Raw genomic sequence first — 56,379 nt, forward strand, 5'->3', positions numbered from 1 at the left:
GCGGCGGTGGGCCGGGTTGGCGATATGCGGCTCAGCGCGTGGATGCAGCCGGTTCTGCCTTATGCTGCGGCCCTGACCGATATTTGGGAAACCGCGTTTTCCACCTCGCCGCAAGGCATCGCGGCGCAACTGTTTTCCCCCTATGCCTTGGGCGATGCTTGGCAAAACCCCTTGGCCCCGGTGGTCGCGGATTTTGATTTCTCTACCGTCTGCGCCCATGCCGGGCCGCGCCTGTTCATCAATGCCACCAATGTGCGCAGCGGCAAGATCGGCGTGTTTGAAGGGCAAAAGATCACGCCCGAGGCGATCTTGGCCTCGGGTTGTTTGCCCAACGCGTTTCAAGCGGTCGAGGTGCCAGACCCGGTGACCGGCAAGATGGAGGCGTGGTGGGATGGCGGCTATTCCGGCAACCCCGCGCTGTTTCCTTTGTATGACAAGGGCTTGCCGGACGATCTTATCATCGTCGCGATCAACCCGATTTACCGCGACAGCGTGCCCAAAACCCCGCTGGAGATTCAGAACCGCATCAATGAAATCAGCTTCAACGCACCATTGTTGCGCGATTTGCGGGCGATTGCCTTTGTCCAACGCCTGTTGGCGCAGGGCCGGCTAGAGCCGGGCAGCATGAAGGATATCTCGCTGCATCTGATCGCCGATGATCCGCTGATGAATGACCTGTCGGCCAGCAGCAAGCTGTTGCCAACCCCGGCGCTTCTGGCGCGGTTGAAAGCGGCAGGGCGCGCGGCGGCGGATGGGTTTTTGGCGCAGCATGGCGGCACGCTGGGCAAGCGCGGCACCGTGGACCCGATGGCGCTACTTGACTGATGCGGGGGGCTGGGTGACGGGCACGCCGTCTTTGTCCTTGCCATTGGGATAGACCAACCCGGCCGAGATGATCAGCTTGGCAGCATCCTCGATCTTCATGTCCAGCATCCGCACATCGGTAGAGGGCACAAACAGCAAAAAGCCCGAGGTGGGGTTGGGCGTGGTGGGCAGAAACACCGACAGCATTTCGTCATGTTCGGGGAATGTCGCCGCAATTTCACCCTTGGCGGTGGTCGAGATGAAGCCGATGGCCCAGATCCCCTCTTTCGGGTATTCCACCAGACAGGCTTTTTCAAAATTCTGGTCGGTCTGCGCGAAAACGGTTTCGGCGATTTGCTTGATGCCGCTGTAGATGGTGCGCACAACCGGGGTGCGATCCACCAGCCGTTCGGCCCAATGCAGGAACGACCGCCCGATCAGCCCGCGCGCGATCCAGCCCATGAAAATGGTAAAGACGAGGAAGATGATAACCCCGGTCCCGCGCAGGTTGATGCCGTTTTCCTTGCAAAAGAACGGCGGCTTTGCCGGGTCCGAAGTCCAGAAGCGCGACAACCCGGTCGGCGTCTCGGTCAATGAGGGGCAGAACCAATAGCCGAACCATTCTGACGGCTGGTATTTTTCGGGGATGAAGGGCAGCACAAAGCCATCAATCCAGCCCGTCACCGTCCAGATCAGATACAACGTCAGGCCAATCGGCAGCACCACCACCAGCCCGGTCAGGAAACTGGTGCGCAAGCCCGCGATCAAGCCACGCTTTTTCGGATTGGGTGATTGCTGTTCGGTCATTCCAAGCCTTCTGGCCAAACCCACGGGACGCAGCGCAATTTAAGCGGCGCCGGGGGCGACTACAATGGGCCAAGGGCGGCTTTTGCCGCCAATCACCGCGCTTTGGCGATTTCTTTTGCGATTTCAGCGCCCAACCGGGCATTGGCGCGCACAAGGGCAATATTCGCGGTAAGTGAGCGGCCCTCGGTCAAGGCAAAGATCCGGTCCAGCAGGAAAGGCGTCACCGATTTCGCGGCGATGCCTTGGGCCTCTGCTTCCGTCAGCGCCTGTTCGATCATCGGCAGGATCTGCGGCAGCGGGATTTCATCGGCCAGCGGGATCGGGTTGGCGACCAGCTGACCACCGCTCAACCCCAACCGCGCGCGCATCACGTGGGCGGCGGCAATCTCGGCCGCGCTGTCAAAGCGAAGAGGCGCCATCAGGCCCGATGAGCGGGCCCAGAAGGCTGGCATTTCCGATTGGCCAAACGCGATCACGGGAACGCCAAGGGTTTCCAGCACTTCCAGCGTCTTGGGAATGTCCAGAATGGCCTTGGCCCCGGCTGCCACCACGGTCACAGCGGTTTGCGCAAGTTCTTGCAAATCGGCGGAAATGTCGAAACTGGTTTCGGCACCGCGATGCACGCCGCCAATACCACCGGTGGCAAACACGTCAATTCCGGCCAGTCTCGCGCCGATCATGGTTGCGGCCACCGTTGTGGCCCCGGTATCGCCCGAGATCAGGCACGCGGCCATATCGGCGCGCGACAGTTTGCGCGCATCTGGTGTTTTGGCAAGTTTATCAAGCTGTTCCGGCGACAAACCAATGTGGATTTGCCCCCCCATCACGGCAATGGTGGCCGGAATGGCACCTGCGTCGCGGATGTCTTGTTCCACGGTCAGGGCCATGTCGCGGTTTTGCGGGAAGGGCATGCCATGGGTGATGATGGTGCTTTCCAAGGCCACGACGGGGCGTCCCTCGGACAGGGCCAAGGCAACTTCGGGCAGCAGGCAAAGGGGCGCTTGGGTCATGTTCCGATATCTCCTGAAACGTAGTCGGCGGCGGCGGCGATGGCACGGTGCAGCGCCTCTTGCCGCGGGGCGTTGTTGCGGGTGGCCACGATATGCGCGGCCATGAATGTATCGCCCGCGCCGGTCACACGGGCCACCATGACCTGCGGCGGGGTGGCGCTGATGACACCCGCGCCGCGCGTGCCTTCGGCGCAGGCCTCGCCGCCATGGGTCACCAGCACCCGCGCAGCCCCCCGCGCCAGCAAGGCTTCGGCAGCCTCGGGGGCCGAGGCAAAGGCGGCTTTTGCCAAAAGCCCCGCTTCTTCAAGGTTGACATAAAGCGTCGCGCTGGGATGGGTCAGCAGCGGCAGCAAGCGTTCGGCCTTGCCGGGGCTCGCCGGGGCCACGCGCAAATCGGCGCGGGCAAACAGCGGCGAGGTGGCGATCTGCGCCAAAAGCGCCTCTGTCAGGTTGCCATCCAGCGCGATCATGCCGCGATAAGGGGCCTCGGCGCTGCCCAGACGGCCATCGGCCAAGGGGCGCAAAATTTTGTCGCCCGCCGCTTCCAGCGAATGTGCATCGGCAATCGCCGCAATCAACCCATTCGCCCCTTCCACCGCCATATACACATCGGTGGGCAAATCTTCGGACCGGTAGAGCGTTTCTGTGATCAGCCCCATATCGGCACAGCGCGCGGCCAGGTCCAGCCCTTCGGCATCCTGCCCGACAGCCGACAGCAGCGCCGGCGTCAGCCCGAAGCGCCGCAGCGTCATCGCGATGTTCAGCGCCACGCCCCCCGGCAACCGTGTGATGCGCCCCGGCACGTCAGACCCCAGCCGCATCGCGGCGGGCGAGCGGCCGATCACATCCCACAGGACGGACCCAATGCAAAGAATATCGGCGGTTTTCATGGCATGGCTTTTCGCCCAATCCCCGCGCTTGCGCAAGTGGGATGCTGGGCGCCGGCTAAGCGGCCTTTTCGCCGCGCCGTGTCACAGGTATTTAAGGCCAAGATGAAACGGACCGGGCTTCATCTTGGCCCAAATACCTAAAAAACGGCAGGGCTGGGCCAAAACGCAGGGCAGGGGGCTTGTCATCGGCCAAAAGGCGCGGTAAGGGCAGCGCACTTCACAGGTGGGGCTTGGGCCGTTTCGGGGAGAAATCCCGAAAGGTCCGCCGGTTGGAACGCAAGTTCTGAAGACGGCCCTGCCGAGGATCAAACCGGAAAAGGATAAGGCATGGCTCTTCCTGAGTTCACCATGCGTCAGCTGTTGGAAGCTGGCGTTCACTACGGTCACCAGACCGCACGTTGGAACCCGAAGATGGGTGAATACATCTACGGCGACCGCAACGGCATTCACATTCTTGACCTGACGCAGACCGTCCCGATGCTGGACCAGGCGCTCAAGGTTGTGCGCGACACGGTTGCCAAGGGTGGCCGCATTCTGTTCGTCGGCACCAAGCGTCAGGCCCAGAAAGCTGTGGCCGAAGCTGCCGAGAAATCCGCGCAGTTCTACATGAACCACCGCTGGCTTGGCGGCACGCTGACCAACTGGAAAACCGTTTCCCAGTCGATCCAGCGTCTGAAGCAATTTGACGAGCTGCTGGCCAATGGCGCCGAAGGCTTGACCAAGAAAGAGCGTCTGAACATGGAACGCGAGCAGGCGAAGCTTCAGGCTTCCTTGGGCGGCATCCGTGAAATGGGCGGCACCCCGGACCTGATCTTCATCATCGACGTTGGCAAGGAAGACCTTGCGATCCTCGAAGCCAAAAAGCTGGGCATCCCGGTTGTGGCCGTGGTGGATACCAACTGCTCGCCCAAAGGCGTTGACTATGTGATCCCGGGCAACGATGACGCCGCCCGCGCGATTGCACTGTATTGCGATCTGGTATCGCGCGCAGCGCTTGACGGTATGTCGGCCCAGATGGGCGCTGCCGGGATCGACCTTGGCGCTTTGGAAGAAGCACCTGAGGAAGAAGCCGTCGCCGACGCCTGAGGCCTGTCGTCTTATTGTTACCCGGTGGGGGTAAGCCCCGCCGGGACATCCGCATGATATGAGGAGAAACACCATGGCGATTACCGCACAGATGGTGAAAGAACTGCGTGAAATGTCCGGCGCGGGCATGATGGACGCGAAAAAAGCCCTGACCGAAGTCAACGGCGACATGGAAGCCGCCATCGACTGGCTGCGCACCAAGGGCCTTGCTAAGGCTGCCAAGAAAGCTGACCGCATCGCCGCCGAAGGTTTGGTGGGTGTGGCTGTTTCCGGTGGCAAGGGTGTTGCTGTCGAAATCAACTCTGAAACCGATTTTGTCGCCAAGAACGCCGATTTCCAGAAGCTGGTCGCAAGCGTGACCGAAGCGGCTGTGGGCGTGACCTCGGTCGAAGAACTGGCGGCTGCAAAGGTTGCTGGCAAATCGGTCGAAGACACCATCACCTCGGCTGTGGCTGTGATCGGCGAGAAAATCTCGCTGCGTCGTATGGCAATGGTCGAAGGCGACAGCGTTGCCGCCTATGTGCACAACGCCGCTGCCGATGGCATGGGCAAAATCGGCGTGCTGGTGGCTGTGAAAGGCGCTGACAACGGGATTGCAAAGCAGATTGCCATGCATATCGCCGCAACTGCACCGCTGGCCCTGTCCGAAGCCGATCTGGACCCGGCTGTGGTAGAGCGTGAGCGCACCGTGCAGACCCAGAAAGCCCTGGAAGAAAACGCATCTTCGGCCAAGCCGAAGCCGGATTCGGTGATTGAGAACAACATCATTCCGGGCCGGATGAAGAAGTTTCTGGAAGAAAACACCCTGTTGGGCCAGAAGTTCGTCATGAACCCCGATATCACCGTGGCCCAAGCGGCCAAGGATGCGGGCGTTGAAGTGACCTCTTTCGTGCGCGTTGCCGTTGGTGAAGGCATCGAGAAGAAAGAAGAAGACTTCGCCGCAGAAGTGGCAAAAACGCTGGCGGGCTAAGCCACCGCGTGAACAGCGATCAGCGGCCCGGTGCACACCGGGCCGCTTTTTCATGCGCGGGTATTGCATAAAAAGGGGTGCAGGTGGTCCAACCGAAATTGCGATCAAAACCCACCTGCGCGTTCCATCTAGGCCAAAGCCACCACTCTTGGAACGCCCTAAAGCTGCAATATTTCCGCGCGTTAGCACAGTCAGGAATACCATACCTGACTTTTTGGACAGGTTTTGACCTTTTGGTCAGTCAAGCCCGCCGCGCGTGAAGATCACATTCAGCAAGGTCGCCTTGGCCACCGCCTGCGTGGTGGTTTCCACATCCAAGGCTTCGCGGGCAAGGCGCAGGTGTTTTTCCACCATCGCCGCCGAAACCCCCATCAGAATCGCTGTGTCTTGCATGGTTTTGCCATCAGCGACCCATTCCAGCGCCTCGCGCTGACGGTTGGTCAGCGCCCGCTTGGGCGAACGCATCGGCAAGCTGGCGATTTTCAGATGCATCATATGCGCCACCGCCGAGATTGCGTCGCCCTGATCGGCCCAGATCGCATCGACATCATCATGGCCCAAGCCTTTGTCGGCAATCATGCCGATCGCGCCTTTGATGCGGTTGCTGGTTTCGGGAAAGCTGATGGCAATCCCGGCCTTCACCCCCAGCCGGTCATTCACCTCCAGCGCCTCCAGCTCAGCGGGCGACAGGGTGCCAGCGGCGCGCGCCTCTTCGATCCAGCGCCAATTGCAGGTGCCGGTATGGGTCATCACCCAGCGAAACACCGGCGTGCGGGCAAAATGGCCCTTGGTAAAGAATTCCGTCATGTATTCGGTGCTTTGCGTGGACAGGTAAAGCGCATCCTCGGGATCACCGATGGAGTTTTCAAACCGAAACCGCGTCAGCCCGTAATTCAGCCGCGAAAACCCCAGCGGCGCCATATAGGCACCGACCATGGCCCAGATCTCTTCGGTCTTGTTTGACAGGGCGATGGCGTTCAGCAGCTTCAAGGGCGCGGGTGTTTTCACAGAACCTCGATGAAAGATATACCGGAAATATGTGTATACTTTTCACCATGGCGTCTTGCCGCCCTTGGTCAAGCCCATTGGCCTGAACAGGGCGGCAGCAGGATCACAAACCCGTGATGTCAGCACCCATAACGGGAAATTCGCGATGCCATTACAGTCAGGGGGAGAGCACCGCGCCTAGCCCGCCACCGCCCGCTGTGTGTCGCGTCGGCAGGCGGCAAGGGTTTTGGCCGTCAATTGCGGGGCCAGTTTCGCCATCGCGTCATATTGCGTCAGAAACACCTCGCCCGTCAGGTCGTGCATGAAATGGCTGCGGCGCAGGCGGTCCATCACCGGGCCTTTCACTTCGGACAGATGCAGCGTCACGCCCGAGGCTTTCAGCATGGAATTGATCGCCTCCAGACTTTCCAGCGCGGAACTGTCCACCTCATTCACCGCGGGGAACATCAGCACCAGATGGCGGATGGCCTTGTTCGCGGCGATCTTGTCTTGCACAAAATCTTCCAGAAAGCGGGCATTGGGGAAATACAGGCTTTCATCCACCCGCACGGTCAGCACATCCGGCGCGGTGATGACGGCATGGCGGTCGACGTTGCGGAAATGCTCGGTCCCCGGCACTTGGCCGACAATGGCCACATGCGGGCGCGAGGTGCGATACAGATGCAGGAACAGCGACAGCGCCACCCCGGCAAGAATACCCGATTCCACGCCAAAGCCCAGCGTCACCAGAATCGTCGCAATCATCGCCGCGCCATCGGTGCGGCTATAGTCCCACGTCCGGCGGATCGCGCCCAGATCGACCAGCGTCAGCACCGCCAGAATGATGGTGGCCGCCAAGGTTGCCTTGGGCAGAAAGAACAGCAGCGGGGTCAGAAATACTGTGGCCAGCGCCATGCCGATGGCGGTAAAGGCCCCGGCCGCGGGCGTTTGCGCGCCTGCATCAAAATTCACCACCGATCGTGAAAACCCGCCCGTTACCGGAAACCCGCCCGAAATGGCCGAGCCGACATTGCAGGCGCCCAAGGCCACCAGTTCCTGGTTCGGGTCAATGCGTTGGCGGCGCTTGGCGGCAAGGGTTTGCGCCACGGAAATGGTTTCGACATATCCGACAATGGCGATCAGCATCGCCGGCACCGCAATCTGCGACCACAGCGCCAGATCGAACGGGGGCAGGGTAGGGGTGGGCAGGCCTTGCGGCACGGTGCCCACAATCGCCACGCCATAGCCGTCCAGCCCAAAAGCAAATGTCACCAAGGTTGTGACCGCCACGGCAGCCACGGGGGCCGCGCGCGTCAGCACCGTGGCAAGCCCGGCACGGGTGCCCCGCGCCAGAAGCCAGTCCTTCAAATGCTTGCGCGACCAGAACAGAAAGCCCACGGCGCCAAGGCCCAGAACCATCGTGAAGATGTTGATATTCAACAGATTTACAAAGATGCCATGCAGCAGTTCCAGCAAGGTTTCACCACTGGCCTTGATGCCCAGCAGATGCGGCACTTGCCCCGCCGCGATGATCAACCCCGAGGCGGTAATGAAGCCGGAAATCACCGGATGGCTCAGGAAATTCGCCACGAAACCCAACCGCAGCAGGCCCATGCCCATCAGCATCAGCCCCGACAGAAAGGCCAGCGCAATCGCGGCCCCGTAATATTCCGGCGTGCCCATGGCCGCCAATTGGCCGACCGCCGCCGCTGTCATCAACGACGCCACCGCCACAGGCCCAACCGCAAGCGTGCGCGAGGTGCCAAACACTGCATAGATCACCAGCGGCAGGATAGAGGCATAGAGCCCGACCTGCGCGGGCAAGCCTGCCAGCAGCGCATAGGCCAGCGATTGCGGAATCAACATGATCGTCACAATCACAGCCGCGACCAGATCGCTGGTCAGCGTGTCTTTGGAGTAGGTCTTGCTCCAGTCAAGGATCGGGAAATAGCGGCGCAAGGGACAGACTCCGATATGGGATTGGCTTGCGGGCTATCTAGGCGCTTTGATTTCACATTGCAAGATTTGAATGTGATAGAGTCAGCATTTCAGGGCAGGGTGGCTGTGCGCGTCACAGCTTGATGTCATAAGTCACCCAAGCGGTCTTGGTGGCGAGCCGGTCATAGACCGCGCGCGCGGGCTGGTTGTCTTCGGCGGTGATCCAGCGCAGCACTGACCAGCCTTGTGCTGCGGCCTCGCTGCGCACAGCCTCGATCAATGCCGCAGCAATGTTCTGGCCGCGCGCCTCGGGGTCGACAAACAGATCATCCAGAAAGCCGCCAGTGCTGGCCGAGAGTGGCCGCGCAAAGCTTCGGAAATGCGCAAGGCCCAGCAAGCGCCCGCTGTCATCCACCGCAACGCGACCATGGATGCGCGGGCTGTCAGCCATCAGCCAAGACCAAACCGTGTCGCGCATCGCTGCGGTTTGTGTGACCTTGTAGAAAGCGGCATAGCCTTGATACAGCCGTTCCCAGTCTTGGCGATCGGTTGGCTGTGGGGCGCGGATGGTGATGGGCATCTGGGAACCTTGTGCGTGTTGGCTTTGCAAGGGAAACACCTGCGGGGGCGGTTTTACAAGCGGTTTGGTATGTGCATATATTACATAATATTGATTATCGGGTAAATGGATACACCGACCATAGGCCCCCACATGGATCAAACAGCTTGCCCTGCGGCCCAGCCGGATGACCATGCCCATTGAAAATTATACCCGCCAAGCCAACCGGTTACATCAACAACCTCACCTATGAAGTAAAGCCCCGGCACGGATTTCGCCTCCATGGTGCGCGCGTCCAATTCATCGGTATCAACGCCGCCCAAGGTAACTTCGGCGGTGCGATACCCTTCGGAGCCTACGGGCCGCATCTGCCAGTCATGCACCAGCCCCGCCACATGATCGAGCCGCGCATTGCTTTGGTCCGCCAGATTGCCGGTGATGCCGCTGATCTCCTCGATATGCCGGGCCAGCTTTTCCGGCAGAATTTGCGCCAAAGCGGTGCGCAGCGCGATCCGGCCCGCCTGCCCGCGCTGGTCGCGCAGAAAGGCCGCCGCATCCATGCCACCCGCCAGATTGACGGAAATCATCTGCCCCTCGCGCCAATAGCTGGAGATTTGCAGCACCGCGGGCCCCGACAGCCCGCGATGGGTGAACAGCAGCGCCTCGTCAAAGCGGGTTTTGCCACAGGCCACCGATCCGGTCACAGCAATGCCCGCAAGCGGTTTCAGCGGTGCAAGCTCTTGCTCTGCAAAGGTCAGCGGCACAAGGCCGGGCCGGGTTTCCACGACCCCAAGGCCGAATTGCTCGGCGATCTTATAGCCAAGGCCGGTCGCGCCCATCTTCGGGATCGACTTGCCACCACAGGCCACCACCAGCTTTTGCGCTGTCACCATGCCTTTGGAGGTGGCGATGCGAAAGCCCGCAGGGCTGCGCGCAATGTCGCTAATTTCCGTTTTAAGCCAGAGTGTTACACCAGTATCTTCAAGATCTTTGACAAGCATGGCAATGATCTGCTTGGCAGACCCGTCGCAAAACAACTGGCCCAGCGTTTTCTCATGCCAGGCAATCCCTGCCGCATCGACCCGCGCGATAAAATCCCATTGCGTGAAGCGTTTCAGCGCCGAAAGCGCAAAGCGCGGGTTTTGCGACAGATAGCGATCCGCCGCGATTCCCAGATTGGTGAAATTGCACCGCCCCCCGCCCGAGATGCGAATCTTTTCGCCCGGTGCCGCGCCGCCTTCGATCAAAAGCACACGTTTGCCGCGCCGCGCTGCCTCTGCCGCGCAAAACATGCCCGCAGCCCCTGCCCCTATGATTGCCACATCCACCTGCATGGCGCTTGTGTTAAGCCCAGATCACGGCTGCTGCAACCAAGCAAAACAAGGGTCGGAAAAGACGCGGGAAAAGAGTTGTCATTTTTTCATCAAAAGCCCCTTGCAGCCCACGACAGCCTTCGCTAAACACCGCCGCAGTTGGGGCGTGGCCAAGTGGTAAGGCGTCGGTTTTTGGTACCGTGTACCGTAGGTTCGAATCCTACCGCCCCAGCCAAATACTCTGCATCAGTGTTCAGATTTCCCTTCAGGTCAAGCGACGGAAGCGTTCTGCTGTGGCGTTAGACGCCTGTGCTGGTTTTGCTCCCGGTTTTCGGGTCTTGGACGGCGCGAACCGCAGCCAGAGGATTTCCGATGCCCCAAACCCAGACCCGTTTCGCACGATTGGCGTGGTTTGTGCCCGCCGCCCTATCGCTCAGCGCGCCTGCCGCCTTTGCCCATCAGGATATAACCGATGCCTTGCTGACAGAGCGTTCCGCCAATTGCGCCGATTACGCCGAGACTTATTCGGCGCAGGTGCGGGATGTGCAGGCCGCCAAGCCCTTTGTGGCCTCGGTGGCGATTTCGGTTGTCGGGGAACACTGCGAAATCGCCTCCAACGCGGTGCCGAACCATGATTTCAACGCGACCGGTCGCTTTGTCACCCCGCTGACCGAACAGGATCAGACCTACCGCATTCCCGCCCGCCCAAGTGCGGCCCCCAGCCCCACAGCGCTGAGCTTGCGGTCTGACAATGCGGTGTTTCTGAACGGGGTAAAGCTTGATCTGATGGCGGCGGGTTGCTTCGGCGTCCGTGATGGCAAGATCGGGTGCAACGATATGTCTGCCCCCTATCGCTATGATCCGATGGCCCCCGGTGCGGGGTTCGGCGCGGATGAGCATAACGCCCATAACCAGCCCGATGGCACCTACCATTACCACGGCAACCCGATGGCACTGTTCGCGCAAGACAATCCCACAGCCCCCTCGCCCGTCATCGGATTTGCGGCGGATGGCTTTCCGATCTTTGGCAGTTATATCGCCGATGGTGGCAGGTTGCGCAAAGCCACCACGAGTTACCGCTTGAAATCAGGCACCCGGCCCGGTGGGCCCGGTGGCAGCTATGACGGCACCTTTGTCGACGATTGGGTCTATGTCGAAGGTCTGGGTGATCTGGATCGCTGTAATGGCATGGTGCAGGACGGCGTCTATGGCTATGTCGTTACCGAAGATTACCCGCATGTCATGGCTTGCTTTACCGGGACGCCAGACGCGTCTTTCCAGAAACGCCGCCCCTGAATCTGGCCGCCCTGCCCTGCTTTGCGCTGCGGCCAAGGGTCGGATGTATTCCTGTTGCGCCTGTGCTATGCTGCATCGCAGCGAAAAGGAATCACATGGCCCATATTCTGACGATTGCGCAGCAAAAAGGCGGGGCGGGCAAAACCACCCTTGCGGTGAATTTGGCCATCGCTTTCCTGAAACTTGGCAAAACCGTCGCTCTCTTGGATACCGATCCGCAGGGCTCCTTGGGGCGCTGGTTCATGACGCGGCGCGCCTTGCTGGGCGATGCGGGGGTGGATTTCGCCACCGCCTCGGCTTGGGGTGTTGGCTATGAATGCGAAAAACTGTCCAAAACCAATGACATCGTGATCATCGACACCCCGCCCAAGGTGGATAGTGACCTGAAACCTGCGCTGCGCGAGGCCGATCTGGTGCTGGTGCCAGTGGGGTCGTCGCTTGTGGATCTTTGGGCCACAGATGGCGTGCTTGATCTGGCCGAACGGGTGAACAAACGCTGCCTGATCGTGCTGAACCGGGTGAAATCCGGCACCCGTCTGGCCGAGGAAGTGGCCAGCGCCTCGGATGCGCTGGCTGCCGATGTCGCCTCCACACGGCTGGGGCAACGCGTTGTCTATGCCGAAACGCTGGGCCAAGGCCTTGGCGCGCCCGAGGCCGGGAAATCCGCAGCCACAGCCGAGGTAACGACGCTGGCTGCCGAGATTCTGGCTTTGCTGCCCGAAGGCAAGTAGCCGACCACCAAAGCGGCATCGCCCTGCGCCGCGCGCGCTTCAAGCTCCAGACCGATTTATTCGTTTGGGGCTTTGATGCCTGCATGTTTCAAGCTCCCGAATATGGGGGGCATGATGAGCAGTCATTACGGGCTAAACAAAGAGCAGATGGCGCGGCTCCGGCCGTTCTTTCCGAAGAGCCATGGCAGGCCATGCGTGGATGGCAGGCGCGTCCTAAGCGGAACTATTTTCATCAATAGCAATGGCTTGCGGTGGCGCGATGCACTCAGGGAGTATGGTCCTGCGAAGACCCTCTATAACCGCTGGAAGCGGAGGGGCGCTTGCCCAGATGATGCACGGTCTGGCGGCAGAAGCGGCGGTTCCAAAGACCGTGATGATCCCCTTTCGCGGTTTCAAGGCAAACCGCTGCCGGGCAACGGACGCGATTTACATCAAATCGCTGAAAAATAACGGAAATCTAGACAACGCAATGGCCTGCACCAAGATTTATCATGACAGGCATTTCCCCGAAATTTTGAATTTCGAACGAAATTGCGGCGTCTGATATTTACCGCCTCAGCCCCAAAACGCAAAATCGGCGCGGGGAAACCGCGCCGATTTGTTTGTTTTCAGGCTTTGGGACAGGCTTTGCTCGAACTTACAAAACCTCAATACCCATCAGCTACAGCCGCTGGTGCCGCCGCAGGTGTTGCACTTCATGCAGGTGCCGTTGCGCACCAGCGTGTAGTTGCCACATTCGCCGCAGGCCTCGCCTTCATAGCCTTGCATCTTGGCCTTGGTGCGGGCGTCCATGGATACCGCGCCGCTGGCAATCGCCGTGCTGGAGGCCGCGGCCGCATGTGCGGTTTGCGGCACCAGCGTGTTCAGCACAGACACCGGGTCCATGCCGCTGGCCAGCGCCGAAGCCCCGATCCCGCCTTGCAGCACCGTCAGCTCTTGCGGCAACCGCTTGCGCAGGTAGCCGGTCGAGGAGATCTGGCGCAGCACTTCCAGACCACGCGTCGCCGCCGCATCATTCACCGGGCTGATGTTGCGTTTGCCTTCGCCTTCGCCGCCGCCCAGATCGTCGAACGACGCGCCTTGCGGTTTCACATGGGCCAGATCGGTGCGATCCAGATAAGACACGGCCAATTCACGGAAGATGTAGTCCAGAATGGAGGTCGCATTCTTGATGCTGTCATTGCCCTGCACCATGCCCGCGGGTTCGAATTTGGTGAAGGTAAAGGCCTCCACGAATTCTTCCAACGGCACGCCATATTGCAGACCAACCGACACCGCGATGGCGAAGTTGTTCATCATGGCGCGGAAGCCCGCCCCTTCCTTGTGCATGTCGATGAAAATCTCGCCCAACTGGCCGTCTTTATACTCGCCCGTGCGCAGATAGACCTTGTGCCCACCGACAACCGCCTTCTGGGTATAGCCCTTGCGGCGCTCTGGCAGCTTTTCGCGATGCGAGCGGACGATCTCTTTGATGATGACCTTTTCCACGATCTTTTCGGCCAGCACGATGGCCTTTTCCTGATCGGAGCCGTTGGCCAACACCTCTTCGGCCTCGTCGTCATCTTCCACCAGCGCGGAGGCGAGGGGCTGCGACAGTTTGGACCCATCGCGATACAGCGCATTTGCCTTGATGCCCAAGGAATGCGACAGCTCATAGGCGGCCAGCGTTTCCCCGATCGAGGCCGAGTTCGGCATGTTGATCGTTTTGGAAATCGCGCCCGAGATGAAGGACTGCGCCGCCGCCATCATGTGGATATGGCTTTCAACGCTCAGATAACGCTTGCCTTTCTTGCCGCAGGCATTGGCGCAATCAAAGACCGAATAATGCTCGGGCTTCAGGAAGGGCGCACCTTCCAGCGTCATGGTGCCGCAAATATGCTCATTCGCCTGTTCCACTTGCGCACGGGTAAAGCCAAGGTGGCGCAGCAGATCGAAGGTCGGATCGGCCAGCTTTTCGGCGGGAATACCCAACGTGTTCTTGCAGAAATCCTCGCCCAGCGTCCATTGGTTGAACACAAAGCGGATATCGAAGGCCGAGGCCAGCGCGCCTTCGACCTTTTCAATCTCACGCGGGCCAAAGCCGTGACCGACCAGCGAGGAATGGTTGATGCCGGGGCAATTGCCAAGGCTGCCATGCCCAACCGCATAGGCCACGATCTCGGAAATCTGCGCCGAGCCATAGCCCAGCTTTTCCAGCGCCGCAGGCACCGACTGGTTGATGATCTTGAAATAGCCGCCGCCAGCCAGTTTCTTGAACTTCACCAGCGCGAAGTCAGGCTCAATCCCCGTGGTGTCGCAATCCATCACCAGACCGATGGTGCCGGTGGGGGCGATCACGGTGGTTTGGGCATTGCGATAGCCGTGCTTTTCACCCAGCGCCAGCGCTTCATCCCAAGCGCCTTTTGCAAGCGAAACAAGGGTTTCATCCGGGCAGTTCACCTGATCCAGCGCAACCGGATCGACGTTCACGCCTTCATAAACGCCGGTTGCATGGGCTGCCGCGCGGTGATTGCGGATCACGCGCAGCATATGCTTGCTGTTCTTGGCATAGCCGGGGAATGCGCCCAACTCACCCGCCATTTCGGCCGATGTCGCATAGGAAATGCCGGTCATCAGCGCGGTCAGCGCCCCGCACAGCGCGCGCCCCTCATCCGAATCGTAGCCATAGCCCATGTTCATCAGCAAACCGCCGATATTGGCATAGCCAAGGCCCAGCGTGCGGAAGTCATAGGACCGCTGCGCGATTTCCTGGCTTGGGAATTGCGCCATCATCACCGAGATTTCCAGCGTCACCGTCCACAGACGGGTGGCGTGGATATAGGCCTGCGCGTCAAACTTGCCGTCCGTGTAGAAGGTCAGCAGGTTCATCGAGGCAAGGTTGCAGGCCGTATCATCCAGGAACATATATTCCGAGCACGGGTTCGACCCGCGGATCGCCCCATCTTCGGGGCAGGTGTGCCAAGCGTTGACGCTGTCGTGGAACTGGATGCCCGGATCGGCACAGGCCCAAGCGGCATGGCCCACTTGCGCCCACAGATCGCGCGCCTTGATGGTCTTGGAAACGGTGCCATCCTTGCGGTTGATCAAGTCCCAGTTGCCATCTTCCTTCACCGCTTTCAGGAACGCATCGGTCACGCGGATGGAGTTGTTGGAGTTCTGGCCCGAAACGCTGCTGTAAGCCTCGGAATCCCAATCGGTATCATAGGTCGGGAATTCGATGCTGGTGTGGCCTTGCTTGGCATAATCCAGCACGCGCTTGATGTAAGTTTCGGGGATAGCGACCTTTTTCGCATCCTTGATCGCGGCTTTCAGGCCGGGGTTGGCGCTGGGGTCATAGGCATCGGCCTCGGCCCCGTCCCATGCTTTGATCGCGGCGAACAAGGCGTTCAGCTTTTGCTCATGCATCTTGGAGCCAGCGACGATAGAGGCAACCTTTTGCTCCTCGATCACCTTCCAATTGATGAAATCTTCGATATCGGGGTGGTCGGCATCGACGATCACCATCTTGGCCGCGCGGCGTGTGGTGCCGCCGGATTTGATCGCGCCAGCAGCCCGGTCACCAATTTTCAAAAAGCCCATCAGGCCCGAGGATTTGCCGCCGCCCGACAGTTTCTCCCCTGCCCCGCGCAAGCTGGAAAAGTTGGTGCCGGTGCCAGAGCCGTATTTGAACAGACGCGCCTCGCGCACCCACAGATCCATGATGCCGCCATCGCCAACCAGATCATCGGCCACCGACTGGATAAAGCAGGCATGCGGCTGCGGATGTTCATAGGCGCTGGTGGATTTCGTCAGCTTACCGGTCTGGTAATCGACATAATAGTGACCCTGCGACGGCCCGTCGATGCCATAAGCCCAATGCAAGCCGGTGTTGAACCACTGCGGGCTGTTCGGCGCGGCCATCTGGTTGGCAAGCATATAGCGCATTTCGTCATAATAGGTGCGCGCATCGGATTCGGCGGTGAAATACCCGCCCTTCCAGCCCCAATAGGTCCAAGCCCCGGCCAGACGGTCAAACACTTGTTTGGCTGAGGTTTCGCCAACAATTCGTTGATCTTGCGGCAGTTTTTCCAAAGCGGCCTCATCGGGGACCGAGCGCCAGAGGAATTCGGGCACGCCCTTTTCCTTGACCTTCTTCAGCCGCGCCGGAACGCCTGCCTTGCGGAAATATTTCTGCGCCAACACGTCCGAGGCGACCTGGCTCCAGCCTGCCGGCACTTCGACCGCGTCATTGCGGAACACAACCTTGCCGTCTGGGTTGCGAATTTCTGATACCGTGGTGGTAAAATCCATCGCGCCATAGGCGCCTGTGGCTTCCGCCGTGAATTTCCGCTCGATTTTCATACTGCCCCGTCTCCGACTTGTTGCGAATGCGTCCTGCATTCGATTGCTTCCCGACACACAAACGTCGCCACCACGCGGGCTTACGCTCGCGTGCCACCAGCCCCGTTGAAAGAGGTCTTGGGCAGCCCATGGTTCGATTGTTGCATTGCGCCACTAGATATAGTGGTGATCTGCGGCGCTCGGACAAACTGTCGTAATTCCGTCGCTGGATCAACGGATAATTTACGGTTCTCCACAGATTTTTCGTCCCCTGTGGGTCAAATTTGGCTTGCCCTGCGATTCTGCACCAAATGGTCAATTTTGCCCCTTGGGCCGGATCAGCACCGCCACCCTGCCCCGGCCTTCCCGCATTCCCTTTGTTTTTGGCCCCTTTACCACGGATAGCTGATAATCCGCATGAAAGGCGATATCTCTACTATATCTTGTGTAGGCGCAGAATCACCCAAGCCGCGCAAAAACCCGGTGTTGCAGCCGTGCCGCGCCGCAAGAAACTGTTTGTCCCAGCGGCAGGCCGGGCAGGCCCACAGACTCAGTCCGCGTGACGCAAAGCCCGAGTCTTTCCCCTTGTCTGGCCCTGCCCAAATCCCGACCCTGTTGTGCGAAGGTGCCGGGCCGTTTCGCCCGCCCCATATAGCAGGAGAACCCATGAGCCTTGTTTCAACCCTTGCCAAAGTTGCCATCGGCGTTGCCATTGCCAAAGGCGTCAGCCATGTGTCCAAGAACGGCCTTCCGGGGGGCGCGGCGGGCAGCGGTCGCAGCTATGCCCCGCAAACGCCGGGTGGTTTGGGCGATATGATGGGCAGTATCCTTGGCCCTAAATCCGGGACCAGCAGCGCCAATCAAGGCGGGCTTGGTGGATTGCTGGACCAGCTTGCGGGCCAATCCGGTGCCAAACGCCCGACCACCAGCCGCAAGGCCCCGCCATCGGGGCTGGAGGATTTGCTGGGCAGTCTGACGGGGGCGCAGCGCGGTGCTGCGGGTGGCAGCACGGGGGGCTTGGGCGATATGCTTGGCGGGCTGTTGGGCGGTGGGGCCGCCGCAGGGGGCTTGGGCGGTTTGGGCGGTATGCTCAATGATGTGATGAACGGCCAAACCCCCAAGGCTACCCCGAACGCCACACAAGAAGCCGCCGCAGGGCTGATGCTGAAAGCCATGGTGCAGGCCGCCAAATCCGACGGCAAACTGGATCAGGCCGAGAAGCAAAAGCTGATGCAAAGCCTTGGCGATGCCGACCCGAAAGAGCTGGATTTTGTGAACGCATTGCTGGCCCAGCCCGTCGATATCGCGGCCTTTGTCGATGAGGTGCCGCGCGGGATGGAAGAACAGGTCTATCTGATGTCGCTGATGGCCATCGACCTCGACAGCCAATCCGAGGCGCAATATCTGCACGATCTGGCCAGCGCCTTGGGCTTTGACAAAGCGCAGGTGAACCAGATCCACGATCAGGCCGGGGCACAGCGCCTTTACGCCTGACCGACGGCAAAGCCCGCCCGGCCCCTCTTGTATTTTCACACTGCGACAACACATTGAAGCATGAACACGTGGAATAACGGGAGGGGCCAGATGGGTCTTGTGTCTACTTTGTCAAAGGTTGCCTTGGGGATTGTCATCGCCAAAGGGGTCAGCCATGTGCAACGCAACGGGATGCCAAAACTCAGCGGCCCCGGCAGCCTGCTTGACAGCCTTGGGCAGAATTCCAAGGCCGACCACGCAGGCCGCGCGCCCCATAGCAACAGCCTTGGCGGCTTGCTGAGCAAAGTCGGCGGCGCGGGCTTGGGCGGCACCGCCCTTGGTGGCCTGTTGGGCGGCCCGCAATCGCCGCCAGCCCCCACTCCTCCCCCCGGCCCTGCCAGCAAAGGCCCGGTGTTCAATCAGGCCATCGTCGGCCATGTGCTGCCGGAACCGCAAAGCGAAACCCTCGCCGCGGCCCTTCTGCTCAAGGCCATGGTGCAGGCGGCCATGGCCGATGGTGTGCTGGATGACAAGGAACGCGACAAGCTGATGCAGCACATGGGCGATGCCACCGATGAAGAGATCGAATTCGTCAGCCGGCTGATGGATCAACCCGTCGACGTGGCCGGCCTTGCCGCCGATGTGCCCGACGGGATGGAAGAGCAGGTTTATCTTGTCTCTGCCCTCGCCATCGACCTCGACAGCCGGGCCGAGGCGCAATACCTGCATGATCTGGCTGCGGCCCTTGGGCTGAATGAATCCATGGTCAACGATATCCACCGTCAGGCCAATATCCCGCCGCTTTACGCCTGACCCATCTGCCGCGCGGCTCTGCGTTTTTCGCCCTGGTTTCGGGCAAAAAGGGTGGAGCCTGCGCCACAAACTGCGTAAATGGTCCTTGAACCAGCAAGACGACCAGAAGCGGTGGGGCGCAAAGCGGCATGGCCAAAGATATTATCGCCAGATGTGAGGCCAAAGGCCTGCGCATGACCGAGCAACGCCGCGTGATCGCCCGCGTCATCGGTGCCGCCGAAGATCACCCGGATGTGGAGGAGCTGTATAACCGCGCCTCTGCCATTGATCCGCGCATTTCCATCGCCACCGTCTATCGCAGCGTCAAACTGTTCGAGGAATCAGGCATTCTGGAACGGCTGGAATTCGGTGATGGCCGCGCCCGCTATGAAGATGCCGAACGCGACCACCACGACCATCTGATCGACATGCATTCCGGCGAGGTCATCGAATTCGTCGACCCCGAGATCGAGGCCTTGCAGGAACGCATCGCCGCCCGGCTTGGCTATCGGCTGAAGGGGCACCGGCTGGAACTTTACGGCGTCCCGGTCAAAGCCTCCTCGAAATGAGCAGCGCCGACAACACCCGCGCCAGCCTGTTGATGCTGGGGTCGATGGCGGCCTTCGCGCTGGAGGATGTGTTTCTCAAACGCGCCGCCACGGCCCTGCATCCGGGGCAAGTCATCGCGATGCTTGGCTTTGCGGGGGCGCTGTGTTTCTGGGCGGTGGCGGCGGCCAAGGGCCAACCCATCCTGACCCGTCGCGCGCTGACCGGGGCGGCGCTTATCCGGTCGCTGTCCGAAGCGGGGGCGAGCATGCTTTACATCACCGCCCTTGCGCTGATCCCGCTGTCGGTCAATGTCGCCCTTCTGCAAGCCTCGCCGCTGGTCGTGACCATGGGCGCGGCCTTGGTGCTGCGCGAACCCGTGGGCTGGCGGCGCTGGTCGGCGATTGTCGCAGGCTTTCTTGGCGTTCTCATCATCCTGCGCCCCGGCACCGATGCGTTTCAGGCCGCGGGCCTGCTGACAGTGGCCGCCGTCATCATCTTGGCCGCGCGCGATCTGTCCACCCGCATCATGCCTGCCGATATCGGCACGTTTCAGCTGACCACCTGGGCCTATATCGCGCTGGTTCCCGCAGGGCTTTTGCTGATGGCACTGGACCGGACCCGGTTTGCCGCCATTAACCCTGCCGATTGGGGCGATCTGACGCTTGCGCTGCTGACCGGGCTTGTCGGCTATGTCGCCGTGACCGCCGCCATGCGCATAGGCGAGGTGTCCTTCGTCGCCCCGTTCCGCTATGCCCGCCTTGTCTTTGCCCTCATCCTCGCCGCGATCTTCTTTGGCGAACGTCCAGACGCGCTGATGCTGGCCGGGGCCGCGCTGATCATCGGCTCTGGCCTCTATACTTTCGCCCGCGAACGCCGCTTGCGCCGCCGCATTGTCCATGAAGCGCTTTCCAAACCGCCTGTCGCAGGGTAAAGACGCAGGCAACAAGCGCATCCCCTAACCACCGGAGCCAATATGACCACCATTATCGACATTCACGCCCGCGAAATCCTCGACAGCCGTGGCAACCCGACCGTAGAGGTTGACGTCTATCTGGAAAGCGGCGTGATGGGCCGCGCCGCTGTGCCCTCGGGCGCGTCCACCGGGGCGCATGAAGCCGTCGAAAAGCGCGATGGCGACAAATCGCGCTATATGGGCAAAGGCGTGCTGGAGGCTGTGGCCGCCGTGAACGGTGAAATTGCCGAAGAACTGGTCGGCTTTGACGCGATGGAACAGGTCGGCATCGACCGCACCATGATCGAGATGGACGGCACGCCGAACAAATCCCGCCTCGGTGCGAATGCGATCCTTGGCGTCTCGCTGGCCGTGGCCAAAGCGGCGGCCGAGGCTTCGGGCCAGCCGCTGTTCCGCTATGTCGGCGGCACCTCGGCCCGCATGTTGCCGGTGCCGATGATGAACATCATCAACGGCGGCGAACATGCCGATAACCCGATCGACATTCAGGAATTCATGATCATGCCGGTCGCGGCAGAAAACATCCGTGACGCGGTGCGCATGGGCTCCGAAGTGTTCCACACGCTGAAGAAAGAGCTTTCGGCCGCAGGGCTTTCCACCGGGATCGGCGATGAAGGTGGCTTTGCCCCGAACCTCAGCTCCACCCGCGACGCGCTTGATTTCATTCTGAAATCCATCGAAAAAGCAGGCTACCGCCCGGGCGAGGAAATCTTCCTCGCGCTGGATTGCGCCTCCACCGAATATTTCAAAGGCGGCAAGTATGAGATGAAAGGCGAAGGCAAATCGCTTTCTTCTGCTGAAAACGTCGATTACCTCGCCGCCCTTTGCGCCGATTACCCGATCATCAGCATCGAGGACGGCATGGCCGAGGATGACTGGGCCGGCTGGAAACTGCTGACCGAAAAGCTGGGCAACAAGGTGCAGCTGGTGGGTGATGATCTGTTTGTCACCAATCCGGCGCGTCTGGCCGATGGCATCAAACAAGGCTGCGCCAACTCCATGCTGGTCAAGGTCAACCAGATCGGCACGCTGACGGAAACGCTGGCCGCCGTAGAAATGGCGCATCGCGCGCGCTACACCAATGTGATGTCGCACCGCTCCGGCGAAACCGAAGACGCAACCATCGCTGATCTTGCAGTGGCCACCAATTGCGGCCAGATCAAAACCGGCTCGCTGGCCCGCTCTGACCGGTTGGCGAAATACAACCAACTGATCCGGATCGAGGAAATGCTGGGCGAAACCGCCGAATTTGCAGGCCGCTCCATCCTCAAGGCCTAAGCCACTCAACCCCCGCCCGGACCAAGGGCGGGGGCTTGCCTTTCATCTATTCCTAAATATCCAAATCACGGCCCCAACCATTGGGCCGACCCTTTCAGGCAAAGCGTTGCGGCCGATAGGCGCCCAGCCCAGCCGCCACCTGTCCCTGCGCCACTTCCTGACAGACCGCCTCGCCCACCAGCGCGGCCAAGGTCACGCCGGAATGCATCACCGCCAGATACAGCCCCTCAGGCCCCGCAGCACCGATCACCGGCAAACCATCCTGCGGCACCGGGCGCGCGGCCAGCATCACCGCCTCCCAGCGCAAGGCCACCCCCGGCAACTGCCGCTGCAACCGCACAAGGGCTGCATCCGCCAGATCTTCGGGACGGTCCTGAATAACCTCGGTGCGGTCGCTTTGATGCGACGCCGCTGTCGGGGCCAGCAGATGACCCTTCGCATCCTGCCGGAACTCCATCTCCGGGCAAACGCAGACATGGCGCAGCAGCGGCGGCAAGGCTTGGCTGCGCAGCATCAAACCGGGGCGCGGCAGCATTGGCAGCGCAACGCCAACGGGGACCAACAGCGCCGGCGCCGCCACACCCGCGGCGACGATCACATGATCTGCGGCCATCATTCCTTGCGCCGTCTGCACCCCTTGCACCCGGCCTGCCCCGGTGCAGATCGCTGTCGCCGCAACACCTTCAATCAGTTTGGCCCCATGATCCCCGGCCAGCCGCAGCATTGCCCGTGTCACCGCCACTGGTTCCGCCACGGCTTCGGTCGGAAAAGACAAACACTCTGCCGGGGCGCGGACCTGCGGCTCTCGCTTGGCAAACGCGGCGGCATCCAGCCGCTCCACGGCATAGCCCAAAGCCTCCAGTTCGGCGGCCTGCGCCGTCAGCGCGGGCCCTTCATGCTCCCAACATAGGCAACCGCACCAGCGCAATGCTGCGCGCGGCAATACGCCCTCCAGCCGGTGCCACGCGGCAATCGCCTGATTGCGCAGGTGAAAATGCGCCTTGTCCTGATGAAAGCTTGCGTTGATCCAGCCAAAGGATCGGCCTGTGGCCCCGGTGGCAGGCGTTGCCGCCTCCAGCACTGTCACCTGCATCCCCGCGCGCGACAGGCCAAGCGCAATCGCCGCCCCGATGATCCCCGCCCCGATCACGATCACCCGCTTGGCCATGGCTACCCCCTGTTGCTGGCCCATCATGACAAGGCAGGCCACCGCTGACAATTGACAAGATGTAACGTCAAGAACGCAGCGTAACCGTATGACTTAATTCACTTATATAGTAATCATCCCCGCTTGAAAATGTAACCGATACAAGTTTCATCTGGCCCCAGCCCGCGCCAAAAGCTATGCACGGTGCCATGACCCAGCATCCCCCCACCGTCACCCCGAAGAACGAAGACAGCCTTGGCGGCTTCCTGTTCGCCCTCTCGGCCTATCTGCTCTGGGGGTTTCTGCCGCTGTATATGAAGGCGTTGGCCCATGTGCCGCCGCAGGAAATCATCGCGCATCGTGTGCTTTGGTCCTTGCCGGTGGCTGCGGTGGTGCTGATCGTCCAAGGCCGCACCGCCGATCTGCGCCGCGCCTTGCGCACGCCCAGCATGTTGAAAATGGGTCTTGTTACGGCGCTGCTGATATCGGTCAACTGGGGGTTTTACGTCTGGGCCATCGCTGCGGGCTTTGCGCTGGATGCAGCCCTTGGCTATTACATCAACCCGCTGTTCAGCATCTTTATCGGCGCTGTGCTGCTGAAAGAGGGGCTGACCGGCTTGCAAAAAGCCGCCGTGGCGCTGGCCGCGCTGGCCGTTGTGGTGCTGACGGTCGAGGCGGGAAAGCTGCCCGTGGTCGCCATGGCATTGATGCTGACCTGGGGCTTTTACGCCTATTTCAAAAAGCAGCTTCCCATCGGCCCCAATCAAGGTTTCACGCTGGAAGTGCTGATCATGACGCCTTTCGCGCTGGCTTATGTGATCTATGCACAAATCACCGGAACCAGCCATTTCCTGCAAGGAAATCCAACAGATAGCTGGCTGTTGTTCGGCTGCGGTATCGTCACCGCCGTGCCCTTGATGCTTTACGCCAATGGCGCGAAAAAGCTGCGGCTTTCGACCATCGGCATCATGCAATATATTGCGCCGACGATGATCTTTCTGACAGCGGTGTTCATCTTTCATGAGCCGTTCGGCACCGCCCGCATGATCGCCTTTCCGATGATCTGGGCCGCCTTGGTGCTGTATTCCGTCGCCATGTTCCGGGGCCGCACCCGTAAACCCAAGGCCGAGCGCTAGGGCTTGCTGATCTGCCCACCCCCCACCGCCGCGCGCACCCCTGTCGTGCCGGGGCAAGAGGTGGGCAGACCCATCGCCACCCGCACCGCCAGATAAGCAAAGGCCTGCGCCTCCAGCATATCGCCATCAAGGCCCACCGCTTCCACCGGGGCCACCTCGCATTGCATCAGATCGGCCAGCATTGCCATCATCACCTTGTTGTGCCGCCCGCCGCCTGTGACCAGCAAGCGCTGCACCGGGGCGGGGAAATGCTCGGCCCCTTTGGCCACGGCGGCGGCGGCGGCGGCGGTCAGGGTGGCGGCGGCATCGGCATCCGACAGGCCCGCCACCGCCCCCAGCAAGGATGCAAAATCGTCGCGATCCAGTGACTTGGGCGGCATCTTGTAGAAATAGGGATGTCCGAGAAAGCGCGTGACCACAGCGTCATCCGGTGTGCCTGCGCCCGCAAGCGCGCCGCCTTCATCGCGGTCCAACCCCAGACGCGCGGCGACAAGGTCATTGATCGGCGCATTGGCAGGGCCGGTATCAAAGGCCAGACACGCGCCGGGTTCATCGGCGGCATGGTGGCGCGGGTCCACCCATGTCAGGTTGCCCACCCCGCCAAGGTTGAGAAAGGCCAAGGGTGCCTCGGCCCCGATATATTTGGCGCAGGCGAAATGGAAAAACGGGGCCAAGGGCGCGCCCTGCCCGCCCATTTCCACATCCGCCGTCCGAAAGTCCCAGACCACAGGCAGGCCCAGCACCTGCGCCAACACCTGCCCTGACCCCGCCTGATGCGTGCCCCGCCCCCCCGGATCATGCGCAAGCGTCTGGCCGTGAAAGCCCACGATCTCGGCCCCGTCAAACAGGCCCAGCACGGCGGCATGCGCGGCCTCTACCTCTTCGGCCACCGCCTCTACCCCCGGATCGCCGTGCCACAGGCCAAAGCCCGCGCGGATACGGGCGCGCTGTTCGGGCGTATAGGCGCGATAGGCGGTGTGGCCGAATTCCAGAATCCGCTGACCATCGGTCAGCACCATTGCGGCATCCACCCCATCCAGCGACGTCCCCGACATCGCCCCCAAAGCCCAAACCGAACCCGCTTTCAGCATCAAAGCCCCCTTTGACGGCACCGCGCCGCCCCGCTATACGCGCCTGAGTATCTTATAAAGCACGAGAGACCCATGACCTACCATGCAAAATCGGATTTCATGCGCGTGATGATGGAGCGCGGCTTTCTGGCCGATTGCACCGATTATCAGGCACTGGACGAGGCTTTGGTCAAAGGGGTTGTGCCGGGCTATATCGGCTTTGATGCCACAGCGAAATCGCTGCATGTGGGCAGCTTGATCCAGATCATGATGCTGCGTTGGCTGCAAAAAACCGGGGGCAAGCCGATTGTTCTGATGGGGGGCGGCACCACCAAAGTGGGCGACCCGTCTTTCCGGGCCGATGAACGCCCGCTGCTGTCTCCGGCACAGATTGATGACAATATCGCCGGCATCCGCCGCGTGTTCACCTCTTACGTGTCCTTTGGCGAAGGGGCGACAGACGCGCTGATGCTGAATAATGCCGAATGGCTGGACGGGTTGAATTACCTCGATTTCCTGCGTGACATCGGGCGGCATTTTTCCATCAACCGGATGCTGTCGTTTGAGAGCGTGAAATCACGGCTGGACCGCGAGCAATCGCTGTCTTTCCTTGAGTTCAACTACATGATCCTGCAAGCCTATGACTTTCTGGAGTTGAACCGCCGTTATGGCTGCCTGTTGCAGATGGGCGGCAGTGACCAATGGGGCAATATCGTCAACGGGATTGATCTGACGCGCCGGGTGCTGGATGCGCAGATTTTCGGGTTGACCTCGCCGCTGCTGACCACTTCGGATGGCAAGAAGATGGGCAAAAGCCTGAATGGCGCGATCTGGCTGAATGCCGATATGCTGTCGCCCTATGAATTCTGGCAATTCTGGCGCAACACCACCGATGCCGATGTGGGCCGCTTTCTGAAGCTGTATACCGAACTGCCGGTAGAGGAATGTGACCGCCTTGGCGCGCTGGAAGGGTCCGAGATCAACGCCGCCAAAGTGATTTTGGCCAATGAGGTGACAAGCCTGTGCCACGGCGCCGAGGCTGCGGCGGCGGCAGAGGCCACCGCGCGCGAGGTGTTTGAAAAAGGCGGCACGGGCGAGGATCTGCCCACCTTCGCGCTGACATCGGCAGACTTGGCGGATGGGGTTTCGGTCTCGGCGCTGTTTGTGAAGGCGGGTTTGGCGAAATCCGGCAAGGACGCCAAGCGGCTTATCGCCGAAGGTGGCGCGCGGCTGAACGATGCCCCCGTGACCGAGGCGGGGCAGATGGTCACCGCCGCTGATCTGGCGGACCCGATCAAGCTGACCGCCGGGCGCAAGCGGCATGCGCTGATCGTGCTGGGTTAAGGCCCGGATTCAAGGCAAACGCCGGGGGGCCAGCCCCCCCGGACCGCGCCAAAAGCCGGGGGGCCAGCCCCCCGGACCACGCCAAAAGCCGGGGGGCCAGCCCCCCGGACCCCCCGGGATATTTTTAAATAGATGAAGACCAATAGCAGTGGGGCCGTGATGATGCGGCCTATGTGCCTTAGAACAGGAGCTTTCTTATGCCCATCCTTGCCCTGATCGCCGTTCTGGCGATTTCGCAATATCTTTTATTCGGGGCGCTGACCGGGCGGGCCCGTGCCAGATCGGGGCTGAAAGCGCCGGTGATGACCGGGGACGAAGGCTTTGAGCGGATGTATCGGGTGCAGATGAACACGCTGGAGGTGTTGATCGCGTTTTTGCCTGCGGTCTATCTGGCCGCGCTGTTTTGGCCGGCCTATCTGGTGGCCCCGGTTGCAGCGGTGTATCTGGTTGGGCGGCATCTGTTCTGGCGTGCCTATGTCAGCGATCCGGCCAAGCGGGGCCTGGGGTTCATGCTGTCGATCGTGCCGGTATTCGCGCTGCTGGTTCTGGCGTTGCTGGGTGCGGGTTGGGCGCTGATCGCGGGGGATGCACCCTTTTAAGGCTGCTTGCCGCCTGAGACGTTTTTTGCGGGGAGGGCCCGCCCTGTGATGGGGGCGGGCCTTTGCGCTTATTCGACGGTGACTTTTGCCATCTGGTCGGGGTTTGACACCTCGCCATTGCCGCCCGTGCCGCGTTTGATCTGATCGACGACATCCATGCCCTCAATCACGCGGCCCACGACCGTATATTGCCCATCAAGGAAGGGGCCGGGCGCGAACATGATGAAGAACTGGCTGTTGGCGGAATCCGGGTTCTGGCTGCGTGCCATGCCGACAATGCCACGGTCAAAACTTTCGGAGGAAAATTCGGCCGGGATATCTGGCAGCGCCGATCCGCCCATTCCGGCGCGCGCGGTATCGCCTCCGGCTTTGCCGAATTCCACATCGCCGGTCTGCGCCATGAACCCATCAATCACGCGGTGAAACACCACGCCATCATAGGCCCCTTCGGCGGCCAGCGCCGTGATCTGGGCCACATGTTTCGGGGCCAGATCGGGCAGCATGTCGATGACGACACGGCCATTCGCCTCGCCCGTCACCTCGATCACCAGATTTGGGCCGGGGCCATCAGTGGCCTGTGCCATGGCAGGCGTGGCGCTTTGCGACAGCGTATAGCCGCCCAGAACCGCCAGCCCCAGCGCGAAGAAACCGCCTGCGATCAAGCTATCCTTACGCATCGGCAGCCACCTTGACCGAGATCATGCGGTCCGGCGTTGCTGGCGGCTCGCCGCGCACAATCGCATCCACATGTTCCATCCCGGAAATCACGCGGCCATAAACCGTGTATTGCCCGTTCAGGAAGTCATTGTCCTTGAAGTTGATGAAGAACTGGCTGTTGGCCGAATTCGGGTTGGACGACCGCGCCGCCCCCAAGGTGCCCCGCGCATGCGGCAGCTTGGAAAACTCCGCCGGCAGGTCCGGCAAGTCTGACCCGCCCGTGCCTGCGCGGCGCAGGTTGAACCCGTCTTCCATATCGCCATGTTCCACATCGCCGGTCTGGGCCATGAAACCATCAATCACCCGGTGAAAGCACACATTGTCATAGGCCCCGGCGCGTGCCAGCTCTTTCATCCGTGCGCTGTGCAACGGGGCCACATCGGCCAGCAGCTCAATCACGACAGTGCCGCCCTTGAGTTCCATCAGGATTGTGTTTTCGGGATCTTTGATATCGGCCATTTGGCGCTCCTGTAGATTTTCTGAGCCGCAACCTAATCATCAAGGCCGCCGATGGAAAGGGCTAACCATTGACGAAACGATTGGGATAGGGTGGAAGAGGGCAAGTTGAATTAGGAGGCTGCAATGGCTTGGAAGACCCTTGACGATATCGACCTGAACGGAAAAGTGGCCTTGGTGCGCGTGGACCTGAACGTGCCGATGGATGGCGATACCGTCACCGACGCCACCCGGATCGAGCGTATCGTGCCCACCGTTACCGACATCATCGCCAAAGGCGGCAAGCCGGTATTGCTGGCGCATTTCGGCCGCCCCAAAGGCGCTGTCGTGCCCGAGATGAGCCTGAAGCAAGTGGTGCCGGTGCTACAAGCCGCCCTGCCCGGCCATAAGGTCATCTTTGCCAGCGATTGCATCGGTGCCCCTGCGAAAGAGGCGATCAGCGCCATGCAGCCCGGCGATGTGGTCTTGCTGGAAAACACCCGTTTTCACGCAGGCGAGGAAAAGAATGACGCGATGCTGGCGGCCTCGATGGCGGCTTTGGGCGGTGTCTATGTCAATGATGCGTTTTCGGCGGCCCACCGCGCCCATGCCAGCACCGAAGGCATCGCGCGCCTGCTGCCGCATTGCGCAGGCCGCTTGATGCAGGCCGAACTGACCGCGCTGGAAGCAGCGCTTGGCAATCCGGCCCGTCCGGTGGTTGCTGTGGTCGGCGGCGCCAAAGTATCCACCAAGCTGGACCTGTTGGGCAATCTGGTGACCAAGGTGAACCATCTGGTGATCGGTGGCGGTATGGCCAATACGTTCCTTGTCGCCCAAGGCGTTGAGGTTGGCAAAAGCCTGGCCGAGCGTGATATGGCCGATACCGCGCGCGAGATTCTGGCCAAGGCCGATGTGTCGGGCTGTGATATTCACCTGCCCCGCGACATCGTGGTCGCCCGCGAATTCAAGGCCGGGGCCGCGTCTGAAACCTTGCCGGTTGCCGCCTGCCCTTCCGATGCGATGATCCTCGACGCCGGTCCCGAAACCGTGGCGCATCTGGCCAAGGTTTTTGCCGATTGCCGCACGCTGATCTGGAACGGCCCTTTGGGTGCGTTTGAAATCGACCCTTTCGACGCGGCCACCAATGCGGCCGCCAAACAGGCAGGCGCGCTGACAGCGGCGGGCAAGCTGGTATCGGTTGCAGGGGGTGGTGATACGGTTGCCGCGCTGAACAAGGCCGGGGTGGCCGAGCAATTCACCTATATCTCCAGCGCGGGCGGGGCTTTCCTTGAATGGATGGAAGGCAAAGACCTGCCCGGCGTTGCCGCGTTGAAATCGTAAAGCGATATGGCAATCTGGGCCCTGATCACCGGTGCATCCGAAGGCTTGGGGCGCGAGTTTGCCATTCTCGCCGCGAAATCCGGCTTTGATGTCATCCTGACCGCGCGTCAGGAAGACAAGCTGCACGCTCTGGCGCATGAGTTGGAGCGTGCCTATCACATCGCCACCGTGGTTCTGCCTGCAGATCTGGCAGACCCGGAAGCGGTGGAGCAATTGTGGCTGGATGCCAGCGCGGGCCGCCAGATCGGTATTCTGGTCAATAACGCCGGGCTGGGCCGCAACGGTGCCTTTGCCCAGGAAACCAACTGGCCGCGAGAGGCTGCCTCCATCTCGGTCAATGTGGTGGCGGCAACGATCCTGATGAAACGGGCGGTGGCGCATATGCAGGGCCATGGATCGGGCCGTGTGCTCAACGTGGCCTCTACGGCGGCCTTCATGCCGGGGCCGCATATGGCGGTGTATCACGCGTCCAAAGCCTATCTTCTCAGCCTGTCCGAAGCCGTGGCAACCGAACTTGCAGGCAGCGGTGTAACCGTGACGGCCCTTTGTCCCGGTGCCACCGAAACCGAATTTTTTGCCGCCGATGACGCGGTGAAGGCCACGCTGATCACCAAGCTGTCACTGGCCCCGGCCTCTGCCGTGGCCGAAGCGGGTTGGAATGCGATGGAAAAAGGCAAGCGGGTCAAGGTGCCCGGCGCGCTGAATGTGGTTTTCGCCAACCTGCCCCGCTTTGCCCCGCGCGCCTTGGTCGCTTGGATTACCGCGATCTTTTTGAAGCGGCGCTAGGGCGGCCCCACAGCCCTGCCCCGCGATTTGCAAGTAATTTCCGACTGTTAGCGCCAACAGAATTGATCGGCCCCTCACTTGCCGCTATGCCCGTCCCAACGGGGGCCTGCCCCTTGAATCTTAGTCTTGCGGGGATGATCGGGATGAATGTGAAACAGGCAGAGCAGATGCGCAAAGGCGCAGGCTTCATTGCGGCGCTGGATCAGTCGGGCGGCTCTACGCCCAAGGCATTGCGGCTGTATGGCGTGGAGCAAAGCGCCTATGGGTCCGAGGCCGAGATGTTCGATCTGATCCACCAGATGCGCGCGCGGATCATCAAATCCCCCGCCTTTACCGGTGACAAGGTGATCGGCGCAATCCTGTTCGAACAGACCATGGACCGCGATATTGATGGCACCCCCACGGCGCAATACCTGTGGGAACAGCGCGGCGTTGTGCCTTTCCTCAAGATCGACAAGGGGTTAGAGGCCGAAGCTGATGGCGTGCAACTGATGAAACCAATGCCGGGGCTGGATGCGCTGCTGGCCCGCGCCGCCGGTCTGGGGGTGTTCGGGACCAAGGAACGCTCGGTCGTGGGGGCTGCCAATGCCAAGGGCATCGACGCCATCGTCGCCCAGCAATTCGCGGTCGGCGCGCAGGTTGCCGCCGCCGGGCTGATGCCGATTCTGGAACCCGAAGTCACCATCTCCATCCCCGACAAGGCCGAGGCCGAGGCGCTGCTGATGGCCGCGATTCTGCGCCAGCTTGAGGCCTTGCCAAAGGGCCAGCAAGTGATGCTGAAACTGACGCTGCCGACGGTGCCGAATTTCTACAAGCCACTGGTCGACCACCCCGCCGTGATGAAAGTCGTCGCGCTGTCGGGCGGCTATTCGCGGGATGAGGCGAACCGCCTGCTGGCGCAAAACACCGGAATCATCGCCAGCTTCAGCCGCGCTTTGACCGAAGGGCTGAACGCCCAGCAAAGCGATGCGGCATTCAACACCGTGCTGGCGCAGGCGATTGACAGTATCCACGCCGCCTCTGTCGCCGGATAAGCCTAAAAAGACAGGGAATTCCTGCTATTGGGGATTCCCTTTTTGTTGCGTTTGTGTAAACATCGCCCAAACCCCCGAACCAGAGGGGTTATGAGGCAGCACGCAGATGACCACACAAAAAACCCGCCCCGCGATAACCTCGCTTTTGCTGATGATTTTGGCCGTCAGCCTTGGTGGCTATTTCACCTTTGCCGCCGTGCAAGGCGATTACGGCGTGTTTCGTCAGGTGCAACTGGAGGCCGAAGAACGCGCGCTGATCGCCGAGCGTGACCGTCTGGCCGCCGAACTCGACAAGATGCAAAACCTGACCCTGCGCCTGTCAGATACCTATCTGGACCTTGATTTGCTGGATGAACAGGCCCGCGATGTGCTGGGTTATCTGCGCGCCGATGAAATCGTCATCCGCTGATCTGCCCGCCCTGCGCGCCTGAAACAAGGCCAGCATGGCTGACCTAAAGTCAGTTTCCGCCTTGTTTTTCCGTATCCTCCCCGATAGTTTAACGCTGAACTATCTTTTCATCCAGGGAGGAAGCGGTCTATGGCTGCGGCGAAGAAACCCACCAAATCCAATACATCCAAAGAAGAACTCATGGGCTATTACCGTGAGATGCTGTTGATCCGCCGATTCGAGGAAAAGGCGGGCCAATTGTATGGCATGGGGCTGATTGGCGGGTTCTGCCACCTCTATATCGGGCAGGAAGCCGTGGTTGTGGGCATCGAAGCCGCCACCAAAGACGGCGACAAGCGCATCACCTCCTACCGCGATCACGGCCATATGCTGGCTTGCGGGATGGACCCGAAAGGCGTGATGGCCGAGTTGACGGGCCGTGAAGGCGGCTATTCACGCGGCAAGGGCGGCTCCATGCATATGTTCTCCAAGGAGAAACATTTTTATGGCGGCCATGGCATCGTTGGCGCGCAGGTGCCGCTGGGGGCGGGCCTTGCCTTTGCCGATAAATATCTGGGCAATGACAACGTGTCCTTCACCTATTTCGGCGATGGCGCGGCCAATCAGGGCCAGGTGTATGAAACCTATAACATGGCGCAACTGTGGAACCTGCCAGTGGTTTTCGTGATTGAAAACAACGGCTACGCCATGGGCACCTCGGTCAAACGCTCGACCAAATCGCCATCCTTGTGGGAACGCGGTGCGGCCTATGGCATCAAAGGGGAATCGGTCGATGGCATGGATGTGCTGGCCGTGAAAGCCGCCGCCGAAAAGGCAATTGCTGCCTGCCGTGCGGGCGAAGGCCCCTATATTCTGGAAATGATGACCTATCGCTATCGCGGCCACTCCATGTCGGACCCGGCGAAATACCGCACCCGCGAAGAAGTGCAGAAGATGCGCGACGAAAAAGACGCCATCGAACATGTGCGCGACCTGCTGGTGCAGGGCGGCCATGCCTCGGATGACGATCTCAAGGCCATCGACAAAGAGATCAAGGCCATCGTCAACGAATCCGCTGAATTCGCAAAAGAAAGCCCAGAGCCCGCGTTGGAAGAGCTCTGGACAGATATCTACGCCTGAGGGGGGAACAGACCATGGCAACACAAATTCTCATGCCGGCCCTTTCGCCCACGATGGAAGAGGGAACGCTGGCCAAATGGCTGGTGAAAGAAGGCGACACCGTGAAATCCGGCCAGATCATGGCCGAGATTGAAACCGACAAAGCGACGATGGAGTTTGAGGCGGTCGACGAAGGCATCGTCGGCAAGTTGCTGGTCGCCGAAGGCACCGCGAACGTCAAGGTCAACACGCCGATCGCCGTGCTGGTCGAAGAAGGCGAAAGTGCAGATGATGTGAAAGCAGCGCCCGCTGCCGAAACCTCAACAGAAAGTAAACAAGTTGCTGATTCTACAGCAGAAAACCTTCCCCGCGGAAAAGGTTCTGCCCCGGCAGAGGTGAAATCCAACGCCTCGCCCGATTGGCCCGAAGGCACGCCGATGAAAACCATGACCGTGCGCGAAGCGCTGCGCGAGGCCATGGCCGAAGAAATGCGCGCCAATGAGCTGGTCTATCTGATGGGTGAAGAGGTGGGCGAGTATCAGGGCGCCTATAAAATCAGCCAAGGTTTGCTGGATGAATTCGGCCCCCGCCGCGTGGTCGATACGCCGATCACCGAACACGGGTTTGCCGGTATCGCGGTCGGCTCGGCCTTTGCCGGGCTGAACCCGATTGTCGAATTCATGACGTTCAACTTTGCCTTGCAGGCGATTGACCATCTGCTGAACTCTGCCGCCAAGACGCTGTATATGTCGGGCGGGCAAATGGGCTGCCCGATTGTGTTCCGGGGTGCCAATGGCGCTGCGGCGCGGGTTGGTGCCCAGCACTCTCAGGATTTCGCGGCATGGTATGCCATGGTGCCGGGCCTGAAAGTGGTCATGCCCTATTCGGCAGCCGATGCGAAAGGCTTGTTGAAGCAAGCGATCCGTGATCCGAACCCGGTGATCTTCCTTGAGAATGAGATCCTCTATGGCAAATCCTTCGAAGTGCCGGATCTGGAAGATTTCACCATCCCCTTCGGCAAGGCCCGCGTCTGGCGCGAAGGCACGGATGTGACCATCGTATCCTTCGGCATTGGCATGACCTATGCGTTGGAAGCCGCCGACAAACTGGCCGAGGATGGCATCTCCGCCGAGGTGATCGACCTGCGCACTCTGCGCCCGATTGATTACGATACGGTTCTGGCAAGTGTGATGAAAACCAACCGTTGTGTAACGGTGGAAGAAGGCTGGCCCGTCGGCTCCATCGGCAACCATCTGTCGGCGACGATCATGGAAAAGGCCTTCGATTATCTCGATGCCCCGGTGATCAACTGCACCGGCAAGGATGTGCCGATGCCCTATGCCGCGAACCTTGAAAAACACGCATTGATCACGACCGCAGAAGTGGTCGAGGCCGTCAAATCCGTCTGCTACCGGTAAGGAGAAACGCACATGGCTACACAAATCCTGATGCCCGCGCTTTCACCCACGATGGAAGAAGGCACGCTGGCCAAATGGCTGGTGAAAGAAGGCGATTCGGTGAAATCCGGCGATATCATGGCCGAGATTGAAACCGACAAGGCGACGATGGAATTTGAAGCGGTCGATGAAGGCATCGTCGGCAAGATTCTGGTCGCAGAAGGCACAGCGGGGGTGAAGGTAAACACCCCCATCGCCGTGCTGGTCGAAGAGGGAGAGGATGTATCAGCCTCCTCTGCCGCGCCAAAGGCCCCCTCATCGGTTGCTGCCGCGCCCTCTTCGGCAGCGCAGAACGCAGCGCCAGCAAGTGATAAGCCGGCGGCGGCGGCGCCTGCCGCACCGAAAGCAGCTGGTGCGCGGGTGTTCGCCTCGCCCCTCGCCCGCCGGATCGCAGCCGAGAAAGGCTTGGACCTGACACAGATCTCCGGCTCTGGCCCGCATGGCCGCATCGTGAAGGCTGATGTGGAAAGCGCCAAGCCAGGGGCCGCAGCCGCCCCGGCCGCAGCATCCGCTCCGGCAGCCGCCGCTGCGGCAGCCGCCCCGGCCATGGCCACCAGCGCCTCTGCCGAGACGGTCAAGAAGATGTTCGCCGACCGCGACTATACCGAAGTCAGCCTTGACGGGATGCGCAAGACCATCGCCGCCCGTCTGACCGAGGCCAAGCAGACCATCCCGCATTTCTATCTGCGCCGCGATGTGCAGCTGGATGCGCTGATGGCCTTCCGCGCCACGCTGAACAAGCAGTTGGAGGGGCGCGGGGTCAAGCTTTCGGTGAATGATTTCATCATCAAAGCCTGCGCCAATGCATTGCAAGCTGTGCCGGACTGCAATGCCGTCTGGGCCGGAGATCGTATCCTGAAGCTGAAGCCATCGGATGTGGCTGTGGCCGTGGCGATTGAAGGCGGGTTGTTCACCCCCGTTCTGCGCGACGCCCATCAAAAGTCGCTCTCGACGCTGTCGGCCGAGATGAAAGACCTTGCAGGCCGCGCCAAAACCAAAAAGCTGGCGCCGCATGAATATCAGGGCGGCAGTTTTGCCATTTCGAACCTTGGGATGATGGGCATCGACAATTTCGACGCTGTGATCAACCCGCCGCATGGGTCAATTCTGGCTGTTGGTGCCGGGGTGAAAAAGCCGGTGGTGAATGCCGCGGGTGAGGTGGTTGTGGCGACCGTCATGTCGATGACGCTGTCGGTGGATCACCGGGTGATCGACGGGGCCTTGGGCGCTGCGTTCCTGCAAGCGGTGATCGAGAATCTGGAAAACCCGATGGCCATGCTCGCCTGAGCTTGGCCCCCGGTCAAAAGACACTGCAAAGCAAAAGGCCCGAACGTCATCGCGTTCGGGCCTTCGTTTTTGTGGCTGGCGGGGTCAATCGGTTTCGTCAAACACCTGATTCATCATGATAGAGGGTTGCTCACAGCCTGCCTCGCCGACGATCCGCGCGGGAACTCCTGCCACCGTTTTGCAGCAGGGAATGTCATGCAGCACAACCGACCCGGCCGCAATCCGAGAGCAATGGCCCACGGTGATATTGCCCAGCACCTTCGCCCCTGCCCCAATCAGCACACCATCCCCGATCTTGGGGTGGCGGTCGCCGTCTTCCTTGCCGGTGCCACCCAATGTGACAGAATGGAGCATCGAGACGTTGTCGCCCACCACCGCCGTTTCCCCAATCACAATGGAATGGGCGTGATCGATCATGATCCCACGGCCAAGGCGCGCATTCGGGTGAATATCGACGCCAAACACCTCTGACACGCGCATCTGCACAAAATAGGCCAGATCTTTGCGCCCTTGGGTCCAAAGCCAATGGCCGATCCGATAAGCCTGAACGGCCTGAAACCCTTTGTAAAACAGCATGGGTTGCAGATAACGGTGGCAGGCAGGATCACGATCATAAACCGCCATCACATCGGCGCGGGCAAACTGCCCCAGCTCTGGCTCGGCGGTAAACGCCTCATCCGCGATTTCCCGAAGGATCTGCTCACTCATCTCGCCCGAGGCCAGTTTCAACGAGAACCGATAGGCCAGCGCCCGTTCGAATGACGCGTGATGCAGGATGCTGGAATGAATTAAACCGCCCAAAAGTGGTTCTGCACCAATGGCTTGCACCGCCTCATCGCAAACGCGCTGCCAGACCGGATCAATCTGTGCGAGATTTTGCTGCTTTTCTGCCATGGCTCTTCTCCGTTTAGCGTGACGGTCAGTATATAGGCAGTCTGCCGGAAAGGTCCATTGTGGGCTTATGGCAATTCAAACGCGGTGGGCACTTGGCCGAATTGACGCTTGTCTTGCAACAGCGCCTCGGCCACAAGTTTGATTGCGGCAAGATATTCCGGGTCGCCGGCAAAAGGCTCTGGCCGCGTGGGCTTTGGCCGGGCAGCGGCCATCAGGCTGCCATTGCCCCAAACCATATGTGGCCTGCCAGTGCGTTTGCGCACCTTATCGGCGATCCGCGCGTGATAGATCATTGTTGCGGCCCGGGCCCTGCGTTCCTGCACCGGACATTCCAGCAAGGCGCGGGCCGCAGCAATGATATCCCCCATCAGAATCGAGCGCATCGGCGACCCTAAAGCGGCAGGGTCGAGAACGGACCGGGGCCGAAGCGATCGGAGATTTGCGCCACTTGCACTGACGCCGTTCCCAACGCATCTGCGGCTTGCATTGTGGCGCTATAGGTCCATTGCGGTTGCCCCACGACCGCCTCGCGCTTGATCTGCCCGCCGTCGACCACCCGCACAAGGTATTGCTCTTGTTGCTCGCCCAACGGGACCTCCAGCGATTCCCAACTATCCCCGTCAATCCGGGTCCGCCGAACCCATGCGATCTGCCGATCCCCATTTGCCTGCGTTTTCGCCGTCACGTGAACCGGCGCATATGGGCGCAGGCCAATGCCGTTGAAGGCTTCGACCTTGTGGATCACATTCGGATCATCGGTGCCCAAAGAGGCAGCACCAATCCGGTAATGGCGGGCCAAACCACGCGCCGATTGTGCAAGGTTGATCTGTTTCAGCGATTTGTCCAACACCACGATCAGACTGCCCGGCGGCCAGACATCCGGCATGATACCATCGGTTCCCAATTGCCCGCGCAAACGCAGGCTGACCTCATAGGTCAAAGGGGCAACAAGATTGAGGTCGGCAAATTGAAACACCTCCCAATTGTCATTGCTGCCATCCCCGATTGCCAGGGCATTGGCCCCATTCAGAACCGCCAAAGGATCAGCCGCCGACAGTGCGCCATAGCTCAGCTTGATGCGCAGCGGTTCGCCCCGGTCCCATATGCCGGACCGTGCCGCAAACAAAGGCGTCTCGGTCACTCCGACCACAGCAGGCGCGTCGATCAGCGTGTTCAGCTCATATCCTGCGTCGCTGGGCGATGACCAAAGCGCCACAGTCTGCGGCCATGGCCGGGCAGCAACGGCCAGATGCGGGGCGTTGTCGGCCTCATCCCCGGTGATCAAGGGCAAATCCAGAAACATCGGATAAACAGGAACCGGAGCCGTATAAAGGGTGGCCTGTCGCCGTGTCTCTGTCGCGTCGGCAGCCGCATAGACAGAGCGATCCGTGCGCACAGCCTCAACCAGTGCCGCTTCGGCCTGATCAACGCGGTCGATCCGATACTCTTGTCCGTCCAAGCTGACAACATCACCGGCCCCCAACCGTGCGAGGGACCGCGGCAAGGCGAACCGCGCCGTATCCCGCGCGACCCGTGCCTCTGATAGCCAGCGTTCAACAATACCGCGCCCCTCAGCTTCGGTCAGGGTCAAGGCCAACTCGCTTTGTGACACGCCAAAGCTTTCCTCATCCGGAAAAATCGCCTCTACCTGACGCATCCCAAAATCGGCCTCGGATTCGACAAAGCTTAGCCTGACCCGGCCTGCGACTTCGGCCTCGGGAATGCGGACTGTCTCCATCCGGCCGTCCAAAGCATCGGTTTGTGCCAGATGCGCCGGGTCTATTTGCACAGGTTTGACATTGCCCCGCATTTGAAAAATCAGCAATCCGTCGCGCTCAATGGCTTCAAACCCATAGGCCAGCATCAAAGGTTGCAGCGCCTCGCGCGCGGTGCCGATGCCTTCGGGTGTATAGCCGCGCACGACACCATAAAGGCGCGACACATCAAACCGCGTCACGCCAGAGCGTTCGCAGATTTCCGCAACCACCAGCGCCAGCGGTTGATTTGTGGCACGGCCCGTCAGCCAATGTCCGCGCGGATAATTGTCACCGTCCGACCAAAGGCCGGTCGCATTCGGAAACTGCGGAAAGGGCCGTGCATCCCAAGCCCAGACATGAGCGCGGTCCATATCCAGCATCGGGCCGCCATATTGGTCCGAGATGGGGTTGTTTTCCGGCTGAGCCCAGGTTTGCGCCATCGCCCGCAGATATTGCATCTGGATAATGTCATCGCGCCGCCCGTTGGAGAATTTGGGCAAGCTGGATTCCGACGATTTAGGATCAAGGAATTTGTTGGGCTGGTTGCTGCCCTTGTCGATGGCCGCACAGCCGTATTCCGTGAATCGGATTGGTTTGGACTGCGGCACCCATTCGGTTGGCTGCGCTTGCCGCACACCGTCAATCCGAGGATGGTGCTGGTTCAACCACCAGCTCTTGATGTCTTTGTAGCGATAGACCCAAGGCTCATCATAGGCGCCGTCCTCAATGGGCCGCCGCCGTTGTGCCGCTTCGCCTTCCGGGCTGTCATAATACCAATCATAGCCCTCGCCGCCCAAGACGTTTGAAGACAGGTATTCAAGGTTATAAATGGCGTCATAGGCGGCATCGGCATGACTGTCACCATCGCGCCAATCGGATAGCGGCATGTAGTTGTCGATCCCGATGAAATCGATATTGGCATCGGCCCACAGCGGATCGAGATGATAGTAAACATTGCCGTCCGTCTGATAGCCGAAATATTCGGTCCAATCCGCTGCATAGCTGATCTTGGTATTTGATCCAAGAATGGCGCGGACATCGGCGGCCAATTGACGCAATGCCGAAACGGCAGGGAAGCTGTCGCCTGCGCCGCGAATTTGGGTCAGGCCTCGCATTTCCGAGCCGATGCAGAACGCATCCACCCCGCCCGCAGCCGCGCAAAGATGGGCGTAATGCAGGATGAAACGGCGATAGCCCCATTCTGCCGGACCGACATAAGAAACCGTGCCCCCCGAACGCACAAAATGCGCTGGTGTCGCGCTGCCGAAAAAGACAGCAACCTCGGCCTCGGCCTGCGCGGTTCTGTCGGTGCTGGTGGCGCGACCGGGTGCCTCCGCCAAGGTGATCCGCCCGCGCCATGGCAAGTTGGGCTGTGCGGTCGCATCGGAATAAGGGTCTGGCAGGCTGTTGCCCTCCAATTGATCCATCAGGATGAAAGGGTAAAACATCACCTCTTGCCCACCGGCGCGGACGGCTTGAATGGCCTCGATTACAGAGGCATCCGAAGGCGTGCCGCCATAGATCGGCCGGCCATTGTCTTGGGCAATGGCAGCAGCCTGCCCCCGGGTAATCCCCCCTGCCCGCCAAGCCATGCCGCTGGCATCCTGCACGGTTTGTTCCACCTTCGGTTCCACCTTGCACTGACCGCAGCGCAAATCACCCCCGAACCAAGAAACGATCAGCGACACCGATGTCACATTCGGCAACGCAATCCGCATCTGGTCCAGCGCCACAGCGAAATCCGCCTTGCCTGCGGGGGAATTGACATTGACGCTGCGGCTGATACCGGGTCCATCGGCATAATGCAGCGCGGTGGTGGCCAGCGCATATTCGCCCGTGCCCGGCATCATGGCCACCGCCCGAACGGCGCGCGCGATGTCGAGCGTTGCGTCGGTCGTCGCCCCCTGCGCATTGCGGATCACCTCAAAAGTCAGCATCGGCACACGGTTGCCAAAGCTGCCGATGTCCAGATCCTCAACCACGACATAGGCAATGCCACGATAGGCAGGTGCATTGCCCGCCCCTTCCACAGCTTCGATCTTGGGGTCGGGCAATTGATCTTCGGTGCCATTATAAATGCGCAGGTTCAGGCTACGTGGGCTGATCTCAACGCCATCGGCCCAGATGCGGCCAATCCCGGAAATTTCGCCTTCACACAGGGCAACCGCAAAACTGACAGTATAGGAATAGGTTGTCACCGAAGGTTTGGGCGTGCCCTTGCCGCCACCGCCCCCTGTGGTGCTTTTGTTCTCTTGGAATTGGGTTGCCCAGACAATCTGCCCCGCCGCGCGCACGCGCCCATAAACCTGCGGCACCGCCGCCCCTTCCGAGGCCCCCGTCAGCCGAAAGCGATCAATCCGCCCGGTTTCAACCGCTTCAGAACCGGTCCCCATGACACGCTGGTCAATCACACGGCCTAAGGTCGCACCGACCGCGCGCCCGATGACGGCCCCAGAAAGCCCCAGAATGGTTCCACCAAAGCCAGAGCCGATGGCGGCCCCCGCAGCCGATAGCAAAATCGTCGCCATTCACAGCACTCCTTCTGGAAATTCAAACCGCGCCGCGACACGCCGCAACCACGGCACCGACAGCGGGCTTTCGATAACCCCATGCCCGGTATAGGCATGGATAAAACTCTGATCCGGGCCCGTATTCCCCATGATCCCAAGATGTTTTGCCACCGCTCCATCACGCATACGAAACAGCAAAACATCCCCCGGCGCGGCGTCGACCAAGGTTTTGGGGCGCAGCCAACGCAAGGCCGCGCGGTGCAACAGTTCATCCCGCGCCGGCTCTGACCAATCGGCGGTATAGGCCGGCACCGGTTCCGGCTCCGGCCCATGGATCGCCCGCCACACGCCGCGCAGCAGGCCAAGACAATCCGTTCCCGCCCCTCTGCAACTGGCCTGATGCACATAGGGCGTGCCGATCCAGCCGCGTGCTTCGGTGACGATGCGGGCTTGCTGCGGCGTCATCGCACAAGGCTCCCGCCCGAATTCGCCTGCGAGGACACAGGGTAAGAGGTCAGCCAATCTTCGCCCGGAATATCGGGGAAACCCCGGAAATTCACGAAGTTGTTGAACTTATAGCGGCAGGTATCAGCTTGTTTGTCACAGCCTGCCTCCAGCCGCAGCATATCACCGGGGGCGATATCAGGGCCGATGGCTTGCCACAGTTCAACCTTGCGGCCAGCATCGGTCAACCGGTCGTTCTTGATGATCCCGACCAGCCCTTTGGCCGCGCCCGACAGCATGACCAGCCGCCCCCGTTCAAACCAGCGGTCCTCATATGCGAACAAATCCGCGAAATCAAAGACCCGCCGACCGGACACGCTCTCTGCGGCCAGTTCCACCGAAAAGCCCGGCTGCGTCAGGTCAAACCCACACTTGGCATCGCCCAGAACCGCCGGGCAGCCACGCTGGAACGCCCGGCCCTGCGGCTGGTTCAGGCTTTCGGTCAACCCGCGCAACTCGGCCTGAAACGCGCCGCCCGCCCGCGTGATTTCGCCAATCGTGCCCCGAAAGCTCAACAAACGGTTATCCATATTCGACCAGTCCACTTGCCAGCCGGTCAAGGCCGCGCCATCAAAACGACCGGCCAGAATATCCGCCTCGGTCAGCGCCAGATCTGACAACGCGCCCATCGCTTCGGTATTGTCCACCGACAGCCCGGTCGTCTGCTGCAAGGCCCGCGCCGTCAGCCCGGAATTTGCCTTGAATACCCGGCCGTCAAAACGCAAGTCGCAATCATGATCGGTAAAGCCAAACCAAGTTCCGTCCCGGCGCTCAATCGCCCAAGCGCGACAAACCGTGGTCGTGCCGGTTTCCAGATGCGTATAAAGTCCCTCTGCGCCCGCCATCACACCCGCAGCTCCACAACAGGAACAGACGGAACATCGCCCGCCTTGAACGAGGCGACCGAGGCTTGAATCCGGTCCGTATCGAAACGCACCGGCACATCGAATTCGAACCCTGCCGTGATGCGCACCCCCGGATCGGGCGGTGTCGGAAAGCTGACAATTCCTGTTGCCGTATCAATGTCGAACTCCAGCGTCTCGACCTTGGGGTCGCCATCAATTGCCACCAGAACCGTGCCCAGCACCGGCTTCGTGATCGGCCGGGTATAGCTGACCTCACCCGATTGATAGGTCTTGGACAGCGCAAAGCTCAATTGATCGCCATCGCCAAGGCCGATCAACTGGTCCACGGCCGATGGCGTTTTCGAAGGCTTGCAGGATTTGTAATCCGCCCAGTCTTTCCAGCGAAACCCATATAGCTGGCCGCTGCGCGCCTCAAAAAACGCAATCAAGGCTTCGACATCGTCCAGACTACGCAGGCTGACGCCAGCGTCATAGCGGCGACGCGAATGTTCCCAGGGCGTGTTGCGTTCTTCAAAGCCATTGGCCAGCGTGACAATCTCGGTGCGCCGCTCTGGGCCCCCGACAGAGCCGAAACTCAGATTGGCTGGAAAGCGTATATTGTGAAATCCCATGGTCTTCCCTCATCTGTTCCGCTGACCGCGCGCCAATGCGCGTGACGCTTGTGCCGCAATCTGGCTTTGACTGCGCTGAAACCCGGCCACATCGGGGGTGGAAATATTCATCACCACCGTAACCGCCCGGCCACCGCCTGCGGCCTGCACACCCAGCCGCCCATCGGCCCCCCGGGCCAGCGGCATGATCGCCTCTGGCCCGGCCTCACCCATTAGCCCCATGCCACCCCGCATCGGAAAGTTGGTCGGAGAAGAAACAACACCCCCCTTGGCAAAGGGCATCACCCTGCCTTGGGTAAAGGCCCCACCATCGGCAAAAGGCATCATGCCACCCAAAAGCGAATTCATCCCATTCGCCACCAAGCCGCCCAAAGCGTTCTGAACCGGTTTCATCGCGATGTTATAGACGCTGTCCATCATGGTCTGCGCCACGCCCCTCAGCGCGTCTGACAGCTTCATCCCGTCAAACACCAAGCCGTCAAAGGCCCGTCGCAACCCACCGCCGATGCTGTTCGACAAGCTGTTCACCTCGCGCCCTGTAAAGACAAGGCTTTCGCGCATCCGCGCCAATTCCCCGTCAAACGCACCGACCAGATCCGCCGCGCCATTCAGCGAGGCCTCCAGCGCTGCAATCTGATCTTCCAAACCTTCAATATCAGCCATCTGTCGGCCCCTTTTTCACATCCGGGAAGGCGCGCGCCAAATCTTCAAGGCGCGCGCGGGTCAATGGGGCAGTGCCGGTCTGCGCGCCCAGCTTGATGCGCAGCTCCACCGGGGTCAGCCGCCAGAAATCGGCAGGCTGTAGCCCCAGCCCGTGCAACCCCACCTGCATCAATCCGGCCCAGTCGATTGCCGTCATGTTTCCCCCGGTGTTGAAAACGCCCGTGCCAGCAATTCTGCCGCCGCGCGCGCCGCCTCCACCGGGCCGCCGCCAATCTCGACTGTGCGAAAATCTGCGGCAGTGCCTTGCCAGCCCCCGCCCCGCAGCCCCGCCACCAGCAGGGCCAGAACATCACGGGTCGAAAAGCGCCCGCCCTCGAACCGTTCGACAAGTTCGATCAGCGATCCGGTTTCAAGGGCGGTTTCCAACTCGGCCAGCGCCCCCAGTGTCAGCTTGGCCACATGGCGCTTGCCATCCAGCATCACGGCCACTTCCCCCGTCCAAGGATTCGCCATCAGAGTGCCGTAAAGGTCAGCGCACCCGCAGATGCCATTGTCATCTCGTAAGTCGCCTCGCCGTTATGGCTGCCTGCGTATTCAATGGCCGAAAGCTGAAACGCCCCCTCGACGATGCCGAAATCCGGGATGATCACCTGAAAATCCGGGATCTCGCCATCAAAGAAAATCTGACGCGCGCGCTCGTCGGTGTTTTCATCCCGAAATACGCCAGAGCCGGAAATCGACGCGGTTTTCACACCCGCGCCCGCCAGCAATTCCCGCCAGCCGCCCTGACTTTCCAGACTGGTCACATCCACCGTTTCGGCGTTGAAACTGATGCGCGTGGCCCGCAAGCCCGCAATCGTTTCAAAACTTCCATCCCCAACCATATCCAGCTTGATCAACAGATCCTTACCGCTTTGAACAGCCATCGCTCATCTCCATTTTGAAAGGTCACTCTGCCCCCGTTCGCAGGGGGAAAAGGCTTAGTCCGCGATCCGCGCCCGAAAGCTCAGATCAATCCGCCGATGCCCGCCCTCATCCAGACGCACCGCTTTGGCGCGCAGGAACCGCAGGCTAACCAGATGTCCTCGCGCCAGCGTCAGGGGCGCGTCGATCATGGCATCCGATACCGCCACGGCCACATCCTTTGCGCCCTGAAACCCGGTCGCATCGCTGATCACCGCAACTGTCAGGCGGTGTTCGGCACCACCTCCGGTCTTGTCGGATTGGTCAATCACATCCTCTGGCCCGATCAGCACAAATGTGCCGGTGCCCCCCCCCGAAGGGATCGCATCCACAACCGCAACGCCCGCCAGCGCCGGGGCCGAAGTCAGCCGCCCATAAACCGCAGCCTGAAGCGCTGCCGCCGCGCCATAACTCATGTCGGCACCTCCTCTCTGACAAAGCACACAAGATAAGCCCCGCCCGCATCCCGCTCGGTCACGGCCAGAATGGCAAAAAACCGGGTGCCGTCGCGAAACCTTTGGCCCACCTTGGGCCGTGAGGCCGCCCCCTGCGGCGCGCCGCGCACGGTGATCCGATATGGCACAGTGGACAAAACCACCTCCTCACCTGCCGTATCGCGGCCGGTGCCGGGCAAAATCTCGGCCCAAAGCGTGCCAAGCGATGCCCAGACCTTGGTAAAGCCGCCCATGCCATCCGAAACAGGTGTTGCCTCCTCCAGTGTCAGGGCGCGGGACAGATGCACCGGCTTCATGCCCCTGCCCCCCCAAGCACACGCACCGTGCGCCAGCGCTCGATCAGCGTCACCACGCCGGGGGGCAAGCCCGCATCAGCGCGCATTCCACCATCATGGCGGCGCTCGTAATACTCTGCCGCCAGCATCAACACCGCCTGCGCCAGATCCTGCGGCACATCGGCCCAATCCGGGCCGAAACCTGCCACGAATTCAATCTCGATCCCGCCGTCCATCGGCACCTGCGGCAGCAAATACCCTTTCGCCTGCACCTTGGGCCGATGCATATCCGGCACCAGCCGATACAGACCCACAGGCACCACCTCGGCTTGGCCATCCCGGTCCAGCAACGAAATTCGTGTCACGCTTTGCACCGGGGCCACAGGCAGCGCCTGTTCCCCCCCCAGCCGCCAATCGTCCAGGCTCCACTTATAGTCCCGCGAAATCAGCGCCTTGCCGATCCGCCCTTCGATCGTCGCCATCGCTGCACGCAGATAGCTTTCGATCAGCCCGTCCTGCATCCCGTCATCCGCAAACCCGGTGCCAAGCCGCAGATGGTTTTTCAGCGCCTGAACTGGCAGGGCCAGCGCGGGAACCGTCGTTTGCTCGATCAGCATCATGTTTCAATCTCCAGTGTTCCGCCCCAGAAGCGTGGGAAGTAAAATCTGGGCGCGCACCCCGCATCGCTCGGACGGAGGGAGCAGCTAGACGACCCGGGACAGGGTCGAACCCCAGTGCGCGCCCAAAACCCGGCCCCAAATTGCGGGGCCGAGCATTCACAACACCCCGATCAGGAGGTTGCGAACTTCAGCAGTTTGATGGCCGCAAAGTCAGACACATCGCCGCCCACGCGCTTGGTGGCATAGAACAGCACATGCGGTTTCGCGCTGAAGGGGTCACGCATGACACGCAGGTCCGGACGTTCGGCAATGGTGTAGCCGCTGGCGAAATCACCAAAGGCAATGCCAAAAGCATCCGCCGTGATATCGGGCATATCCTCGGCAATCAGCACCGGATAGCCCATCAGGCGTGCAGGCTCACCCGCCGCAAGACCGTCCGACCACAAGAAGCGGCCATCAGCATCCTTCATCTTGCGCACGGCGCCCGCGGTTTTGGAATTCATCACAAAGGACGCATTGGCGCGGTAGGTCGCATCCAGCGCATAGACCAGATCGACAATCGCATCCGCCGGGTTGGTCGAGGCAAAATCGCCCGCCTCACCCGTGGCGATGTAGCCCAGGTTACCCCAGGTCCAGACGCCATCGGCCACAGCCGTATGGTCCAAAAAGCCGCGCGGCTTGTCCACACCATCGCCAGATACGAAAGAGGCGGCTTCTGCACGCATGAACTTGTCGGCAATGCGGCCCGCAAGCCAGCCTTCCACGTCAAAGGCGCTGTCATCCAGCAGGCGCTGGCTGGCCTTCGGCATCGCCGACAGCTCATGCAGCGGGATCGAGATGCGTTCAATCGACGGCGTGCCGGTTTCCACCTGCGGGCCGCTTTCCGTGGCCCAACCAGAGCCGACATCGGTATGGTCGATCAGCACGTCAAAAGACGTGGCCTCCACCTGCACCACATTCGCAATCGCCCGGATCGAGGAGGTGGATTTCAGGCTGGACCGGATCGTCTCGGCGGTCTGCGGGTCGACCAGATAGCCACCTTCGGCATTGACCGACGTGTTCAGCCCCTTGCCTTCCAGCACAAGGCCACGCAGGCCATCGTCATCGCCCGAACGCAGATAGGCGTCAAAGGCTTTCTTATGCGGCACGTCCACTTCGGCATGGGCCGAAAGTGCGGGGCGCCCGTAGGTCATCGTTTTGCGATCAAGCATGGTCATACGCTCTTCCTGTTGTTGCAACGCTGTCTTCACTTCGGCCTGAAAGCCGCTGAATTCTTTCAAAAATCCGGCCATAGCGGATTTCACTTCCGCACCCGGATGCTGGGCCGTTTCATGGGCGGCGGGCAAATCTCCCCCGGCCCGAGCCTTTACCTCGGTCATCATCAGTTCCTCTCAAGGGTTCAGTCGTGAAAGCCGTCCTAGCGGGCGGCCAGTTCCCGGCGCGCATCATCAAAGATTTGCGCCACCCCGCGCCAAGTGTCGCCCAGCTCATCGCCTTTGGCCGCCACCCGCGCCTCGGGAAGCATCGGGAAGGTCACGAGTGAAACCTCCCAAAGCTCCAGTTCCGACAAAAGCCGTTGGCCTTTGCCATCCTTTTCGGCGCGCAAGGTGCGATAGCCGATGGAAAGCCCATCAATCGCCCCTGCGGCCAACAGGGCCGCCGCTTCGCGCCCTTTGTCTACATCGGTCAGAATACGGCCTTTGACATAAAGGCCCGTGGCATCCTCGCGCACCTCGTCCCAAACGCCGATTGGTTGCTGCGGGTCGTGCTGCCACAACATCTTCACCCGCCGCCCCGCGCCTGCCAGCGCCTTCAGGCTGATGGCATAGGCGCCCTTTTGCACCACATCGCCACCCTGATCGCGCTTGCCAAACAGGCTGGCATAGCCTTCGATCACGCGCCCGTCCGTCACGATCAACCCCGCCTCGGGGGCATGATACTTGCGCTCCGGCGCTCCGTGATTATCCATATATCCCATTGCTCTACCTCATCGCCGCTTTCAGCACCGCCTCGGCCCCCTGCGCCAGCAGAAAGGCCGCAACCCCGTAAACGCCCAGCCACAGCCGCTTTTCCAGCCGCTCCAGCGCGCTCTCTATCTGGACAAGCCTGTAAGACAGCCCCGCCCAGCGTTCCTCAGCCACCCGCTCATTCGCGTCGATCCGCGCCTGTGCCGCGTCAAAACTGTCGTATAAATAGCGCGAGCCGCTGCTGTCTTTGCCGCGCGCGCTCATTCATCCGCCGTCAAGGCTGGCAGGCCAAGAATGGCCCGTTTCTCGGCGCTGGTCAGGAAATCTGCCGCCCCCACCCGCGCCCACTGCTGGTCGCGTTCGGTGGCCAGTGCGTGCACCTGGTCCAGATCGGGCTTCAACTCCACCACTTCACCGGTAAAGCCCGACAACCAATGCGACAGGTTCGCCGTCACCTTCGTCACCAAAGGCAGCACCGTCAGCCGGAAAAAGGCGCGGTTCGCCTCTTGGTAATTGGCGTAAGTGGCATCGCCGGGGATCCCCATCAGCATCGGCGGCACGCCAAAGGCAATCGCAATTTCCCGCGCTGCCGCTTCCTTGGTTTTCTGGAATTCCATATCCGACGGGCTGAACCCCATCGGCTTCCAGTCAAGACCACCTTCCAGCAACATCGGCCGCCCGGCATTGCGCGCGCCTTGGTGGTGCGATGCCATCTCGTTCAGCAAGCGATCATATTGATCGTTGGAAAGCTGCGATTGCCCGTCCACCCCCTTATAGACAATCGCGCCACTCGGCCTTGCGGCATTGTCCAACAACGCCTTCGACCAGTGAGAGGCCGCAACATGCACATCCAGTGCCACCGCCGCCGCCTGCATCGGCGAAAAGCCGTAATGGTCATCCTGCGGGTGGAAATTGCGGATGTGGCAAATCGGGGTCAACTCACCCGTCATGTCAAACCGGTGCTTGCGGTTGCCCACGGTATAGTCATAAGCCACCGGCCAGCCATCCGCGCCGGGCACCAGGCTCATGCGGTCCGACCGCAGCACATGCAGTTCCCCCGGCAGAATATCGGCCCCCTGCACCGCCTCAACATAGGCGTTGCCAGACAGCAAAAGCTGACCATACAGCGCCTCCAGCAACTCTGCCCGGCCTTGCAACGGGTTTGGTCGCCGCATCAGGGACAGCAAAGGATGCACATCAAACCGACGCTCGCAATCTTGCAAAACCAAAGGCATGGCGGCGGCGGTTTCCGCAATCAGCTTGACCGCCCGAAACCCGATCGGGTTGCCCAGAAACCCCGTCTTGGTCAGGCTCACCACATCGCGCGGGCTCCATGCGACGCGGCCGGCGCTGGTATAGTTGATCACCGGCCCCGTGGCCGATGCCTTTTGTTCCGGCACCACAGTCTCACTGCGTTTCAGGAAATCGAAAACCATCTGGGTCAGCTCCTCTTTATCAGTCAGGCGCCGTTCCCGGCGATCTCGCTTTGGGCCTCAACGCCCTTGGTTGATCTCTTTCTGAATGATTTGGTTTAAGGTTGGTTAAAGGGTGCGAACGGTGGGGCGTTGCCAATGCGCCGAGGCGTCGATGATTAGATCGGTCAAGGCCCAGACCAGCGCATCCACCCGGTCCGGGCTGCCCTTGCCTTGGAATCCCGTGGCCGTCATCAGGCACATCTGTTCCTCCAAGGCCCCCAGATTGGGCAAATGCTGCACCCGGCCCTGCTCATACAAGGCGGCCACAGGCTCCGCGCGCACCGCTTTGCCCCGCGTGGCACGCACGCCGCGATAGGCCACCAGCGGGTCAATCTGGCGGATGATGTTTTCCACCATATCGCCACCTTGGTTCACCTCGGCGACCACACGGTCGGCCTGATGCCGCTCTTTGGCAGCAATCGCCGCCCGTGCCCAAGTATCGGGCGAGGCAGATTTGACGCTGGCATCTTCCAGCACATAGGCGCGCCAGGTTTGCGGCGGCCCTTCTGTCACGGCCCCCACAACCAGAATCCCGCATTCATCCGATCCGGCATGGCCCGTCACCGGCGGGTCCACCGCCACCACAATGCGGCTCAGCGGTGGCACCACTTTCACGCGGCCAGCCTCCAGCCGTGCCAACGACCACATCGCGCCTTCGGCCTCCTCCAGCAAAATGCCTTCCAACTCCTGCCGCCCGCGCGCTGTGCCGGCATAGCGCCGCTCCACCTCCTCCAGAAAGGACTTCGCCAGATTGGCACGGTTGGCCTGCGTGGGTGCATGGGTGCAAACGGTTGACGGGTTTTTCAACACCGCCTTCAGCACCTCCACATTCTTTGGCGTTGTCGTCACCACCTGCTGCGGATGCTCCCCTAGGCGCAGCGCAAATTGCAACATATCCCAGGTGTTCTGCGCGTTGGGCCATTTCGCCAATTCGTCCACCCAAGCGGCATCAAATTGCGGCCCCCGCAGCTTTTCAGGGTTATGCGCCGAATACACCGTCGCCGTGGCTCCATTCGGCCAGATCAGCCGTTCGCGGCTTGCCTCCCATTTCGGGCGCCGATCGGGTGGCGAGCAGGCCAGAATCCCGCTGTCGCCATAGATCATCACATCGCGCACCTGCGCCACGCTTTCGCCCACCAAGGCCACGCATTTCGCCCGACCGGGGTCTGTGGGGCGCGCGCCCTCCACCTGCGCGCGTACCCATTCGGACCCGGCGCGGGTTTTCCCCGCCCCGCGCCCCCCCATGATCACCCAGCTTTTCCAATGCCCTTCCGGGGGCAATTGGTGCGGCAAGGCCCAGAACTCAAACATCCATGGCAGGGCCAGCAAGGCATTGTCACTCAGCCCTGCCAAAAACTCATCCGTGGCTTCCGGCGTCGCGGAGGCGAGCCAACCTGCGCCCGATTTCATCGCGCGCCTCGTCAAGGTCGAGGATTTTTTCCCCGATGACGTCGCTTGTTTCTTTGCGGAGTTTGTCAAGTTTGTTCCTCTCATCCATCGCCAATTGAAAGGCCGCTTTCATGTCACGCATGGCCTGAACGGCGGCTTTGGTATCACCCGGATTGTCCACCCGTGCCGCCCTCACAGCACGAGCAAGCTCAATCGCGGCATCCCGAAAGATTTCTTCCGTTGTCGCCAGCAAATCTGCCAGCGGCTCGTCCCCAAAAAGGATGTTCATTTTCATTGTTTGCTGCACCCGCCTCTCATGCCTGTCCCGCACGAGAGAAATGAAAAAGCGGCACCCGAGGTCACCCCCGGGGCCGCTTGCCCATTTCTTCTAGCATGTCACAAGTGATACCGCAGACCGTGCGGAGAGTCAAGTTTTATCGTTCAAAACCAAAGGCTTGCCGGAACGCACCGTTAACGGCTTGGTAAGATTTCGCCCCGTGTCAGTTCCCCTGAACGCCCGTCGCGCCTTCGGCCCCACGTTCGGCTTCAATCGCGCGCCACTTGGCGACATTGGCGTTATGATCTTCCAGCGTCACTGCAAAGGCATGGCCGCCGGTGCCATCCGCCACGAAAAAGATGAATGGCGTATCATCAGGGTTCAACGCGGCCTCAATGCTCAACCGTCCGGGGTTGGCAATCGGTGTCGGCGGCAAACCAGTGATAACATAGGTGTTATACGGCGTTTCCCGCCGCAGTTCCGACTGGCGCAAACCACGGCCCAGAATGCCCTCGCCATTCGTCACCCCGTAAATCACCGTCGGGTCGGTTTGCAGCTTCATCCCTTGCCGCAAGCGGTTCACAAAGACGCTTGCCACCTGCTTGCGTTCTTCCGGGATGCCAGTTTCCTTTTCCACGATCGAGGCCATGATCAACGCCTCCTCCGGGCTGGCATAGGGCAGGTCCGGCGCGCGCTCGGCCCACAACTCGGCCAGAATGGCGGCCTGCTTGGCTTGCATCGCCGCGATCAACGCCGCCCGGTCGCCACCGCGCACCACCTCATAGCTGTCGGGGGCAAGGCTGCCCTCGGGCGGACGCTCGGCAATCGTGCCGTCCAGAAACTCCACCCGGCGCAGCATGTCCATAACCTGCCACGAGGTCACACCTTCGGCCAAGGTCACCCGATAGCGCAGGTCCTTGTCCTCTACCGCGTCCAGATAGGACTGTGGTGCCGCCTCAACCGCAGGGTCAAAAGACACCACTTCGACATAGCGATTGGTCGCGGCGTCCAACTCGCGCAGAACAACGTCTGCCTTGGCAATCCCGATCCGGAAATTCACCTCGCGCCCGCAGGTCGATTGCCCGCCTGCCGTGATAATCGTCAACACATCCACCATCGACGCGCCCGCAGGCACCAGATAGCTGCCGAATTTCAACCCGCGGCCCTGGCCGGAATAATCCGCCCCGATGCGGAAAATCCGCGCGTCCGAAATCACCCCTTGGCTTTCCAGATTGCGGCTCACCGATGACAGCGATGCGCCCCGGTCCACCTTGACACAAACCGCATCCGTCAGCGGCCCCGGCCCGGAATATTCCTGCCGCCCCCAGGCCAACAGCCCAGAGGCAATGACCAGAAACACGATGAACAGTGTCAGCGTGTTGGACGCAATCGCCTTCCACATTATGCGCGCACCTTACCCATGATCAGGCTGGCATTGGTGCCGCCAAAGCCAAAGGAGTTGGACAGCGCCACGTCGATCCGGCGCTTCACCGCTTTGTTCGGTGCAAGGTCCAGCTTGGGTGCCACCGCCGGGTTATCAAGGTTGATCGTGGGCGGCGCCACTTGGTCGCGAATGGCCAGCACGCAGAAAATTGCCTCCACCGCGCCCGCAGCGCCCAGCAAATGCCCGATGGCCGATTTGGTCGAGGACATGGTGGCCCCCGCCGCCGCATCGCCCATCAACCGCTCCACCGCGCCCAATTCAATCGTGTCGGCCATGGTGCTGGTGCCATGCGCATTGATGTAGTCAATATCGGCAGGCGTCAGCCCCGCGCGCTTGATCGCCATCTCCATGCTGCGATAGCCGCCATCGCCATCTTCAGAAGGTGCGGTGATGTGATAGGCATCGCCCGACAGGCCATAGCCCAGCACCTCGGCATAAATCTTGGCCCCGCGTGCCTTTGCGTGCTCATATTCTTCCAGCACCACCACGCCCGCGCCCTCGCCCATCACAAACCCGTCGCGATCGGCGTCATAGGGGCGGGACGCCTTGGTCGGATCATCCGCACGCTTGGTCGACAGCGCCTTACACGCGTTGAACCCGGCAATCCCGATTTCCGAAATCGGGCTTTCCGCGCCGCCTGCCACCATCACATCGGCATCGCCAAAAGCAATCAACCGTGCCGCATCCCCAATCGCATGGGCACCGGTGGAACAAGCCGTAACCACCGCATGGTTCGGTCCTTTGAACCCAAAACGAATCGAAACCTGACCCGAGACAAGGTTGATCAGCGCGCCGGGAATGAAGAACGGGCTGACCCGCTTGGCCCCACGCTCCTTGATCAGAACCGCCGTTTCCGCAATCGACGACAACCCCCCAATCCCTGAACCGATCATCACACCGGTGCGGCATTTGTCTTCTTCCGTCGCAGGCTCCCAGCCGGAATCCGTCACCGCCTGCACCGCTGCCGCCATGCCATACAGGATGAAGTCATCGACCTTGCGGCGGTCTTTCGGCTCCATCCAGTCATCAGGGTTGAAACTGCCATCGCTGCCATCGCCCAGCGGAATTTCGCAGGCATATTGTGTGATCACCCCCGAAGGATCAAATCGCGTAATCGGCCCTGCCCCGGATTGCCCTGCGATCAGACGCTGCCACGTCTCCTCGACCCCGCAAGCCAAAGGCGTAACCATCCCCAATCCTGTGACAACCACTCGACGCATCCGCGACCCCCGTCATTCATGCCAGACTTCGGGCACAGATACACGTCCAGCCCGGCCCGCGCAACACAAGCCAAGCCCTTTGGGCGGGCTTGTGCCATGGTTCGCGGCCTTGTCCCGGCGAAAAACCCATCGCAGACCCGCAAATGAAAACGGCACCCGCCAAGGGGTGCCGCACTCAAATCTCTGATGGTCCCGAAAACTCAGGCAGCCGAAGAGATGAACTTGACCGCATCGCCAAAGGTCTGGATGGTTTCGGCCGCATCGTCCGGGATCTCGATGCCGAACTCTTCTTCGAACGCCATCACCAGTTCAACGGTGTCAAGGCTATCCGCGCCCAGATCGTCGATGAACGAGGCGTTTTCAACAACCTTGTCCTCTTCAACGCCCAGATGCTCGACGACGATCTTCTTTACGCGGTCAGCGATGTCGCTCATGTCATTTCCTCATGCAGTTACGGGAGGAGTCCCGATCTTTTGTCTCGTGCTCATTCGAGCGGCTCATCCCGAAGGCTTCGGGAAACCGGGATGATTGCTTCGCCCCGGTCTAGTCAGCGCCGCCTATAGCACAGTCTTGCGCCGTGGCAAACGCTTTCACGTTACTGGATGTAGGGGTTTTCTGCGCAACAGATCAAGTGCCCAGTGCCAAAACCTCCGAAATTGCGAAGGTGATCGCGCGGGTGGGCTAGATTCGCATACGAATCTGCCCCGAGGCGACTCGCAAAGGCAGATCGCCGCGCACTCAAAACGTCTCGGACGGCCCCAGCCATGTTGCACTGGCCGACCGTCTGCTTCCATACTGTGCCAAACGTCGCAGTATAAAGGTGCGTCCCCGTGAATACCCTGTTTCTGCACCTCGCGGCACTGGCCGCCCTTTGCACTTGCGGCGTCCATCTGTTCATCGGCGGACCTGTCGCGGTCGGCCCGTTGTTTCAGGGCAAACCGCTGCCTGCTGCCAGTAAATGGCTCAACTACCTGTGCTGGCATATCGCCAGCATCACCCTGGCCGCGCTTGCCCTTGGCTATGAATGGATCGCCCTGACCGGCACGGGGCAGGAGCTTGCGTGGTTCCTCACCTTGCTCGCGGCCAGCCTCTCGGCGCTCTCAACGGCGGTCGCGGTCAAAGGGCGGTTTTCGCCGTTGCGCCTGCCCTCAACCTATCTTCTGGCCCTCATCGCCAGCTTGGGCGCCTTGGCCCTGACGATATAACGGATCGCAAAGGCGCAACAGGGGCGCAAGAAGCGCCCCCCCGCACGCCCTTACAGCATCGCCATGCCGCCATTCACATGCAACGTGGCCCCGGTCACATAACCGGCTTCCTTGCTGGCCAGATACAGACAGGCCGCCGCAATCTCGCTGGCCTCCCCCATGCGACCCGCCGGCACTTGCGTCAAAATCTTGCCCTTCTGCTCGTCATTTAGCTTATCCGTCATCGCGGTGGTGATGAACCCCGGCGCCACGCAATTCACCGTAATCCCACGGCTCGCAACCTCATAGGCCAGCGATTTTGACATGCCCACCATGCCCGCCTTGCTGGCCGCATAATTGGCCTGCCCCGGATTGCCCGTCGCCCCCACAACCGACGAGATATTCACAATCCGCCCCCAACGCGCCTTCATCATCCCGCGCAAAACCCCCCGGCACAGCCGGAAGGTCGAGGTCAGATTGACCTCCAGAACGCTGGCCCATTCCTCATCCGACATCCGCATGAACAGATTGTCCCGCGTGATCCCGGCATTATTGACCAGAATATCCACCGATCCCATGGCCGCCGCCGCCGCCTTGGGCAAAGCCTCCACACTCGCCGCATCCGAAAGGTTGCAGGTCACCACATGCGCCCGCTCCCCCAATTCCGCGGCCAGTGCCGCAAGCGGCGCCTCCCGCGTGCCAGACAATGCGACAACCGCCCCCGCCGCATGCAACGCCCGCGCAATATCGCCGCCAATCCCGCCAGAGGCCCCCGTAACCAGCGCCGTCTTGCCTGTCAGATCAAACATCAAAAACCCTCATGTCCTTATCGCCCCAAAAACGGCCCTTCCCCCTGCTTCATCTTGGCAAAAATACCTGCGGGGGGTCCGGGGGGCGGCGAAGCCCCCCGGCGCCTGTCACTTTGCGAAACCCTCAGCCCTTCAGCGCTGCAATATCCTCGGGCGTGCCAATGGCGCGCTGCTCGGTCTCGCGCTCGATCCGCTTGATCATCCCGGAAAGCGCCTTGCCCGCGCCAATCTCCCAATAGTCGGTCACGCCTGCACCCACCAGCCATTGCACGGATTCGCGCCAGCGCACTTCGCCCGTCACCTGCGCCACCAGCAGCGCGCGCACACGGTCCGCTTCTTCCACGGCTTCGGCGCGCACATTCACCACCACCGGCACGATGGGGTCGCGCACCACAACGCCAGCCAAGGCCTCGCCCATAACAGCGGCCGCAGGTTCCATCAGCGCGCAATGGAACGGGGCAGAGACCGGCAACAGCAGCGCGCGTTTGGCACCCTTGGCCTTGGCAATCTCGCAGGCCCGCTCTACCGCGTCCTTGTGGCCGGAAATCACCACCTGCGCGGGGTCATTGTCATTGGCAACCTGACAGACCTCATCGCCCGCCGCCTCTGCGGCCACAGCAACCACGGCGTCATAGTCCAGACCCAGCACAGCCGCCATCGCGCCCACACCCACCGGCACCGCTTCTTGCATCGCGGCCCCGCGAATACGCAGCAAGCGCGCCGTATCGGCCAGATCAATCGCCCCCGCCGCACACAGCGCCGAATATTCGCCAAGGCTGTGCCCGGCGACAAAGGATACATGCGCCATCCCCAGCCCTTCGGCCTCCAAGGCCGCCAGCGCCGCCATGGATGTCGCCATG

Annotated in this window: 57 protein-coding genes, 1 tRNA gene and 1 pseudogene (2 of these 59 only partly in view); 23 read left to right on the forward strand and 36 right to left on the reverse strand. The window is 61.0% G+C overall.

The window, feature by feature from the left end:
* Positions 1-825, forward strand: partial view of a patatin-like phospholipase family protein gene (locus tag EGN72_RS09260; protein WP_127046826.1) — the 3' portion only. The gene continues 213 nt to the left of window position 1, outside the view; only the last 825 of its 1,038 coding nucleotides appear in the window; the start codon falls outside the window, past its left edge; it ends in the stop codon at positions 823-825.
* Here the strand turns inward: EGN72_RS09260 and EGN72_RS09265 are convergent.
* The 3 genes from EGN72_RS09265 to EGN72_RS09275 all read right to left on the reverse strand — a co-directional run bounded on the left by EGN72_RS09265 (position 814) and on the right by EGN72_RS09275 (position 3,511).
* On the reverse strand, positions 814-1,611 hold the full coding sequence (locus tag EGN72_RS09265; RefSeq protein WP_127046828.1) for a DUF502 domain-containing protein: 798 nt from the start codon (positions 1,609-1,611) through the stop codon (positions 814-816). The genes EGN72_RS09260 and EGN72_RS09265 overlap by 12 nt on opposite strands.
* A gap of 92 nt (positions 1,612-1,703) precedes the next feature.
* Positions 1,704-2,621 carry a pseudouridine-5'-phosphate glycosidase gene (locus tag EGN72_RS09270; RefSeq protein ID WP_127046830.1) on the reverse strand — a complete coding sequence of 306 codons (918 nt, stop codon included), beginning with the start codon at positions 2,619-2,621 and terminating at the stop codon, positions 1,704-1,706.
* Positions 2,618-3,511 carry a PfkB family carbohydrate kinase gene (locus tag EGN72_RS09275; protein ID WP_127046832.1) on the reverse strand — a complete coding sequence of 298 codons (894 nt, stop codon included), beginning with the start codon at positions 3,509-3,511 and terminating at the stop codon, positions 2,618-2,620. The genes EGN72_RS09270 and EGN72_RS09275 overlap by 4 nt, the downstream gene beginning before the upstream one ends.
* A gap of 327 nt (positions 3,512-3,838) precedes the next feature.
* Between EGN72_RS09275 and rpsB the strand changes: the two genes are divergently transcribed.
* Positions 3,839-4,597 carry a 30S ribosomal protein S2 gene (gene rpsB / locus EGN72_RS09280; RefSeq protein ID WP_127046834.1) on the forward strand — a complete coding sequence of 253 codons (759 nt, stop codon included), beginning with the start codon at positions 3,839-3,841 and terminating at the stop codon, positions 4,595-4,597.
* Between the two features lie 73 nt (positions 4,598-4,670).
* On the forward strand, positions 4,671-5,567 hold the full coding sequence (gene tsf, locus EGN72_RS09285; RefSeq protein WP_127046836.1) for a translation elongation factor Ts: 897 nt from the start codon (positions 4,671-4,673) through the stop codon (positions 5,565-5,567).
* A gap of 237 nt (positions 5,568-5,804) precedes the next feature.
* Here the strand turns inward: tsf and EGN72_RS09290 are convergent, their stop codons facing one another.
* The 4 genes from EGN72_RS09290 to EGN72_RS09305 form a co-directional block, all read right to left on the reverse strand.
* Positions 5,805-6,575: a LuxR family transcriptional regulator gene (locus EGN72_RS09290; protein ID WP_233587095.1), complete on the reverse strand. Its 771-nt coding sequence runs from the start codon at positions 6,573-6,575 to the stop codon at positions 5,805-5,807.
* Positions 6,576-6,752: 177 nt separating this feature from the next.
* The gene (locus EGN72_RS09295) at positions 6,753-8,513 is read right to left on the reverse strand and encodes a SulP family inorganic anion transporter (RefSeq protein WP_233587096.1); all 1,761 of its coding nucleotides are present in this window, start codon (positions 8,511-8,513) and stop codon (positions 6,753-6,755) included.
* Between the two features lie 112 nt (positions 8,514-8,625).
* A complete protein-coding gene (locus EGN72_RS09300; protein ID WP_127046839.1) occupies positions 8,626-9,072 on the reverse strand; it encodes a GNAT family N-acetyltransferase in 447 nt (148 codons plus the stop codon).
* 137 nt (positions 9,073-9,209) lie between these two features.
* Positions 9,210-10,385 (reverse strand): NAD(P)/FAD-dependent oxidoreductase, encoded by a 1,176-nt coding sequence (locus tag EGN72_RS09305; protein WP_127046841.1) that lies wholly within the window; start codon positions 10,383-10,385, stop codon positions 9,210-9,212.
* A gap of 139 nt (positions 10,386-10,524) precedes the next feature.
* Here EGN72_RS09305 and EGN72_RS09310 point away from each other — a divergent pair.
* From EGN72_RS09310 to EGN72_RS09325, 4 genes and pseudogenes are all read left to right on the forward strand, one after another.
* Positions 10,525-10,599 (forward strand) — tRNA-Gln (locus EGN72_RS09310).
* A 137-nt stretch (positions 10,600-10,736) separates the two neighbouring features.
* On the forward strand, positions 10,737-11,660 hold the full coding sequence (locus EGN72_RS09315; protein ID WP_127046843.1) for a YHYH protein: 924 nt from the start codon (positions 10,737-10,739) through the stop codon (positions 11,658-11,660).
* A 95-nt stretch (positions 11,661-11,755) separates the two neighbouring features.
* The gene (parA, locus tag EGN72_RS09320) at positions 11,756-12,391 is read left to right on the forward strand and encodes a ParA family partition ATPase (RefSeq protein ID WP_127046845.1); all 636 of its coding nucleotides are present in this window, start codon (positions 11,756-11,758) and stop codon (positions 12,389-12,391) included.
* Between the two features lie 114 nt (positions 12,392-12,505).
* A pseudogene (locus tag EGN72_RS09325) lies at positions 12,506-12,797 on the forward strand (transposase); the annotation flags it as partial.
* A gap of 251 nt (positions 12,798-13,048) precedes the next feature.
* On the opposite strand, the gene EGN72_RS09330 reads toward EGN72_RS09325, so the two are convergent.
* Positions 13,049-16,732: a vitamin B12-dependent ribonucleotide reductase gene (locus EGN72_RS09330; RefSeq protein ID WP_127046847.1), complete on the reverse strand. Its 3,684-nt coding sequence runs from the start codon at positions 16,730-16,732 to the stop codon at positions 13,049-13,051.
* A gap of 645 nt (positions 16,733-17,377) precedes the next feature.
* On the opposite strand from EGN72_RS09330, the gene EGN72_RS09335 reads away from it, so the two are divergent.
* The 5 genes from EGN72_RS09335 (at position 17,378) to eno (ending at position 21,776) form a co-directional block, all read left to right on the forward strand.
* Positions 17,378-18,205: a DUF533 domain-containing protein gene (locus EGN72_RS09335; RefSeq protein WP_127046849.1), complete on the forward strand. Its 828-nt coding sequence runs from the start codon at positions 17,378-17,380 to the stop codon at positions 18,203-18,205.
* 90 nt (positions 18,206-18,295) lie between these two features.
* Entirely contained in the window at positions 18,296-18,997 is a 702-nt protein-coding gene (locus EGN72_RS09340; RefSeq protein ID WP_158623164.1) for a tellurite resistance TerB family protein, read from the forward strand.
* A gap of 128 nt (positions 18,998-19,125) precedes the next feature.
* Positions 19,126-19,545: a Fur family transcriptional regulator gene (locus EGN72_RS09345; protein ID WP_127046853.1), complete on the forward strand. Its 420-nt coding sequence runs from the start codon at positions 19,126-19,128 to the stop codon at positions 19,543-19,545.
* Positions 19,542-20,456, forward strand: a complete 915-nt coding sequence (locus EGN72_RS09350; RefSeq protein ID WP_127046855.1) for a DMT family transporter — start codon at positions 19,542-19,544, stop codon at positions 20,454-20,456. Before EGN72_RS09345 ends, EGN72_RS09350 begins: the two co-directional genes overlap by 4 nt.
* 42 nt (positions 20,457-20,498) lie before the next feature.
* Positions 20,499-21,776, forward strand: coding sequence for a phosphopyruvate hydratase (gene eno, locus EGN72_RS09355; RefSeq protein ID WP_127046857.1), 1,278 nt, complete (start codon positions 20,499-20,501; stop codon positions 21,774-21,776).
* A gap of 94 nt (positions 21,777-21,870) precedes the next feature.
* On the opposite strand, the gene EGN72_RS09360 is transcribed toward eno, so the two are convergent.
* Positions 21,871-22,944, reverse strand: coding sequence for an FAD-binding oxidoreductase (locus EGN72_RS09360; protein ID WP_158623165.1), 1,074 nt, complete (start codon positions 22,942-22,944; stop codon positions 21,871-21,873).
* A 188-nt stretch (positions 22,945-23,132) separates the two neighbouring features.
* Here EGN72_RS09360 and rarD point away from each other — a divergent pair, with 188 nt between their 5' ends.
* Entirely contained in the window at positions 23,133-24,059 is a 927-nt protein-coding gene (gene rarD / locus EGN72_RS09365) for an EamA family transporter RarD (RefSeq protein WP_127046861.1), read from the forward strand.
* On the opposite strand, the gene EGN72_RS09370 is transcribed toward rarD, so the two are convergent.
* On the reverse strand, positions 24,056-25,150 hold the full coding sequence (locus EGN72_RS09370) for an anhydro-N-acetylmuramic acid kinase (RefSeq protein WP_127046863.1): 1,095 nt from the start codon (positions 25,148-25,150) through the stop codon (positions 24,056-24,058). The genes rarD and EGN72_RS09370 overlap by 4 nt on opposite strands.
* Positions 25,151-25,222: 72 nt before the next feature.
* Between EGN72_RS09370 and tyrS the strand changes: the two genes are divergently transcribed.
* Together tyrS and EGN72_RS09380 are read left to right on the forward strand one after the other, a co-directional pair.
* The gene (gene tyrS, locus EGN72_RS09375) at positions 25,223-26,473 is read left to right on the forward strand and encodes a tyrosine--tRNA ligase (RefSeq protein WP_127046864.1); all 1,251 of its coding nucleotides are present in this window, start codon (positions 25,223-25,225) and stop codon (positions 26,471-26,473) included.
* 197 nt (positions 26,474-26,670) lie between these two features.
* Positions 26,671-27,072, forward strand: a complete 402-nt coding sequence (locus EGN72_RS09380; protein WP_127046866.1) for an MAPEG family protein — start codon at positions 26,671-26,673, stop codon at positions 27,070-27,072.
* A 68-nt stretch (positions 27,073-27,140) separates the two neighbouring features.
* Here the strand turns inward: EGN72_RS09380 and EGN72_RS09385 are convergent, their stop codons facing one another.
* Together EGN72_RS09385 and EGN72_RS09390 are read right to left on the reverse strand one after the other, a co-directional pair.
* The gene (locus EGN72_RS09385; protein WP_127046868.1) at positions 27,141-27,749 is read right to left on the reverse strand and encodes a peptidylprolyl isomerase; all 609 of its coding nucleotides are present in this window, start codon (positions 27,747-27,749) and stop codon (positions 27,141-27,143) included.
* Positions 27,742-28,248, reverse strand: a complete 507-nt coding sequence (locus tag EGN72_RS09390; RefSeq protein WP_127046870.1) for a peptidylprolyl isomerase — start codon at positions 28,246-28,248, stop codon at positions 27,742-27,744. The genes EGN72_RS09385 and EGN72_RS09390 overlap by 8 nt, the downstream gene beginning before the upstream one ends.
* A gap of 123 nt (positions 28,249-28,371) precedes the next feature.
* Between EGN72_RS09390 and pgk the strand changes: the two genes are divergently transcribed.
* From pgk to EGN72_RS09425, 7 genes are all read left to right on the forward strand, one after another.
* Positions 28,372-29,565, forward strand: a complete 1,194-nt coding sequence (gene pgk / locus EGN72_RS09395) for a phosphoglycerate kinase (RefSeq protein ID WP_127046872.1) — start codon at positions 28,372-28,374, stop codon at positions 29,563-29,565.
* 6 nt (positions 29,566-29,571) lie between these two features.
* Complete coding sequence (locus EGN72_RS09400) at positions 29,572-30,351, forward strand: SDR family oxidoreductase (protein ID WP_127046874.1); 780 nt, start codon at positions 29,572-29,574, stop codon at positions 30,349-30,351.
* 143 nt (positions 30,352-30,494) lie between these two features.
* Complete coding sequence (locus EGN72_RS09405; protein WP_127047013.1) at positions 30,495-31,385, forward strand: fructose bisphosphate aldolase; 891 nt, start codon at positions 30,495-30,497, stop codon at positions 31,383-31,385.
* 106 nt (positions 31,386-31,491) lie between these two features.
* Positions 31,492-31,794 carry a septum formation initiator family protein gene (locus tag EGN72_RS09410; protein WP_127046876.1) on the forward strand — a complete coding sequence of 101 codons (303 nt, stop codon included), beginning with the start codon at positions 31,492-31,494 and terminating at the stop codon, positions 31,792-31,794.
* A 129-nt stretch (positions 31,795-31,923) separates the two neighbouring features.
* A complete protein-coding gene (gene pdhA / locus EGN72_RS09415) occupies positions 31,924-32,913 on the forward strand; it encodes a pyruvate dehydrogenase (acetyl-transferring) E1 component subunit alpha (RefSeq protein WP_127046878.1) in 990 nt (329 codons plus the stop codon).
* Positions 32,914-32,927: 14 nt separating this feature from the next.
* Positions 32,928-34,310, forward strand: a complete 1,383-nt coding sequence (locus tag EGN72_RS09420) for a pyruvate dehydrogenase complex E1 component subunit beta (RefSeq protein ID WP_127046880.1) — start codon at positions 32,928-32,930, stop codon at positions 34,308-34,310.
* Between the two features lie 12 nt (positions 34,311-34,322).
* Complete coding sequence (locus tag EGN72_RS09425) at positions 34,323-35,636, forward strand: pyruvate dehydrogenase complex dihydrolipoamide acetyltransferase (RefSeq protein ID WP_127046882.1); 1,314 nt, start codon at positions 34,323-34,325, stop codon at positions 35,634-35,636.
* Positions 35,637-35,720: 84 nt separating this feature from the next.
* Here EGN72_RS09425 and cysE read toward each other — a convergent pair whose 3' ends face one another.
* The 22 genes from cysE to EGN72_RS09535 form a co-directional block, all read right to left on the reverse strand.
* Positions 35,721-36,530, reverse strand: coding sequence for a serine O-acetyltransferase (cysE, locus tag EGN72_RS09430; RefSeq protein ID WP_127046884.1), 810 nt, complete (start codon positions 36,528-36,530; stop codon positions 35,721-35,723).
* A gap of 65 nt (positions 36,531-36,595) precedes the next feature.
* A complete protein-coding gene (locus EGN72_RS09435; protein WP_127046886.1) occupies positions 36,596-36,913 on the reverse strand; it encodes a hypothetical protein in 318 nt (105 codons plus the stop codon).
* An 8-nt stretch (positions 36,914-36,921) separates the two neighbouring features.
* Entirely contained in the window at positions 36,922-40,815 is a 3,894-nt protein-coding gene (locus tag EGN72_RS09440; protein WP_127046888.1) for a glycoside hydrolase TIM-barrel-like domain-containing protein, read from the reverse strand.
* Complete coding sequence (locus EGN72_RS09445) at positions 40,816-41,262, reverse strand: peptidase (RefSeq protein ID WP_127046890.1); 447 nt, start codon at positions 41,260-41,262, stop codon at positions 40,816-40,818.
* Positions 41,259-42,146, reverse strand: a complete 888-nt coding sequence (locus EGN72_RS09450) for a DUF2163 domain-containing protein (RefSeq protein WP_127046892.1) — start codon at positions 42,144-42,146, stop codon at positions 41,259-41,261. Before EGN72_RS09450 ends, EGN72_RS09445 begins: the two co-directional genes overlap by 4 nt.
* Positions 42,146-42,778, reverse strand: coding sequence for a DUF2460 domain-containing protein (locus EGN72_RS09455; RefSeq protein WP_127046894.1), 633 nt, complete (start codon positions 42,776-42,778; stop codon positions 42,146-42,148). Before EGN72_RS09455 ends, EGN72_RS09450 begins: the two co-directional genes overlap by 1 nt.
* 9 nt (positions 42,779-42,787) lie before the next feature.
* Positions 42,788-43,441, reverse strand: a complete 654-nt coding sequence (locus EGN72_RS09460) for a phage tail tape measure protein (RefSeq protein ID WP_127046896.1) — start codon at positions 43,439-43,441, stop codon at positions 42,788-42,790.
* Positions 43,434-43,637, reverse strand: a complete 204-nt coding sequence (locus EGN72_RS09465) for a rcc01693 family protein (protein WP_127046898.1) — start codon at positions 43,635-43,637, stop codon at positions 43,434-43,436. Before EGN72_RS09465 ends, EGN72_RS09460 begins: the two co-directional genes overlap by 8 nt.
* On the reverse strand, positions 43,634-43,954 hold the full coding sequence (locus EGN72_RS09470; protein ID WP_127046900.1) for a gene transfer agent family protein: 321 nt from the start codon (positions 43,952-43,954) through the stop codon (positions 43,634-43,636). Before EGN72_RS09470 ends, EGN72_RS09465 begins: the two co-directional genes overlap by 4 nt.
* Positions 43,954-44,367: a phage major tail protein, TP901-1 family gene (locus EGN72_RS09475; RefSeq protein WP_127046901.1), complete on the reverse strand. Its 414-nt coding sequence runs from the start codon at positions 44,365-44,367 to the stop codon at positions 43,954-43,956. The genes EGN72_RS09470 and EGN72_RS09475 overlap by 1 nt, the downstream gene beginning before the upstream one ends.
* Before the next feature lie 54 nt (positions 44,368-44,421).
* Positions 44,422-44,820 (reverse strand): DUF3168 domain-containing protein, encoded by a 399-nt coding sequence (locus EGN72_RS09480; protein WP_127046903.1) that lies wholly within the window; start codon positions 44,818-44,820, stop codon positions 44,422-44,424.
* Complete coding sequence (locus EGN72_RS09485; RefSeq protein ID WP_127046905.1) at positions 44,817-45,155, reverse strand: head-tail adaptor protein; 339 nt, start codon at positions 45,153-45,155, stop codon at positions 44,817-44,819. The genes EGN72_RS09480 and EGN72_RS09485 overlap by 4 nt, the downstream gene beginning before the upstream one ends.
* The gene (locus EGN72_RS09490) at positions 45,152-45,754 is read right to left on the reverse strand and encodes a hypothetical protein (RefSeq protein WP_127046907.1); all 603 of its coding nucleotides are present in this window, start codon (positions 45,752-45,754) and stop codon (positions 45,152-45,154) included. The genes EGN72_RS09485 and EGN72_RS09490 overlap by 4 nt, the downstream gene beginning before the upstream one ends.
* Positions 45,755-45,924: 170 nt before the next feature.
* Positions 45,925-47,133 carry a phage major capsid protein gene (locus tag EGN72_RS09495; RefSeq protein WP_127046908.1) on the reverse strand — a complete coding sequence of 403 codons (1,209 nt, stop codon included), beginning with the start codon at positions 47,131-47,133 and terminating at the stop codon, positions 45,925-45,927.
* A gap of 38 nt (positions 47,134-47,171) precedes the next feature.
* Positions 47,172-47,723: an HK97 family phage prohead protease gene (locus EGN72_RS09500; protein ID WP_127046910.1), complete on the reverse strand. Its 552-nt coding sequence runs from the start codon at positions 47,721-47,723 to the stop codon at positions 47,172-47,174.
* A gap of 13 nt (positions 47,724-47,736) precedes the next feature.
* Positions 47,737-47,985 (reverse strand): hypothetical protein, encoded by a 249-nt coding sequence (locus EGN72_RS09505; RefSeq protein WP_127046912.1) that lies wholly within the window; start codon positions 47,983-47,985, stop codon positions 47,737-47,739.
* The gene (locus EGN72_RS09510) at positions 47,982-49,157 is read right to left on the reverse strand and encodes a phage portal protein (protein ID WP_127046914.1); all 1,176 of its coding nucleotides are present in this window, start codon (positions 49,155-49,157) and stop codon (positions 47,982-47,984) included. Before EGN72_RS09510 ends, EGN72_RS09505 begins: the two co-directional genes overlap by 4 nt.
* A 105-nt stretch (positions 49,158-49,262) precedes the next feature.
* The gene (locus EGN72_RS09515) at positions 49,263-50,606 is read right to left on the reverse strand and encodes a DNA-packaging protein (protein WP_127046916.1); all 1,344 of its coding nucleotides are present in this window, start codon (positions 50,604-50,606) and stop codon (positions 49,263-49,265) included.
* Complete coding sequence (locus tag EGN72_RS09520) at positions 50,554-50,880, reverse strand: hypothetical protein (RefSeq protein WP_233587097.1); 327 nt, start codon at positions 50,878-50,880, stop codon at positions 50,554-50,556. Before EGN72_RS09520 ends, EGN72_RS09515 begins: the two co-directional genes overlap by 53 nt.
* 205 nt (positions 50,881-51,085) lie before the next feature.
* Entirely contained in the window at positions 51,086-52,264 is a 1,179-nt protein-coding gene (gene mltG / locus EGN72_RS09525) for an endolytic transglycosylase MltG (RefSeq protein WP_127046918.1), read from the reverse strand.
* Complete coding sequence (fabF, locus tag EGN72_RS09530) at positions 52,264-53,526, reverse strand: beta-ketoacyl-ACP synthase II (RefSeq protein WP_127046920.1); 1,263 nt, start codon at positions 53,524-53,526, stop codon at positions 52,264-52,266. Before fabF ends, mltG begins: the two co-directional genes overlap by 1 nt.
* A 200-nt stretch (positions 53,527-53,726) precedes the next feature.
* Positions 53,727-53,960, reverse strand: a complete 234-nt coding sequence (locus EGN72_RS09535; protein ID WP_127046922.1) for an acyl carrier protein — start codon at positions 53,958-53,960, stop codon at positions 53,727-53,729.
* A gap of 396 nt (positions 53,961-54,356) precedes the next feature.
* Between EGN72_RS09535 and EGN72_RS09540 the strand changes: the two genes are divergently transcribed.
* Entirely contained in the window at positions 54,357-54,731 is a 375-nt protein-coding gene (locus EGN72_RS09540) for a hypothetical protein (RefSeq protein ID WP_127046924.1), read from the forward strand.
* 50 nt (positions 54,732-54,781) lie between these two features.
* Here EGN72_RS09540 and fabG read toward each other — a convergent pair whose 3' ends face one another.
* Positions 54,782-55,519, reverse strand: coding sequence for a 3-oxoacyl-[acyl-carrier-protein] reductase (gene fabG, locus EGN72_RS09545; RefSeq protein ID WP_127046926.1), 738 nt, complete (start codon positions 55,517-55,519; stop codon positions 54,782-54,784).
* Between the two features lie 124 nt (positions 55,520-55,643).
* Positions 55,644-56,379: the 3' portion of an ACP S-malonyltransferase gene (fabD, locus tag EGN72_RS09550; RefSeq protein ID WP_127046928.1), read on the reverse strand. 194 nt of this gene lie beyond the right edge of the window; only the last 736 of its 930 coding nucleotides appear in the window; its start codon lies off the right edge, out of view; its stop codon occupies positions 55,644-55,646.

Source organism: Pseudorhodobacter sp. E13, from assembly GCF_003991405.1.
Lineage (GTDB): Bacteria > Pseudomonadota > Alphaproteobacteria > Rhodobacterales > Rhodobacteraceae > Pseudorhodobacter.

Coding starts and splice junctions, on each gene's coding strand:
- EGN72_RS09410 (WP_127046876.1), top strand. CDS start 31,492: ATGACCACACAAAAAACCCGCCCCGCGATAACCTCGCTTTTGCTGATG.
- EGN72_RS09475 (WP_127046901.1), bottom strand. CDS start 44,367: ATGGCTGTTCAAAGCGGTAAGGATCTGTTGATCAAGCTGGATATGGTT.
- tsf (WP_127046836.1), top strand. CDS start 4,671: ATGGCGATTACCGCACAGATGGTGAAAGAACTGCGTGAAATGTCCGGC.
- EGN72_RS09435 (WP_127046886.1), bottom strand. CDS start 36,913: ATGCGCTCGATTCTGATGGGGGATATCATTGCTGCGGCCCGCGCCTTG.
- EGN72_RS09535 (WP_127046922.1), bottom strand. CDS start 53,960: ATGAGCGACATCGCTGACCGCGTAAAGAAGATCGTCGTCGAGCATCTG.
- fabG (WP_127046926.1), bottom strand. CDS start 55,519: ATGTTTGATCTGACAGGCAAGACGGCGCTGGTTACGGGGGCCTCTGGC.
- EGN72_RS09270 (WP_127046830.1), bottom strand. CDS start 2,621: ATGACCCAAGCGCCCCTTTGCCTGCTGCCCGAAGTTGCCTTGGCCCTG.
- EGN72_RS09500 (WP_127046910.1), bottom strand. CDS start 47,723: ATGGATAATCACGGAGCGCCGGAGCGCAAGTATCATGCCCCCGAGGCG.
- EGN72_RS09450 (WP_127046892.1), bottom strand. CDS start 42,146: ATGGCGGGCGCAGAGGGACTTTATACGCATCTGGAAACCGGCACGACC.
- EGN72_RS09495 (WP_127046908.1), bottom strand. CDS start 47,133: ATGACCGAGGTAAAGGCTCGGGCCGGGGGAGATTTGCCCGCCGCCCAT.
- EGN72_RS09425 (WP_127046882.1), top strand. CDS start 34,323: ATGGCTACACAAATCCTGATGCCCGCGCTTTCACCCACGATGGAAGAA.
- EGN72_RS09330 (WP_127046847.1), bottom strand. CDS start 16,732: ATGAAAATCGAGCGGAAATTCACGGCGGAAGCCACAGGCGCCTATGGC.
- cysE (WP_127046884.1), bottom strand. CDS start 36,530: ATGGCAGAAAAGCAGCAAAATCTCGCACAGATTGATCCGGTCTGGCAG.
- rarD (WP_127046861.1), top strand. CDS start 23,133: ATGACCCAGCATCCCCCCACCGTCACCCCGAAGAACGAAGACAGCCTT.
- mltG (WP_127046918.1), bottom strand. CDS start 52,264: ATGTGGAAGGCGATTGCGTCCAACACGCTGACACTGTTCATCGTGTTT.
- EGN72_RS09400 (WP_127046874.1), top strand. CDS start 29,572: ATGGCAATCTGGGCCCTGATCACCGGTGCATCCGAAGGCTTGGGGCGC.
- EGN72_RS09470 (WP_127046900.1), bottom strand. CDS start 43,954: ATGGCGAATCCTTGGACGGGGGAAGTGGCCGTGATGCTGGATGGCAAG.
- EGN72_RS09520 (WP_233587097.1), bottom strand. CDS start 50,880: ATGAAAATGAACATCCTTTTTGGGGACGAGCCGCTGGCAGATTTGCTG.
- EGN72_RS09490 (WP_127046907.1), bottom strand. CDS start 45,754: ATGATGCTGATCGAGCAAACGACGGTTCCCGCGCTGGCCCTGCCAGTT.
- pgk (WP_127046872.1), top strand. CDS start 28,372: ATGGCTTGGAAGACCCTTGACGATATCGACCTGAACGGAAAAGTGGCC.
- EGN72_RS09340 (WP_158623164.1), top strand. CDS start 18,296: ATGGGTCTTGTGTCTACTTTGTCAAAGGTTGCCTTGGGGATTGTCATC.
- EGN72_RS09315 (WP_127046843.1), top strand. CDS start 10,737: ATGCCCCAAACCCAGACCCGTTTCGCACGATTGGCGTGGTTTGTGCCC.
- rpsB (WP_127046834.1), top strand. CDS start 3,839: ATGGCTCTTCCTGAGTTCACCATGCGTCAGCTGTTGGAAGCTGGCGTT.
- EGN72_RS09480 (WP_127046903.1), bottom strand. CDS start 44,820: ATGAGTTATGGCGCGGCGGCAGCGCTTCAGGCTGCGGTTTATGGGCGG.
- EGN72_RS09445 (WP_127046890.1), bottom strand. CDS start 41,262: ATGACGCCGCAGCAAGCCCGCATCGTCACCGAAGCACGCGGCTGGATC.
- EGN72_RS09465 (WP_127046898.1), bottom strand. CDS start 43,637: ATGACGGCAATCGACTGGGCCGGATTGATGCAGGTGGGGTTGCACGGG.
- EGN72_RS09360 (WP_158623165.1), bottom strand. CDS start 22,944: ATGGCCAAGCGGGTGATCGTGATCGGGGCGGGGATCATCGGGGCGGCG.
- tyrS (WP_127046864.1), top strand. CDS start 25,223: ATGACCTACCATGCAAAATCGGATTTCATGCGCGTGATGATGGAGCGC.
- EGN72_RS09510 (WP_127046914.1), bottom strand. CDS start 49,157: ATGGTTTTCGATTTCCTGAAACGCAGTGAGACTGTGGTGCCGGAACAA.
- EGN72_RS09390 (WP_127046870.1), bottom strand. CDS start 28,248: ATGGCCGATATCAAAGATCCCGAAAACACAATCCTGATGGAACTCAAG.
- EGN72_RS09420 (WP_127046880.1), top strand. CDS start 32,928: ATGGCAACACAAATTCTCATGCCGGCCCTTTCGCCCACGATGGAAGAG.
- EGN72_RS09350 (WP_127046855.1), top strand. CDS start 19,542: ATGAGCAGCGCCGACAACACCCGCGCCAGCCTGTTGATGCTGGGGTCG.
- fabF (WP_127046920.1), bottom strand. CDS start 53,526: ATGCGTCGAGTGGTTGTCACAGGATTGGGGATGGTTACGCCTTTGGCT.
- pdhA (WP_127046878.1), top strand. CDS start 31,924: ATGGCTGCGGCGAAGAAACCCACCAAATCCAATACATCCAAAGAAGAA.
- EGN72_RS09440 (WP_127046888.1), bottom strand. CDS start 40,815: ATGGCGACGATTTTGCTATCGGCTGCGGGGGCCGCCATCGGCTCTGGC.
- parA (WP_127046845.1), top strand. CDS start 11,756: ATGGCCCATATTCTGACGATTGCGCAGCAAAAAGGCGGGGCGGGCAAA.
- EGN72_RS09275 (WP_127046832.1), bottom strand. CDS start 3,511: ATGAAAACCGCCGATATTCTTTGCATTGGGTCCGTCCTGTGGGATGTG.
- EGN72_RS09335 (WP_127046849.1), top strand. CDS start 17,378: ATGAGCCTTGTTTCAACCCTTGCCAAAGTTGCCATCGGCGTTGCCATT.
- EGN72_RS09380 (WP_127046866.1), top strand. CDS start 26,671: ATGCCCATCCTTGCCCTGATCGCCGTTCTGGCGATTTCGCAATATCTT.
- EGN72_RS09265 (WP_127046828.1), bottom strand. CDS start 1,611: ATGACCGAACAGCAATCACCCAATCCGAAAAAGCGTGGCTTGATCGCG.
- EGN72_RS09455 (WP_127046894.1), bottom strand. CDS start 42,778: ATGGGATTTCACAATATACGCTTTCCAGCCAATCTGAGTTTCGGCTCT.
- EGN72_RS09345 (WP_127046853.1), top strand. CDS start 19,126: ATGGCCAAAGATATTATCGCCAGATGTGAGGCCAAAGGCCTGCGCATG.
- EGN72_RS09460 (WP_127046896.1), bottom strand. CDS start 43,441: ATGGCTGATATTGAAGGTTTGGAAGATCAGATTGCAGCGCTGGAGGCC.
- EGN72_RS09370 (WP_127046863.1), bottom strand. CDS start 25,150: ATGCTGAAAGCGGGTTCGGTTTGGGCTTTGGGGGCGATGTCGGGGACG.
- EGN72_RS09385 (WP_127046868.1), bottom strand. CDS start 27,749: ATGCGTAAGGATAGCTTGATCGCAGGCGGTTTCTTCGCGCTGGGGCTG.
- EGN72_RS09300 (WP_127046839.1), bottom strand. CDS start 9,072: ATGCCCATCACCATCCGCGCCCCACAGCCAACCGATCGCCAAGACTGG.
- eno (WP_127046857.1), top strand. CDS start 20,499: ATGACCACCATTATCGACATTCACGCCCGCGAAATCCTCGACAGCCGT.
- EGN72_RS09485 (WP_127046905.1), bottom strand. CDS start 45,155: ATGAAGCCGGTGCATCTGTCCCGCGCCCTGACACTGGAGGAGGCAACA.
- EGN72_RS09505 (WP_127046912.1), bottom strand. CDS start 47,985: ATGAGCGCGCGCGGCAAAGACAGCAGCGGCTCGCGCTATTTATACGAC.
- EGN72_RS09405 (WP_127047013.1), top strand. CDS start 30,495: ATGAATGTGAAACAGGCAGAGCAGATGCGCAAAGGCGCAGGCTTCATT.
- EGN72_RS09305 (WP_127046841.1), bottom strand. CDS start 10,385: ATGCAGGTGGATGTGGCAATCATAGGGGCAGGGGCTGCGGGCATGTTT.
- EGN72_RS09515 (WP_127046916.1), bottom strand. CDS start 50,606: ATGAAATCGGGCGCAGGTTGGCTCGCCTCCGCGACGCCGGAAGCCACG.